Origin of the sequence: Pseudomonas sp. HD6515 (assembly GCF_024971855.1) — a bacterium.
GTDB lineage: Bacteria > Pseudomonadota > Gammaproteobacteria > Pseudomonadales > Pseudomonadaceae > Aquipseudomonas > Aquipseudomonas alloputida.
Window position 1 is genome coordinate 1,342,657 of the sequence record NZ_CP079827.1, and the last position, 57,671, is coordinate 1,400,327.

40 protein-coding genes, 2 tRNA genes, 3 rRNA genes and 3 pseudogenes (1 of these 48 running past the window's edge) are annotated in these 57,671 nt (G+C 55.2%); 30 read left to right on the forward strand and 18 right to left on the reverse strand.

Translation table 11 applies throughout. The features are described from left to right. On the reverse strand, positions 1-819 hold the 5' portion of the coding sequence (locus KW568_RS06190; RefSeq protein WP_004576198.1) for a diguanylate cyclase. 255 nt of this gene lie to the left of the window's left edge; only the first 819 of its 1,074 coding nucleotides appear in the window; its start codon is at positions 817-819; the stop codon falls past the left edge of the window. Positions 820-1,100: 281 nt separating this feature from the next. After that, positions 1,101-1,997 (reverse strand): formate/nitrite transporter family protein, encoded by an 897-nt coding sequence (locus tag KW568_RS06195; RefSeq protein WP_004576197.1) that lies wholly within the window; start codon positions 1,995-1,997, stop codon positions 1,101-1,103. Between the two features lie 457 nt (positions 1,998-2,454). Here KW568_RS06195 and KW568_RS06200 point away from each other — a divergent pair. From KW568_RS06200 to KW568_RS06265, 14 genes and pseudogenes are all read left to right on the forward strand, one after another. Beyond that, positions 2,455-3,991: ribosomal RNA gene (locus KW568_RS06200) — 16S ribosomal RNA — on the forward strand. 77 nt (positions 3,992-4,068) lie between these two features. Next, positions 4,069-4,145 (forward strand) — tRNA-Ile (locus KW568_RS06205). 6 nt (positions 4,146-4,151) lie between these two features. Beyond that, positions 4,152-4,227: transfer RNA gene (locus KW568_RS06210), tRNA-Ala, on the forward strand. Positions 4,228-4,461: 234 nt separating this feature from the next. Beyond that, a 23S ribosomal RNA gene (locus KW568_RS06215) occupies positions 4,462-7,354 on the forward strand. Between the two features lie 131 nt (positions 7,355-7,485). Then, positions 7,486-7,601: ribosomal RNA gene (rrf, locus tag KW568_RS06220) — 5S ribosomal RNA — on the forward strand. Together the 16S, 23S and 5S rRNA genes with 2 tRNA genes alongside form the textbook arrangement of a ribosomal RNA operon. 477 nt (positions 7,602-8,078) lie before the next feature. Continuing rightward, on the forward strand, positions 8,079-9,722 hold the full coding sequence (locus KW568_RS06225) for an acetolactate synthase large subunit (protein ID WP_004576806.1): 1,644 nt from the start codon (positions 8,079-8,081) through the stop codon (positions 9,720-9,722). Positions 9,723-9,864: 142 nt separating this feature from the next. Beyond that, positions 9,865-10,032 (forward strand): annotated as a pseudogene (locus tag KW568_RS06230) (oxidoreductase); the annotation flags it as partial. Between the two features lie 246 nt (positions 10,033-10,278). Then, positions 10,279-11,175 (forward strand): nitrilase family protein, encoded by an 897-nt coding sequence (locus tag KW568_RS06235; protein ID WP_003254849.1) that lies wholly within the window; start codon positions 10,279-10,281, stop codon positions 11,173-11,175. 10 nt (positions 11,176-11,185) lie between these two features. After that, positions 11,186-12,340 (forward strand): hypothetical protein, encoded by a 1,155-nt coding sequence (locus KW568_RS06240; RefSeq protein WP_004576807.1) that lies wholly within the window; start codon positions 11,186-11,188, stop codon positions 12,338-12,340. Further along, positions 12,337-13,326: an asparaginase gene (locus KW568_RS06245; protein ID WP_003254846.1), complete on the forward strand. Its 990-nt coding sequence runs from the start codon at positions 12,337-12,339 to the stop codon at positions 13,324-13,326. The genes KW568_RS06240 and KW568_RS06245 overlap by 4 nt, the downstream gene beginning before the upstream one ends. 91 nt (positions 13,327-13,417) lie before the next feature. After that, positions 13,418-13,969, forward strand: coding sequence for a UPF0149 family protein (locus tag KW568_RS06250; protein ID WP_004576808.1), 552 nt, complete (start codon positions 13,418-13,420; stop codon positions 13,967-13,969). Between the two features lie 169 nt (positions 13,970-14,138). Beyond that, a complete protein-coding gene (locus KW568_RS06255) occupies positions 14,139-14,768 on the forward strand; it encodes a glutathione S-transferase family protein (protein WP_003254843.1) in 630 nt (209 codons plus the stop codon). A 27-nt stretch (positions 14,769-14,795) separates the two neighbouring features. Continuing rightward, the gene (locus KW568_RS06260; RefSeq protein ID WP_004576809.1) at positions 14,796-16,832 is read left to right on the forward strand and encodes a pyridoxamine 5'-phosphate oxidase family protein; all 2,037 of its coding nucleotides are present in this window, start codon (positions 14,796-14,798) and stop codon (positions 16,830-16,832) included. A 108-nt stretch (positions 16,833-16,940) separates the two neighbouring features. Then, on the forward strand, positions 16,941-17,837 hold the full coding sequence (locus tag KW568_RS06265) for a LysR family transcriptional regulator (protein ID WP_003254840.1): 897 nt from the start codon (positions 16,941-16,943) through the stop codon (positions 17,835-17,837). 74 nt (positions 17,838-17,911) lie between these two features. Here KW568_RS06265 and KW568_RS06270 read toward each other — a convergent pair whose 3' ends face one another. The 8 genes from KW568_RS06270 to KW568_RS06305 form a co-directional block, all read right to left on the reverse strand. Further along, entirely contained in the window at positions 17,912-18,781 is an 870-nt protein-coding gene (locus KW568_RS06270) for an aldose 1-epimerase (RefSeq protein ID WP_003254837.1), read from the reverse strand. Between the two features lie 24 nt (positions 18,782-18,805). Next, a complete protein-coding gene (locus KW568_RS06275) occupies positions 18,806-19,729 on the reverse strand; it encodes an EamA family transporter (protein ID WP_003254835.1) in 924 nt (307 codons plus the stop codon). A 54-nt stretch (positions 19,730-19,783) separates the two neighbouring features. Beyond that, positions 19,784-21,064, reverse strand: a complete 1,281-nt coding sequence (locus KW568_RS06280) for a TRAP transporter large permease (RefSeq protein WP_003254833.1) — start codon at positions 21,062-21,064, stop codon at positions 19,784-19,786. Further along, a complete protein-coding gene (locus KW568_RS06285; protein ID WP_003254832.1) occupies positions 21,065-21,592 on the reverse strand; it encodes a TRAP transporter small permease in 528 nt (175 codons plus the stop codon). It lies immediately after the preceding gene. A gap of 66 nt (positions 21,593-21,658) precedes the next feature. Further along, positions 21,659-22,630, reverse strand: coding sequence for a TRAP transporter substrate-binding protein (locus KW568_RS06290; protein WP_003254830.1), 972 nt, complete (start codon positions 22,628-22,630; stop codon positions 21,659-21,661). 64 nt (positions 22,631-22,694) lie between these two features. Continuing rightward, positions 22,695-23,576 carry a glucurono-1,5-lactonase gene (locus tag KW568_RS06295; protein ID WP_004576810.1) on the reverse strand — a complete coding sequence of 294 codons (882 nt, stop codon included), beginning with the start codon at positions 23,574-23,576 and terminating at the stop codon, positions 22,695-22,697. A gap of 22 nt (positions 23,577-23,598) precedes the next feature. After that, positions 23,599-24,405, reverse strand: coding sequence for an NAD(P)-dependent oxidoreductase (locus KW568_RS06300; protein WP_004576811.1), 807 nt, complete (start codon positions 24,403-24,405; stop codon positions 23,599-23,601). A 557-nt stretch (positions 24,406-24,962) separates the two neighbouring features. Beyond that, complete coding sequence (locus KW568_RS06305) at positions 24,963-26,201, reverse strand: OprD family porin (protein ID WP_004577198.1); 1,239 nt, start codon at positions 26,199-26,201, stop codon at positions 24,963-24,965. 759 nt (positions 26,202-26,960) lie between these two features. Here KW568_RS06305 and KW568_RS06310 point away from each other — a divergent pair. Then, the gene (locus KW568_RS06310; protein WP_004577199.1) at positions 26,961-27,200 is read left to right on the forward strand and encodes a type II toxin-antitoxin system RelB/DinJ family antitoxin; all 240 of its coding nucleotides are present in this window, start codon (positions 26,961-26,963) and stop codon (positions 27,198-27,200) included. Then, a pseudogene (locus KW568_RS06315) lies at positions 27,190-27,477 on the forward strand (type II toxin-antitoxin system RelE family toxin). Before KW568_RS06310 ends, KW568_RS06315 begins: the two are co-directional and overlap by 11 nt. Before the next feature lie 399 nt (positions 27,478-27,876). On the opposite strand, the gene istB reads toward KW568_RS06315, so the two are convergent. From istB to KW568_RS06340, 5 genes are all read right to left on the reverse strand, one after another. Beyond that, positions 27,877-28,677 (reverse strand): IS21-like element helper ATPase IstB, encoded by an 801-nt coding sequence (istB, locus tag KW568_RS06320; RefSeq protein WP_013970780.1) that lies wholly within the window; start codon positions 28,675-28,677, stop codon positions 27,877-27,879. Next, entirely contained in the window at positions 28,670-30,169 is a 1,500-nt protein-coding gene (gene istA / locus KW568_RS06325; RefSeq protein ID WP_169725187.1) for an IS21 family transposase, read from the reverse strand. Before istA ends, istB begins: the two co-directional genes overlap by 8 nt. A 264-nt stretch (positions 30,170-30,433) precedes the next feature. Next, entirely contained in the window at positions 30,434-31,180 is a 747-nt protein-coding gene (locus tag KW568_RS06330) for a hypothetical protein (RefSeq protein WP_024087626.1), read from the reverse strand. A 580-nt stretch (positions 31,181-31,760) separates the two neighbouring features. Continuing rightward, positions 31,761-32,159 carry a nuclear transport factor 2 family protein gene (locus tag KW568_RS06335; protein WP_024087625.1) on the reverse strand — a complete coding sequence of 133 codons (399 nt, stop codon included), beginning with the start codon at positions 32,157-32,159 and terminating at the stop codon, positions 31,761-31,763. A gap of 284 nt (positions 32,160-32,443) precedes the next feature. Then, entirely contained in the window at positions 32,444-33,160 is a 717-nt protein-coding gene (locus tag KW568_RS06340; RefSeq protein ID WP_024087624.1) for a TetR/AcrR family transcriptional regulator, read from the reverse strand. 1,203 nt (positions 33,161-34,363) lie between these two features. Here KW568_RS06340 and KW568_RS06345 point away from each other — a divergent pair. Beyond that, positions 34,364-35,368 (forward strand): AraC family transcriptional regulator, encoded by a 1,005-nt coding sequence (locus KW568_RS06345; protein ID WP_259537898.1) that lies wholly within the window; start codon positions 34,364-34,366, stop codon positions 35,366-35,368. A gap of 657 nt (positions 35,369-36,025) precedes the next feature. Here the strand turns inward: KW568_RS06345 and KW568_RS06350 are convergent. Next, positions 36,026-36,514, reverse strand: a pseudogene (locus tag KW568_RS06350) (IS5/IS1182 family transposase); the annotation flags it as partial. A 295-nt stretch (positions 36,515-36,809) separates the two neighbouring features. Beyond that, the gene (locus KW568_RS06355) at positions 36,810-37,790 is read right to left on the reverse strand and encodes an IS5-like element ISPa41 family transposase (protein WP_003117291.1); all 981 of its coding nucleotides are present in this window, start codon (positions 37,788-37,790) and stop codon (positions 36,810-36,812) included. Between the two features lie 1,090 nt (positions 37,791-38,880). Between KW568_RS06355 and KW568_RS06360 the strand changes: the two genes are divergently transcribed. The 9 genes from KW568_RS06360 (at position 38,881) to KW568_RS06400 (ending at position 49,506) form a co-directional block, all read left to right on the forward strand. Further along, positions 38,881-40,287 carry an FAD-binding oxidoreductase gene (locus KW568_RS06360; protein WP_013973884.1) on the forward strand — a complete coding sequence of 469 codons (1,407 nt, stop codon included), beginning with the start codon at positions 38,881-38,883 and terminating at the stop codon, positions 40,285-40,287. An 11-nt stretch (positions 40,288-40,298) separates the two neighbouring features. Next, on the forward strand, positions 40,299-40,646 hold the full coding sequence (locus KW568_RS06365; protein WP_013973883.1) for a cupin domain-containing protein: 348 nt from the start codon (positions 40,299-40,301) through the stop codon (positions 40,644-40,646). 108 nt (positions 40,647-40,754) lie between these two features. Beyond that, positions 40,755-41,927 (forward strand): aromatic amino acid transport family protein, encoded by a 1,173-nt coding sequence (locus KW568_RS06370; RefSeq protein WP_371914707.1) that lies wholly within the window; start codon positions 40,755-40,757, stop codon positions 41,925-41,927. 61 nt (positions 41,928-41,988) lie between these two features. Further along, positions 41,989-43,485 (forward strand): PucR family transcriptional regulator, encoded by a 1,497-nt coding sequence (locus KW568_RS06375; protein WP_047934606.1) that lies wholly within the window; start codon positions 41,989-41,991, stop codon positions 43,483-43,485. Positions 43,486-44,114: 629 nt separating this feature from the next. After that, positions 44,115-44,627: a RidA family protein gene (locus KW568_RS06380; protein ID WP_024087621.1), complete on the forward strand. Its 513-nt coding sequence runs from the start codon at positions 44,115-44,117 to the stop codon at positions 44,625-44,627. 60 nt (positions 44,628-44,687) lie between these two features. Further along, positions 44,688-46,136 (forward strand): NAD(P)/FAD-dependent oxidoreductase, encoded by a 1,449-nt coding sequence (locus tag KW568_RS06385; protein WP_013973880.1) that lies wholly within the window; start codon positions 44,688-44,690, stop codon positions 46,134-46,136. 31 nt (positions 46,137-46,167) lie between these two features. Continuing rightward, complete coding sequence (locus KW568_RS06390; RefSeq protein ID WP_080563818.1) at positions 46,168-46,566, forward strand: cytochrome c family protein; 399 nt, start codon at positions 46,168-46,170, stop codon at positions 46,564-46,566. 32 nt (positions 46,567-46,598) lie between these two features. Then, entirely contained in the window at positions 46,599-48,089 is a 1,491-nt protein-coding gene (locus KW568_RS06395; RefSeq protein WP_013973879.1) for an NAD(P)/FAD-dependent oxidoreductase, read from the forward strand. Then, positions 48,082-49,506: an aldehyde dehydrogenase family protein gene (locus KW568_RS06400; protein ID WP_013973878.1), complete on the forward strand. Its 1,425-nt coding sequence runs from the start codon at positions 48,082-48,084 to the stop codon at positions 49,504-49,506. The genes KW568_RS06395 and KW568_RS06400 overlap by 8 nt, the downstream gene beginning before the upstream one ends. Positions 49,507-50,623: 1,117 nt before the next feature. Here KW568_RS06400 and KW568_RS06405 read toward each other — a convergent pair. Beyond that, positions 50,624-51,604, reverse strand: coding sequence for an IS5-like element ISPa41 family transposase (locus KW568_RS06405; RefSeq protein WP_003117291.1), 981 nt, complete (start codon positions 51,602-51,604; stop codon positions 50,624-50,626). Between the two features lie 269 nt (positions 51,605-51,873). Here KW568_RS06405 and KW568_RS06410 point away from each other — a divergent pair, with 269 nt between their 5' ends. From KW568_RS06410 to KW568_RS06425, 4 genes are all read left to right on the forward strand, one after another. Then, positions 51,874-54,216, forward strand: coding sequence for a xanthine dehydrogenase family protein molybdopterin-binding subunit (locus KW568_RS06410; RefSeq protein WP_046816054.1), 2,343 nt, complete (start codon positions 51,874-51,876; stop codon positions 54,214-54,216). Continuing rightward, entirely contained in the window at positions 54,216-55,049 is an 834-nt protein-coding gene (locus KW568_RS06415; protein ID WP_080956996.1) for a xanthine dehydrogenase family protein subunit M, read from the forward strand. Before KW568_RS06410 ends, KW568_RS06415 begins: the two co-directional genes overlap by 1 nt. Beyond that, complete coding sequence (locus KW568_RS06420; protein ID WP_013973876.1) at positions 55,046-56,224, forward strand: 2Fe-2S iron-sulfur cluster-binding protein; 1,179 nt, start codon at positions 55,046-55,048, stop codon at positions 56,222-56,224. The genes KW568_RS06415 and KW568_RS06420 overlap by 4 nt, the downstream gene beginning before the upstream one ends. Positions 56,225-56,336: 112 nt before the next feature. Further along, positions 56,337-57,671 carry an MFS transporter gene (locus tag KW568_RS06425; RefSeq protein ID WP_013973875.1) on the forward strand — a complete coding sequence of 445 codons (1,335 nt, stop codon included), beginning with the start codon at positions 56,337-56,339 and terminating at the stop codon, positions 57,669-57,671.

Sequence of the window (57,671 nt, forward strand, 5' to 3'; positions counted from 1 at the left end):
TTCGGGCAGGATCACGCAGAATTCGTCGCCGCCGTAACGCCCGGCCTGGTCGCCCTCGCGCAAACTGCGCCGCAGCTCAGCGCTGAGCTGGCGCAGTACACAGTCGCCGACCACATGGCCAAAGGTGTCGTTGATGGTCTTGAAGTGATCGATGTCGATCAGGGCAATCACCGCGTGCTCCTGTCGCTGCTTGCACGCCTGGAACTTGAGCTGCAGCAGGTCCTTCCAGGCGCCGTGGTTGAACAGCCCGGTCAGGCTGTCGGTGAGGCTCAGGGCGCTCAGCCGGCGCTTGTGGTCGCCCAGCTTGATCGCAAGCTGGTAGCACACCCAGCCCAAGGCCAGTGGGTACAGCGCCAGCATGGGCAGGCACGCATAGACCTGCAGGGGCGTGGCGATCAATTGCAAGCCAGGGCCAAGTAGCAGGATGGCGGTGAGCATGCCAGCCAGTTGCGCCAGCGCTCCGCGAAAGACCATGCGCTTGCCGCCGGCGGCGACGTTGTTCATCGTCATCATCGACAGCACGGTCACGCTGGGTAGCGGGTTGAAGTGCATGGCGGCAGTCCAGAACCCGCCCATCAGCGAGTCCAGCAGAAGGTTGCGCTGTTCCGCCTGGTAAGGCGTTGTCGAGCGGGCAGCCCACTGGTAGGCCACGTGCGGCCACAGCAAACCATTGAACAGTACTAGCAGCCATGCCCAGGAGGGGGGCGACAGCGGCGCAATCGCCGCCATGACAGTGAGCAGGCCGATTCCCAGGCCAATGACCCGCGGCAGGTAGATGCGCTTGACGAATGAAAGCCCTTTGCCGATGCGATTGTCCATAATGCTGATCTTCTTCTGCCGGTGTACCGTTCATCGCATAATTCGGATGAATATTGTTGAACAGTGTTACATCGGCGAGAAATGACCTTACAAGCCAATTCACGGTTGATTCGATCACTGTGGTGGGCCGTCGATAACCAGGCTCAGGTGCGACTGGGCGCGCCGCGGACGGGAGCGGGGTAACCTGGAGTCACCGCATGGCGGGCAGAACGGATGTGTAGCCCTGGCCCATGAGTAAGCAGGGCCAGGGGCATGAGCTCACCGTAGCGGCACGCTGAGTATCATTTTGGCTCATGTCTGCTGCGCGCGGACTGGGGCTGGTCGTCGTTCAGAAGCCGCGAGGGTGGTTTGCCACTGTCACTGCGCACTTGCGCATGGCTGATCAAGGCGAAGATGAAACTGCCACCGATGATGTTGCCCGTCAGCGTCGGCAGTGCAAATTCCAGCCAGAAACGGCTCCAGGTTTCGTCGCCAGCCCACACCAGGTAGGACACTTCGACTGACCCCACCACTATATGAGTGAAATCGCCAAGGGCCATCAGGTAGGTGATCATCAGAATGATCCAGATCTTGGCGTGCTCCATTGAAGGGATCATCCAGACCATGGTGGCAATCATCCAGCCTGAGACTATGCCCTTGGCGAACATCTGGCTGATGTCGTTCTTCATTACCTTGCGACCGACCTCCAGGAATGCCACATCGGTCTTGCTGTCGAAGATCGGCAGTTCCAGCATCACCCAGGCTACCAGCAGGGTGCCTGCCAGGTTGCCAAACAACACCACGCCCCAGAGGCGTAGCAGTCGTCCGAAGTTGGCCAGCGTAGGGGCGGTCATGACGGGCAGCACGGCGGTGAGCGTATTTTCGGTGAACAGTTGCTGGCGTGCCAGGATCACGGCAAGAAAGCCCGCACTGTAGCCGATGCTGGCGACCACCTGGGCACCATCGCCTTCCGGCAGGCGGGCGTAGAATAGCCCCATGGCCATCAACGACAGCCCCATGGACAGGCCGGCGGCAAGTGCCGACCACCACAACGCGACAAGTGTACGTTCCAGTTCCTGGTCGCCCTGGTAGCGAATGATTTCGTGCAGCACAGCCGCCCGCGGCGGTTGGCTGTGGCTGACCTCCTGCTCTTCATCTGCAGAGAGGCCGGGGGTTTTCTCGCTTTGCCCATCGCTCATGGCCGCTACGCTCCGTGGTGTGTTTCTTTACAGATCCACGGCGCTTTCATTAGTTGCCGGTTAGCGGCAAAACGTTGATGGAAAAGTTTTTCAGAACAAGGTGTTGACTCTGATTTCAAAGCGCGTATTATTCGCCTCCTCGCAGCGATGAACGCTTCGGGGCAAGCGGTAAGTTGTTGAAGTTGTTAGCTTTCGAAAGAAAGCGGTGGTAAAAAACTTCAAAATAAACGCTTGACAGGTTCTGAGGAAAGCGTAGAATGCGCGCCTCGGTTGAGACGAAAAGCTCTTAACCAAACGCTCTTTAACAAATCGAATCAAGCAATTCGTGTGGGTGCTTGTGAGTACGGACTGATAGTCAAAAAGATTATCAGCATCACAAGTGACCATGCGAGAAATCACATAGTCATTTGAGATTGCTGGGCCAAGTTTAGGGTTTCTTAAAAACCCAAGCAGTATTGAACTGAAGAGTTTGATCATGGCTCAGATTGAACGCTGGCGGCAGGCCTAACACATGCAAGTCGAGCGGATGACGGGAGCTTGCTCCTTAATTCAGCGGCGGACGGGTGAGTAATGCCTAGGAATCTGCCTGGTAGTGGGGGACAACGTTTCGAAAGGAACGCTAATACCGCATACGTCCTACGGGAGAAAGCAGGGGACCTTCGGGCCTTGCGCTATCAGATGAGCCTAGGTCGGATTAGCTAGTTGGTGGGGTAATGGCTCACCAAGGCGACGATCCGTAACTGGTCTGAGAGGATGATCAGTCACACTGGAACTGAGACACGGTCCAGACTCCTACGGGAGGCAGCAGTGGGGAATATTGGACAATGGGCGAAAGCCTGATCCAGCCATGCCGCGTGTGTGAAGAAGGTCTTCGGATTGTAAAGCACTTTAAGTTGGGAGGAAGGGCAGTAAGTTAATACCTTGCTGTTTTGACGTTACCGACAGAATAAGCACCGGCTAACTCTGTGCCAGCAGCCGCGGTAATACAGAGGGTGCAAGCGTTAATCGGAATTACTGGGCGTAAAGCGCGCGTAGGTGGTTTGTTAAGTTGGATGTGAAAGCCCCGGGCTCAACCTGGGAACTGCATCCAAAACTGGCAAGCTAGAGTACGGTAGAGGGTGGTGGAATTTCCTGTGTAGCGGTGAAATGCGTAGATATAGGAAGGAACACCAGTGGCGAAGGCGACCACCTGGACTGATACTGACACTGAGGTGCGAAAGCGTGGGGAGCAAACAGGATTAGATACCCTGGTAGTCCACGCCGTAAACGATGTCAACTAGCCGTTGGAATCCTTGAGATTTTAGTGGCGCAGCTAACGCATTAAGTTGACCGCCTGGGGAGTACGGCCGCAAGGTTAAAACTCAAATGAATTGACGGGGGCCCGCACAAGCGGTGGAGCATGTGGTTTAATTCGAAGCAACGCGAAGAACCTTACCAGGCCTTGACATGCAGAGAACTTTCCAGAGATGGATTGGTGCCTTCGGGAACTCTGACACAGGTGCTGCATGGCTGTCGTCAGCTCGTGTCGTGAGATGTTGGGTTAAGTCCCGTAACGAGCGCAACCCTTGTCCTTAGTTACCAGCACGTTATGGTGGGCACTCTAAGGAGACTGCCGGTGACAAACCGGAGGAAGGTGGGGATGACGTCAAGTCATCATGGCCCTTACGGCCTGGGCTACACACGTGCTACAATGGTCGGTACAGAGGGTTGCCAAGCCGCGAGGTGGAGCTAATCTCACAAAACCGATCGTAGTCCGGATCGCAGTCTGCAACTCGACTGCGTGAAGTCGGAATCGCTAGTAATCGCGAATCAGAATGTCGCGGTGAATACGTTCCCGGGCCTTGTACACACCGCCCGTCACACCATGGGAGTGGGTTGCACCAGAAGTAGCTAGTCTAACCTTCGGGAGGACGGTTACCACGGTGTGATTCATGACTGGGGTGAAGTCGTAACAAGGTAGCCGTAGGGGAACCTGCGGCTGGATCACCTCCTTAATCGACGACATCAGCCTGCTGATGAGCTCCCACACGAATTGCTTGATTCATTGTCGAAGACGATCAAGACCCTATATAGGTCTGTAGCTCAGTTGGTTAGAGCGCACCCCTGATAAGGGTGAGGTCGGCAGTTCAAATCTGCCCAGACCTACCAATATGCGGGGCCATAGCTCAGCTGGGAGAGCGCCTGCCTTGCACGCAGGAGGTCAGCGGTTCGATCCCGCTTGGCTCCACCACTTGCTGTACCTTGATCAAACTCAGAAATGAGCATTCGCATCGAATGTTGATTTCTGGCTTTTGTCAGATCGTTCTTTAAAAATTCGGATATGTGATAGATATAGACTGAACACCAGTTTCACTGCTGGTGGATCAGGCTAAGGTAAAATTTGTGAGTTCTGCTCGAAAGAGCAACGTACGAATTTTCGGCGAATGTCGTCTTCACAGTATAACCAGATTGCTTGGGGTTATATGGTCAAGTGAAGAAGCGCATACGGTGGATGCCTTGGCAGTCAGAGGCGATGAAAGACGTGGTAGCCTGCGATAAGCTTTGGGGAGTCGGCAAACAGACTGTGATCCAGAGATCTCTGAATGGGGGAACCCAGCCAGCATAAGCTGGTTATCTTGTACTGAATACATAGGTGCAAGAGGCGAACCAGGGGAACTGAAACATCTAAGTACCCTGAGGAAAAGAAATCAACCGAGATTCCCTTAGTAGTGGCGAGCGAACGGGGACCAGCCCTTAAGTTGGTTTGAGATTAGTGGAACGCTCTGGAAAGTGCGGCCATAGTGGGTGATAGCCCCGTACACGAAAATCTCTTGTCAATGAAATCGAGTAGGACGGAGCACGAGAAACTTTGTCTGAATATGGGGGGACCATCCTCCAAGGCTAAATACTACTGACTGACCGATAGTGAACCAGTACCGTGAGGGAAAGGCGAAAAGAACCCCGGAGAGGGGAGTGAAATAGAACCTGAAACCGTATGCGTACAAGCAGTGGGAGCCTACTTTGTTAGGTGACTGCGTACCTTTTGTATAATGGGTCAGCGACTTATATTCAGTGGCGAGCTTAACCGAATAGGGGAGGCGTAGCGAAAGCGAGTCTTAATAGGGCGTTTAGTCGCTGGGTATAGACCCGAAACCGGGCGATCTATCCATGGGCAGGTTGAAGGTTAGGTAACACTGACTGGAGGACCGAACCGACTACCGTTGAAAAGTTAGCGGATGACCTGTGGATCGGAGTGAAAGGCTAATCAAGCTCGGAGATAGCTGGTTCTCCTCGAAAGCTATTTAGGTAGCGCCTCATGTATCACTGTAGGGGGTAGAGCACTGTTTCGGCTAGGGGGTCATCCCGACTTACCAAACCGATGCAAACTCCGAATACCTACAAGTGCCGAGCATGGGAGACACACGGCGGGTGCTAACGTCCGTCGTGAAAAGGGAAACAACCCAGACCGTCAGCTAAGGTCCCAAAGTCATGGTTAAGTGGGAAACGATGTGGGAAGGCTTAGACAGCTAGGAGGTTGGCTTAGAAGCAGCCACCCTTTAAAGAAAGCGTAATAGCTCACTAGTCGAGTCGGCCTGCGCGGAAGATGTAACGGGGCTCAAACCATGCACCGAAGCTACGGGTATCATCTTACGATGATGCGGTAGAGGAGCGTTCTGTAAGCCTGTGAAGGTGAGTTGAGAAGCTTGCTGGAGGTATCAGAAGTGCGAATGCTGACATGAGTAACGACAATGCGAGTGAAAAACTCGCACGCCGAAAGACCAAGGTTTCCTGCGCAACGTTAATCGACGCAGGGTTAGTCGGTCCCTAAGGCGAGGCTGAAAAGCGTAGTCGATGGAAAACAGGTTAATATTCCTGTACTTCCAGTTATTGCGATGGAGGGACGGAGAAGGTTAGGCCAGCCTGGCGTTGGTTGTCCAGGTTTAAGGTGGTAGGCTGAAATCTTAGGCAAATCCGGGATTTCAAGGCCGAGAGCTGATGACGAGTTGCCTTTAGGCGACGAAGTGGTTGATACCATGCTTCCAAGAAAAGCTCCTAAGCTTCAGATAACTGGGAACCGTACCCCAAACCGACACAGGTGGTTAGGTAGAGAATACCAAGGCGCTTGAGAGAACTCGGGTGAAGGAACTAGGCAAAATGGCACCGTAACTTCGGGAGAAGGTGCGCCGGCGAGGGTGAAGGACTTGCTCCGTAAGCCCATGCCGGTCGAAGATACCAGGCCGCTGCGACTGTTTATTAAAAACACAGCACTCTGCAAACACGAAAGTGGACGTATAGGGTGTGACGCCTGCCCGGTGCCGGAAGGTTAATTGATGGGGTTAGCGCAAGCGAAGCTCTTGATCGAAGCCCCGGTAAACGGCGGCCGTAACTATAACGGTCCTAAGGTAGCGAAATTCCTTGTCGGGTAAGTTCCGACCTGCACGAATGGCGTAACGATGGCGGCGCTGTCTCCACCCGAGACTCAGTGAAATTGAAATCGCTGTGAAGATGCAGTGTATCCGCGGCTAGACGGAAAGACCCCGTGAACCTTTACTATAGCTTTGCACTGGACTTTGAATTTGCTTGTGTAGGATAGGTGGGAGGCTTTGAAGTGGGGACGCCAGTTCTCATGGAGCCATCCTTGAAATACCACCCTGGCAACTTTGAGGTTCTAACTCAGGTCCGTTATCCGGATCGAGGACAGTGTATGGTGGGTAGTTTGACTGGGGCGGTCTCCTCCCAAAGAGTAACGGAGGAGTACGAAGGTGCGCTCAGACCGGTCGGAAATCGGTCGTAGAGTATAAAGGCAAAAGCGCGCTTGACTGCGAGACAAACACGTCGAGCAGGTACGAAAGTAGGTCTTAGTGATCCGGTGGTTCTGTATGGAAGGGCCATCGCTCAACGGATAAAAGGTACTCCGGGGATAACAGGCTGATACCGCCCAAGAGTTCATATCGACGGCGGTGTTTGGCACCTCGATGTCGGCTCATCACATCCTGGGGCTGAAGCCGGTCCCAAGGGTATGGCTGTTCGCCATTTAAAGTGGTACGCGAGCTGGGTTTAGAACGTCGTGAGACAGTTCGGTCCCTATCTGCCGTGGACGTTTGAGATTTGAGAGGGGCTGCTCCTAGTACGAGAGGACCGGAGTGGACGAACCTCTGGTGTTCCGGTTGTCACGCCAGTGGCATTGCCGGGTAGCTATGTTCGGAAGAGATAACCGCTGAAAGCATCTAAGCGGGAAACTTGCCTCAAGATGAGATCTCACTGGGATCTTGAATCCCCTAAAGGGCCGTCGAAGACTACGACGTTGATAGGTTGGGTGTGTAAGCGCTGTGAGGCGTTGAGCTAACCAATACTAATTGCCCGTGAGGCTTGACCATATAACACCCAAGCAATTTGCTGACGCAGGTTGCGGTGGTGAAGACGAAAGACCCGAAAATTCGTAAGACCACAAATATCGCATATCCGAATTCGCTGGGCTGTCCATCTGGACATTCTGGCAACAGAATTTCTTGACGACCATAGAGCATTGGAACCACCTGATCCCATCCCGAACTCAGTAGTGAAACGATGCATCGCCGATGGTAGTGTGGGGTTTCCCCATGTGAGAGTAGGTCATCGTCAAGATTCATTTCGCAAAACCCCTATCTGCGCATGCAGGTAGGGGTTTTGTCTTTGTGGGCAAAAAAACTGGACCTGCTCGAATCACTGTGGGAACAGGCAGCTCGGTGGAGGGCACCGGCTTCGCCGGTGTTCGCGGGTAAACCCGCTCCTACGACGGCCTGTGTCCACCCCCCGATGTGTGTCCACCACCAAACTGTGTAGGAGCGGGTTTACCCGCGAATACGGTGGCGGCGGCAACGGTGAACGGCAAGTGGGGATTGGCCAGCAGGGCCGGCCTCTTCGCGGGTAAACCCGCTCCTACAGAGGATGGTGCGACGCCAGGCTAGATTGGCCTCCACGCATCATTAACGTGACTTTCCCGCCCCCCCCCTACGTCAAGACTTTGGTTCGGGGCACTTCTGCTCTGGACCTGGCGATGCCAGCGTACCGTGCTGCGCATTTCTGGACTTCCCCGTCCCATCACTTGAGGTAGCAAGCAAGATGGCCAAGGCCGCCGATGTCGTTGTGCAATGCCTGGAAAACGAAGGTGTCGAGTATGTATTCGGCATTCCCGGTGAGGAAAACCTCGACCTGCTCGAATCCCTGCGCAAGTCGAAGATCAAGCTGGTACTGACCCGTCACGAGCAGTCTGCAGGTTTCATGGCTGCCACCTACGGTCGTCTGACCGGCAAGACCGGCGTCAGCCTGTCGACCCTCGGCCCTGGTGCCACCAACCTGGTGACCGCCAGCGCCTACGCCTACCTGGGCGGCATGCCGATGATGATGATCACCGGGCAGAAGCCGATCAAGAAGTCCAAGCAGGGTCGCTTCCAGATCATTGACGTGTGCGGCATGATGGACCCCATCACCAAGTACACCCACCAGTTCGCCTCGGCCGACAACATCCCGGCCCGCATGCGCGAAGCCTTCCGCCTGGCCGAAGAAGAAAAGCCGGGTGCGGTGCACCTGGAGCTGCCGGAAGACATCGCCGCCGAGCAGACCGACGCGCTGCCGATCCCGCGCAGCCTGCACCGCCGCCCGCTGGCCGAGCACGTGGCCATCGAAGCTGCCGTCGAGAAACTGCAGAACGCGCGTAACCCGATCCTGGTGATCGGTGCCGGTGCCAACCGCAAGATGACCGCCAAGGTCCTCAAGCAACTGATCGACAAGACCGGCATCCCGTTCATCACCACCCAAATGGGTAAAGGCGTGGTCGACGAGCGCCACCCGCGCTTCCTTGGCAACGCTGCGCTGTCGTCGGGCGACTTCGTTCACCGCGCCGTCGAAGCCGCCGACCTGATCATCAACATCGGCCACGATGTGATCGAGAAGCCGCCGTTCTTCATGGTCCGTGGCGGCACCGAAGTCATCCACATCAACTTCCGCTCTGCCGAAGTCGATGCTGTGTACTTCCCGCAAGTAGAAGTGATCGGCGACATCGCCAACGCCGTGTGGCAGATCAGTGAAGCACTGAACGACACGTCGCACTGGGACTTCACCCGCCTGATGGCCATCCGTGAAGCCAACGAAGCACAGATCGCCGAAGGCGCCGACGACGACCGCTTCCCGGTCTACCCACAGCGCATGGTGGCTGACATCCGTCGTGTACTGCCGTCCGAAGGCATCGTCGCCCTGGACAACGGCATCTACAAGATCTGGTTCGCCCGCAACTACAAAGCGCACAAGCCAAACACCGTGCTGCTGGACAACGCCCTGGCGACCATGGGCGCCGGCCTGCCATCGGCAATGGCTGCGCACCTGGTGCACCCGGACCGCCCGGTAATCTCGGTGTGCGGCGACGGCGGCTTCATGATGAACAGCCAGGAACTGGAGACTGCAGTACGTCTGGGCATGCACATCACCGTGGTGATCCTGCGTGACGACGGCTACGGCATGATCCGCTGGAAGCAGGCCAACATGGGCTTCACCGATTTCGGCCTGGACTACGGCAACCCGGACTTCGTCAAGTATGCCGAAGCCTACGGCGCCAACGGCCACCGCGTGGAAAGCGCCGAAGGCCTGCTGCCGCTGCTGGAGCACTGCATCAAGACCCCAGGTGTGCACGTGATCGACTGCCCGGTCGATTACAGCGAGAACGACCGCATCCTCAACAGCGAGCTGCGTGAGCGCGCGCTGGCGGTGTAAGCCCTGACGACCTTATCGCTGTAAGCCGGCACCCACAGGTATCTCAGATCCTGTAGGTGCCGGCGGGTGGTAGATGGCAACCACTTCACGCCTGTTGCAATTGATCATTCTCAGGTTCTCTACTCATGGAGAACCCGAGAACATGACTATTGGTTCGACACACAACCCTCCTGCCGATCTGGCCATCGACCCATCACTGCCTATGCAGCCATGGGCCGCACGTTTCCCTAATCCCCCGGATCTCTGCTTCGACTACCGCCGGCTTCTCGAACAAGAGGGCGGCGTCGCACGTGCCACACAACCCGATCACTGAATTTGCATCGTCGGTGCCGGAGTTACCGGGTTGCTTCAGCACAGTTCAATGGTGACTTTACCCTTGAGTACTACCCACACTATCAGGTTGGGAAATAACGGCGTACGGGGCATTTTGTAGGGGGAGTCCTACTGCCATTGTGTGATTTTCCTTTGGTTCCATAGGACTCTCCTGACTGTCGCTCCCTGACCCAACATCGCTTTACTGGCGTCCTTCCAAAACAACCACAAGAAGGAAGCCGCCATGTCTGAATCCTGTTCCCCCGTCAGCCCCGTACGTATCGCTGTCATCCAGTACGACCCTCAGGTCGGTCTTGAACACTGTGAGAGCAACGTGAGCAGAGGCCTGGCATTGGCCCGGCGCGCAGCACGCGAAGGTGCCAACCTGATCGTACTGCCTGAACTGGCCAACACGGGCTACACCTTCAACTCCCGTGCCGAAGCCTATTCCCATGCGCAGGTGCTGCAGGACGGCCCTTGCCTGAAAACCTGGGCCGACTTCGCCAAGCAGTACCAGGTATACCTGGCTGCGGGGTTTGCCGAACGTGACGGGCTGAAGTTATACGACAGTGCTGTACTGTTTGGCCCCGAAGGCCTGCTCGGGCACTACCGCAAAGCGCATCTGTGGAACCAGGAAAAGCTTTGGTTCACCCCTGGTGACCTGGGGTTCCCGGTGTTCGAGACGCCTATCGGCCGTATCGGCCTGCTGATCTGCTGGGACATCTGGTTCCCGGAAGTACCACGGGTGATGGCCGCGCAAGGTGCCGACATCATCTGCAGCCTCAACAACTGGGTATGGACCCCGCCGCCGTTGTTCGATGATGCAGGGCGCTGCATGGCCTCGTACCTGACCATGACGGCAGCGCATGTCAACAACGTTTATATCGCCGCCGCGAACCGCGTCGGCAGTGAGCGGGGCGGGCGCTTCCTGGGCTGCTCGCTGATCGCCGGTACTCATGGCTGGCCGATCGGCGAGGTGGGCAGTGCAGAAGCCGAGGAGATTATCTATGCCGATGTCGATTTGAGCAGTGCACGGTCGGCACCGATCTGGAACAGCCTCAACGACCTGCCAAGAGACCGGCGAACCGACCTCTACGATGCCACCCTTGGCTATCGCTTGCATGCACCTATGCCACGTTGAGGAGTTGCGAATGAACACGCACTTCTTCTCACGACAGCAGCATTGGCTTGTGTTGATGTTCGGCTGCCTGCTGGTGTTTCTCGCTGCAAGCCTTGCCCATGGCCAATGGCTGGATTATGCACAGAGGGTGGCGACGCTCGATGAGCCGCTCAGCCGCTTGCGCTGGATTGTTGGTGATATCAGTGAAGTGGCTTTCTACAAGCACGAACTACCCGCGCTGGGCTTGCTGCTGGGCGCGTGCCTGGCGCACTGGGCGCAGGTGCGAGGGTACCGCTGGCAGGGCTTTGCCATTTGCTATGGCAGCGGATTATGGCCATGGGTGTTTACCAGCTCGCTCTTGGGCTTGCTGCTCAGCCATGCGTTGTGGGGATGGACCTTGGCCAGTGGCATCTGGCAACCAACGTTCGTTGCCTTCGTGTCATTGCCGGCAGCCATGGTCTTGCTTTTTGGTGCGGGCTGGCGGGTGACGATCACGGGGGCGCTACTGGGGGCACTACTGGTAACACCGGCCAGCCTGCTGATGGTCAATTACCTGTGTTATCCCCTGCAGTTGCCCGTGGTAGTGGGCAATGTGAGTGGCATGGCTGTGGCAAGCGTCGTGGCCTTCATCCTGTGCAAGCGCTTTCCTTCATGGGTACGCCAATGCGGTGAACCCACCGTCGTGGCGCCGGTTGTCAATCAGCCTGACTACGGTGTGGTCTGGACTTTGCGGCGCGTTCTGGCCGACTTCAGCGAAGCCCCATTCTTTGGTAATGAGCTGGCCAGCCTCGGGCTATTGCTGGGTGTGTTGCTGGCATACCTGTTGAGCCCGGCTGCACTGTCATACGGTTCTATGTTGGTGATGCAGATGGTGGCCGGGCAGGCCCTGGCATCCCTGGTCGGGGTTGTATGCTGGCGTGGACAGTGGAAAGCCCGTGGGTGGTACCCCACCTACATTCCGATTGTGTCGATCGTCCCGGCCGCGGTCTTGACACATGGCGGCAGTTGGCAAGTGGTGGTGGCCAGTGCAGTGCTGGGTGCACTGTTGGCTCCGCCGCTGGCAGTGGCGATCACTCAGCGGTTGCCGGCCTATGTGCATGGCTACATCGGCAATGTGGTGTCGATGGCCATCTGCACGCTGGGCATCGTGCCGGTAGTCGGTTTGGTTGTGGGGGGAGAAGCATGAGTGAACATTCGAGCCTGCCCAGGCTGTCGATCGCCACTCTGGGCGGCACGGTCAGTATGCGGCTGGGTACTGTCGGGGATGGTGTGACGCCAAGCCTGGATTGTGAGCGGCAACTGCTTCAGGTTCCACAGTTGCGCGAGATGGCGCAGTTGAACGTTGCTTCATTGTGCCTGCTCCCCAGTGCATCGCTGGGCTTCGCGACGTTGCTGGAGGTGCTGGCATGGGCCCGGGGCGAGGTGGAGCGCGGAGCCCAGGCTTTGGTATTGAGCCAAGGGACCGACAGCCTTGAGGAAACGGCCTATTTCCTGGATCTGCTCTGGCCATTCGATGCGCCATTGGTGATGACCGGTGCCATGCGCTCGGCGAGTCAGCCGGGCAATGATGGGCCGGCCAATTTGTTGGCTGCGGCTCAGGTTGCATTGGCACAAGACAGCCGTGGGCGAGGTGTGCTTGTGGTCATGAATGATCAGGTCCACTGCGCGGCAAGGGTTCGCAAGACGGCCAGCCTGGCGATGGCGGCATTCGAGTCGCCCGGATGTGGCCCGTTGGGCGACGTTGTGGAGGGTGTTGTGTTGTATCGCCATCCGCCCGGGCGACGGGAAGTGTTGCCGTTACCGTATCGCACCGACCAGCGCGTTGCCCTGCTGGAAGCCTGCCTGGACGCAGACACGGCGCTGCTGCAGGCTGTGGCCGCATTGGGTTACGAGGGGGTGGTCATCGCCGGTTTCGGTGCTGGTCATGTTTCTGCCAGTTGGTCCGAAGTGCTGGAACACCTGGCGCCCACCTTGCCGGTATTGGTTGCTACACGCACTGGGAGAGGGCCTACAGCCCGGGCAACCTACGGGTTTGCTGGCGCAGAAATCGACTTGCAGAAAAAAGGCGTCTACATGGCTGGGCAACTCTGCCCGCGCAAATGCCGCATCTTGCTGTGGCTGCTGATAGGCACCGACCGGCAACATGAGCTGCAGGCCTGGTTGCAGCCCTGAACCATCTGCCCGCGCGGGCGTTCGCGCGGGCAGCCCTTCCGGCGTTGCTGTGCTAGGGTGCACACACTTTTGCTTCCCAGGATTCTTACCCATGCTCCCCGTACTCAGCGAAAAAGAACTCGACCGCCTCGAAGACCTGCTGATCACCTATGGCAATGACTACTCGGTGCTGGACCTGGCCGAGCTCAATGGCTTTTTCGTCGCACTCGCCAGTTCGCCGATCACTGTCCTGCCGGAACAATGGCTGCCGGCGGTAGCGGGTGGCAAGGTACCGAAGTTCAAGAAGCCCGCCCATGAGGAGGCCTACACGGCATTGATGCTGCGTTATGCCAGCCAGGTGGCAGAAGAACTGAGCAATGAGGTCGACCAGTTCGAACCGCTGTTCGAGGAACGCGAATGCGAGCAGGGCGCTGTGATCGTGATGGAGGAGTGGTGTTTCGGCTACATGCGCGGTACCCAGGTGGCCGGTTGGGGCGAGTTGCCACCGGAGCAGGCCCCGCTCCTCAGGGCCATTTCGCTACATGGGTTGGAAGATAACTTCGAGCTGCTGGACCAGATGAGCGATGAGGATATCCAGGCCTGTGTGCCGCAGGTGGTCGAGGCTGCGCGTGGGCTGTACCGACATTTCAAAAAACTGCACTGATCGGATCGTAGGCTAGCGCTCACCTGCCGGCGCCAGCGCAAGTGTTTGGAAACCATTATTCCGCCCCGCGAAATTATGGTTTCCCCTGCGCACTGATTCTGCTACCAGCCGATCCAGTGCAGCATGTGCTCCATCAGCCCCATCCCGGCGCTGACCAGGAGCCAAGCCCATGTCGAACCCGATCAAGCTCTACAACTTCCCCAAGTCTGGCCATGCTCATCGCATCGAGTTGATGCTCTCGCTACTGAACCTGCCCACCGAGCTGGTGTTCGTCGACCTGGCCAAAGGCGCGCACAAGCAGCCGGACTTCCTCGCCCTCAACCCGTTCGGCCAGGTTCCGGTCATCGATGACAACGGCACGGTGATTGCCGACTCCAACGCCATCCTCGTCTACCTGGCCAAAAAATATGACAACGGTGCCTGGCTGCCCGAAGAACCTGCCGCCGCCGCCCGTGTGCAACGCTGGTTATCAGTCGCTGCCGGCCCGCTGGCCTTTGGCCCGGCCGCCGCCCGCCTGGTCACGGTGTTCGGGGCTTCATTCAATGCCGACGAAGTGATTTCCCGTGCCCACACCTTGCTCAAGGTGATCGATGCCGAGTTGGCGAAGACGCCATTCCTGGCGGGTAGCACACCCACGATTGCGGACATTGCCAACTACTCCTACATCGCTCACGCCCCTGAAGGCAACGTGTCGCTGGAGCCCTATGCCAATGTGCGCAACTGGCTGGCGCGGATCGAGGCGCTGCCGCATTTCGTTCCCATGCCGCGCACCGTAATCGGGCTGCAAACCCACGCCTGAAACCCCGCCATCGCGAGGAGCGCCGCCATGCAACAATCTCCTGATCACCGCCCCTCGCCCTGGCATACGGGTGAAAAGACCCTGCAGGAAAAGGCCGGTGTAGCAGAACGCATGGAGGCGTTCGGGCAAAAGGTCATTCGTGACCACATGCCCGACCAGCACCGAACGTTCTATCACCAGTTACCCTTCATGGTCGCCGCCAGTGTGGATGCCCAGGGTCGGCCTTGGGCCACGCTGCTGGAGGGGCCAGAAGGGTTCGTAAGCTCGCCCGACCCTCGTATGCTGACGATCCACACCACGCTGCCAGCAGATGACCCCGCCACCCCCGGGTTGGCAGCCGGGCAGGCGGTCGGCCTGCTGGGGATCGAACTGCACACCCGTCGGCGCAATCGCATCAACGGGCAGATCCGTCACGCTGCCCAAGGGCAACTGCACGTGGCCGTAGAGCAGGCGTTTGGCAACTGCCCGCAGTACATCCAGTTGCGTGACTACACCCGCGTCACCGAACCCGCCCTCGGGCGCATCGATGCGACAACACTGGATACCTCAACCGTCAGCATGATCCAGGCGGCCGATACCTTCTTCGTGGCCAGCTATGTCGAGCATGCTGACGGCCAGCGCTCGGTGGATGTCTCCCACCGTGGTGGCCGGCCAGGGTTCATCAAGGTCGAAGGCAATCGGCTGACGATTCCCGACTATGCTGGCAATCTGCATTTCAACACCTTGGGCAACCTGGTGGTCAACCCGCGGGCCGGCTTGCTGTTCATCGACTTCAATAATGGCAACGTGTTGCAACTGTACGGGCGTGCCGAGGTGCTGCTGGACAGCCCGGCCATCCAGGCCTTTGAAGGGGCTGAGCGGTTATGGACACTGCAGGTCGAGCAGGTGGTGTGGCGTCCGGCAGCCGTTGCCCTGCGCTGGGCTTTCAAGGAATACGCGCCGACCAGTCTGATGACCGGTACCTGGGCCGAGGCCGATGCGCGCCTGGAGCAGCGGCGACAACAGCGCCAATGGCTGGCCTGGCGGGTGCTGCGGGTGGAGCAGGAAAGCCGCGACATCCGCTCGTTCTATCTCGAACCACCGGCAGGCTGCCGTGTGGCCTTTGCCCCTGGCCAGCATCTGCCTGTGCAGGTGACGCGTGATGGCGAGCCGGCGCTGATCCGCACCTACAGCCTTTCAAGTGCCCCCGACGATGGATTCTTGCGCATCAGCGTCAAAGCCCAAGGCCCTGCTTCTCGGTATTTGCATGAGCACGTTGTGGCCGGCGAGGTGTTGAATGTGCGGCCGCCGATGGGCAGCTTCACGCTTGATCAGCAAAGCACGCGCCCGTTGGTGCTGATCGGCGCGGGCGTGGGCATCACGCCGTTGCTGGCCATGCTGCGTCAGCAGTTGAGGACGGGGCAGGCCCGGCGCATTCATCTGTTCCATGGCGCACGCAGCCTGGCCGACTTGCCGTTCCAGCAGGAACTGGCGACCTTGCAGCAACAGGCTGGCGAACTACTGCATATACACCGCGCCCTGAGCCAGCCTGAAGGGCACGCGCAGGTCGGTCGTGATTACGAGTTTGCCGGCCGGTTGGGTATCGAACAGGTCAAGGCAACGCTGGCGTTGGACGACTACGATTTCTACCTGTGTGGGCCGGGCAGCTTCACCCAGCAGCTTTACGAAGGGCTGCGTGGGGTGCATGTGCCGGATGCGCGGATTCACGCCGAAGCGTTTGGCCCGTCGACGCTGCGGCGGCACACCGACGCAGACCAGCCAATCTTGCAACAGCCGCCTGCCGCCGACGAACCGGTGCCGGTGTATTTTGCTGCGTCGGCCAAGGAGGCTCGCTGGGTTCCCGGTAGCGGCACCTTGCTGGAACTGGCCGAGGCGCGTGGGCTGGCACCGGAGTTCAGTTGCCGGGGTGGTTCGTGTGGTACCTGCAAGACCCGGCTGGTGAGCGGCCAGGTGCATTATCCGAATCCGCCGGCAGAGTTGCCGGAGGCAGGGTCGGTGCTGATCTGTTGTGCTGTGCCAGCGAAGGGGGAGGAGGGGATGCAGGCGTTGGTGCTGGATGTCTGATTCAAGCCAGTCGTAGGAGCGGGCATGCCCGCGAAGAGGCCGGCACAGCTAACACCACGCATCCAGATGAACGATAATCCGCACGCCCCATTACCCTCAGGAGCCCGCATGGACCAGATCCACCTGATGAAGGTATTCGTCGCCGTCGGCGAGCTGGAAAGCTTCGCCGCGGCTGCCCGCCGTCTGGACATTTCTGCGGCCGCCGTCACCCGCGCCGTCAGCGCCCTGGAAGAGCAGCTCGGGGTCAAACTGTTGCTGCGCACAACACGCAGCGTGCGTCTGACCGAGGCCGGCGGCCGCTATCTGGAAGACACCCGGCACATCCTCGCCAGTATCCACGAGGCCAATGAAGCCGCTGCCGGCATCAACGCGACGCCCAGGGGCGACCTGGCGGTGACCGCGCCGATTTTGTTCGGCAAGAAGTTCGTCATGCCGTGCATCGTCCGTTACCTGCAGCAGTACCCGGAAGTCGACGTTTCCGCGTTTTTTCTCGACCGCGTGGTGAACATGGTCGAAGAGGGCATGGACGTGGCCGTGCGCATCGGGCCGTTGCCCGACTCCGGGTTGAAGGCGTTGCGGGTGGGCAGGGTGCGGCGCATGTTGTGTGCCTCGCCCGACTACCTGGCGCGCCATGGTGTGCCGAAGCACCCGTCGGACCTGGCCGGGCATGCGATAATCGGCACCACCAACCTGTCGCCGCGGGCGGGTTGGCGCTTCGGTGTGACCGACGAGCCGACCTTGGTGCGCATGAAGCCACGGCTGACGGTAACCAGCAATGACGGGGCAATCGCAGCTGCCAGCGGCGGGCTGGGGATTGCCCGGCTGCTGTCGTACCAGGTGGCGGACGAACTGGCCAGCGGGCAGTTACAGGTGCTGCTGGCCGAGTACGAAGAGGCGCCCTGGCCCATTCATGTGCTGCACCGCGAAAGCAAGTACGGCTCGGCCAAGGTCAGGGCCTTTATCGACATGCTGGCGCAAGACTTGCGCGATCAGCAGCTGGATTGAGGTCGTTCAGCGCGTCGAGAAATGGCGCCAGACAATGTTCGCTATCGTGACGGCCCTTTTTCAGGCAGCCCCGCTCACAACGCCCGATACTGCATCCTGAACCCCAGGGTCATTGCCTCCCCCCGGTTCAGCAACCGCAACCCTGGTCGCCCTGGCAGGTGATGCGCATTGATTGGGTGGCTAACAGGTTCAAAGCAGAAAAAACCTTGCCCCTGCGGGCAATACAGCAAGAAGTGTTCGGCCCCATTGGCACTGCACGCCAGTCGATAACCCGCGCTGGGCTGTTCGATCACACACTCCCCTGGCCAGCCATTGAAGGCGTGATCAACCACTGTCTCGGGTAAACGCCCCATGGCATTGAAGCGCCATTGTTCGGGCACCTCGGCCTGGTACGACGGCAACCGCCCATCCTCGGCCAGCCACACGTTGCGTGCCGATGCGTACAACTTGGTATCGGGATACCGCGGAAAGTAAGGGTGCAACCCCAACCCGTACCAGTTGGCCGACTCATCCAGATGGGTTACATGCAGGTCCAGGTTCAGGCACCCCTCATGCAGATGCACATCCAGCGTGGCCCGGTAAGCAAACGGCACAGCACTGTCTAGCGTCAGCCGTGCTCGCTGTTCACTGTGATGCTCCACCTGCCAGGCCTGCTGCCAGGCACTGCCATGGATCGGGTAAGGGTCATGCCCGGTATTGGGTGCCAGTGCCTGCCACCCCTCGGGTCGGGCAAAGCCACCCTCGCCAATGCGGTTGGACCAAGGCGCCAGTGGGTAGCAGGCGAGGCGTCGTGGCGTACCACTTTCCAGTGCGGCCAGGTCGGAATGGCGCAGCAGCGCTTGCCCGGTCGCTTTCACTTCCCAGTTGACCAGGCTGGCGCCCAACTCCGGAGCCAGGCTCAGACGGGTCAGGCGGTCCTGCAGGTGCAGTTCGGTCACAGACATTCAAGGCTCCATTTAAATGAACGATCAATTGGCCCGACGGTAGGTGAGCAGCACGATGCCGCACACCACCACCGCGCCGCCGAGTAATTGCAGGGTGCCCAGTTGCTGGTCGAGCAAGGCCCAGCCCAGCAGTAGCGTGGCGATGGGTTCGACGTTCATCACGGGGGCGTTCTGCGCCATGTTCAGCCTTGGCACACAAACGAACAGCAAGGTGAAGGCCAAGCCATACAGCACTACCAGGCTGGCCAAGGCCGCCCAGCCACTGCTGCTGCCTGGCAGTGACAAACCGGACGGCATCACGCCGCTTGCGCCTGCAACCAGCATGCTGGAGAACACGATCAGCAAAGTCAGCAGGCTGCGCACGGGGCCGCGCACGCTGGCCAGTTTATGGTCGGTGATCCACAAGGCGCAGGCAAAGGCACAGGCGGCGCCGAAGGCCAGACTGACCCCTGGCACCCAGTGCGGGTTGGCCGCAGCGCTGTCGGCCAGGCGTGCCGGGACATCCAGCGCCAGCACCAGGCCGCACAGGATCAGGCCCATGAACAGTACGGTGCGGCCCGTGGGGCGTGCGCCGCCCAGCGCCCAGGTGAGCAGCGCCAGCAGCATCGGGAAGGTGTTGCCCACCAGCAGCGCCAAAGCCACTGGAATACGCGCCACCGCCGAGTACAGGCACAGGCTCTGGGTGGCAATCAGCAGGCCGAGCAGCAGCTGCCACCGGCGCGCACCAGCGGGCAGGGCCAGGGCCTGGCGTTGCCACAGCAGCAGCCCGGCCAGTACCAGGAAGGTTATGCCAGAGCGGCAGAGGATGGCCAGCAGCACGCCGGTGCCGTCATCGAAGGCGATGCGCGCGGCGATGTGGTTGCCGGCGAATGAACAGGCCAGCAGGGCGAGCAAGGCGATGGCCAGTTTGCGGGGGAAAAGCGGTACAGCCGAGGAGGGGACAGCCATGTGCAGGATCCATTTGCAAGAGCCCAGGGGCCGCCAAGCGGCCCCCGTTCATAATTACAGCACCACGCTAGGCAGCCACAGCGAGATCGCTGGAATGTAAGTCACTGCCATCAGCACCAGGAACAGCGCCAGGTAGAACGGCATCAGCGCCTTCACCGTCGACTCGATACTCACCTTGCCGATGGCCGAGCCGACAAACAACACCGCTCCCACCGGCGGGGTGATCAGCCCGATACCCAGGTTCACCAACATGATCATGCCAAAGTGCACCGGGTCCACGCCGATACCGGTAATCACCGGCAGCAGGATCGGCGTAAGGATCAGGATCAGCGGCGCCATGTCCATCACCGTGCCCAGCAGCAACAACATGAAGTTGATGCACATCAGGATCACGTAGCGGTTGTCCGACAGGGTCAGGAACGCCGTGGTGATCTTCGACGGGATCTGCATCAGCGTCATTACGTAGCCGAAGCTGGCGGCAAAGCCGATCAGGATCATCACGATGGAGATGGTCCGTACTGTGCGGTGCATCAGCTTGGGCAGGTCGCGCCACTTGTAGTCGCGGTAGATGAACATGGTCACGAAGAACGACCACACCACTGCCACGGCTGCCGATTCGGTGGCGGTGAACACCCCCGACAGGATACCGCCGAGGATGATGACCATGGCCATCAGGCCCCACAGCGCCTCACCGGCAATTTTCAGCGCCTGGCGCAGCGGGATCACTTCGCCCTTGGGGTAGTTGCGCTTCTTGGCGAACAACAGGCACAGGCCCATCATCACCGCGCTCAGCAGCAGGCCGGGCATCACCCCCGCCATGAACAGCGAGGCGATCGACACCGTGCCGCCCGCCGCCAGCGAGTACAGCACCGAGTTGTGGCTGGGCGGGGTCAGCAGCGCCTGCACCGAGCCGCTGACGGTCACGGCGGTGGAAAATTCACGCGGGTAGCCTTTGCGCTCCATCTCCGGGATCAGCACCGAGCCCACCGAGGCGGTATCGGCTACCGACGAGCCGGAAATCGCACCGAAGAAGGTCGAGGCCATGATGTTGACCAGCGACAGCCCGCCACGCACGAAGCCCACCAGCACCCCGGCAAAGGCCACCAGCCGGCGTGACATGCCGCCTTCGGCCATGATCGCGCCGGCCAGCACGAAGAATGGAATGGCCAGCAGCGAGAACTTGTTAACCCCACTGGCCACCTGGATCATCATCGCCTGCAGCGGGATGTCGATCCACCAGGCGCCGATCAGTGCCGACAGGCCCAGGGCGTAGGCTACCGGCATGCCGATCAGAATCAGCACGATGAAACTGCCCAACAGAATGAACGCTTCCATTTACGCAGCTCCTTCGTTTTCTTCGACCAGATCAAAGCGCACGACCTTGCGGTTGCTCTGATCGCCCAGCAGGAGTTTTTCCAGCACGAACACCAGCGTCAGCACGCCGCCGACCGGGATCGGCGCGTAAGTCATGCCGACCCGCACACCGGGCAGCGAGGCCAGCGACTGGTTCCAGGTGGTGATGCACAGCCGGGTGCCGTAATAGGTCATGAACACGCACACCACGATCATCAGCAGTTGTACCAGCAGGGCGACCAGCTGGCGCTGCAGCGGCGGCAATCGGTCGGTAATCATCCCCACCGCCATATGCGCCCCGGCGCGATAGCTGGCGGCGGCACCAACGAAGGTGAATACCACCATCAGCAGGATAGAGACTGGCTCTGGCCAGCTGGAGCCGGTGCCCAGCACGTAGCGGGCGAAGATGCCCCACGGGATGATCAGCGTCATGGCCAGGATCGACAGGCCCGCGATCCAGATGCAACTGCGGTACAGCGTGTCGTTCACGCTCAGGAAAAGCGATTTCATAGGCATCACCAAAGCGGCAGGGCGGCGGCGGCCGCACTGCCGAGGTCGTCTTGGAAGGGGCTGGTATTACTGGACGGCGTCGATACGCTTCATCAGGTCGGCGTACGGCGCGCCGTACTTCTCGCGTACCGACGCGGTGGCTTCGAAGAACGGTTTCTTATCGACAGTGATGAACTCGACACCGGCGGCCTTGAGCTTCTCTTCGCTGGCGGCAGACTTGGCGTCCCACAGCGCACGCTCTTCCATCTGTGCTTCGCGCGCGACCTTTTTCACCAGCACCTGCTGCTCCGGAGTGAGCTTGTTCCAGGTGGTCTTGGACATCACCACCGGCTCCGGCAGGATCAGGTGGCCGGTCAGGGTGTAGTACTTGGCGCTCTGGAAATGGTTGTGCTCAAGCAAGGTCGGCGGGTTGTTCTCGGCGCCGTCGATCACCCCGGTTTGCAGGGCACTGAAGATTTCCCCGGTGTCCATGGCGATACCGTTGCCGCCCATGGCGTTCATCATGTCGATGAACAGCGGGTTGCCCTGTACGCGAATCTTCATGCCTTTGAGGTCTTCCAGGCTGCGCACCGGCTTTTTGGTGTAGATGCTGCGCGAGCCGCCGTCCATCCAGGCCAAGGCCACCAGGTTGAAGTCGGAGTTGGTGATCTTGTCGAGGATCTCCTGGCCGATCTCGCCATCGATGATCTTGCGCATGTGCTCATGGTCGCGGAACACGAACGGCATGTTGAACACGTTCACATCCGGCACTACCGGGCCGACGATGCCCAGGCTGACGCGGGTCATCTGCACGGCGCCGATCTGAGCCTGTTCGATCACTTCCTTTTCCGATCCCAGCACGCCGCCGGCGAACATCTTGAAGGTAATGTCGCCATTGCTGGCCTGTTCCAGCTTTTTACCCATGTTCTGCTCGGCGACCACGGTCGGGTAGCCGGCCGGGTGGATTTCGGCGAACTTGATGTCCAGCGCCGAGGCGGGCATGGCCACGCTGAAGGCGAACGGGAGTACGGCAAGAAGCAGCTTGCGTTTGAACGTCATGATGAAACTCCGTGGTTTTTATTATCCGGTTTCGGGCGTGCAAGTGTGGGTGTGGCAGTGGGGCTCAGCCCCGGTAGGCAGGTTCCTCCAGGCCCTTGGTGCCAGGGTTGAGGGCAAATACCCCGCCAGCCAGTGGCTGGTCGCCGAGGTCGATGCCCGCGGGGCGGATCGAGGTGACGTACAGGGTGTCGAGGTCGGCGCCACCAAAGGCGCACATGGCCGGCTTGTTCACCGGCACGCTGAGCGAGCGGTCGAGGCGCCCGTCAGGGGTGAAGCGGTGAACTTGCCCGGCGTCGTTGCCGCAGATCCAGTAGCAGCCATCCTGGTCGATCGCGGCGCCGTCGGGGCGCCCTGGGTAGCCGCGCATGTCGACGAACAGCCGCTTGTTGTGCGGCGTGCCGCTGTCGGTGTCGTAGTCGAAGGCCCACACCTTCTGCACGTTGGGGTGTGAGTCGGACAGGTACATGCGCATGCCGTCGGGGCTGAACGCCAGGCCGTTGGGCACGATCATGCCGTCCTGCTGCAGGTGCAGGTGGCCTTCGCCGTCATGCCGGTACAGCGCACCCACATGGGCGCCTTGCTGCATGTCCAGCAGCATGGTCCCGGCCCAGAAGCGGCCCTGACGGTCGCAGCGGCCATCGTTGAAGCGCATGCCGGCCTGGGCGTGCTGCACGTTGCTGAGCAGCCGGCTGTCCAGGCTGCCGTCCGCCCTGGCCTGGAGCTGAAAGATGCCGCTTTCCATACCCGCAACCCAGCCCTGACCGCTGCGGGCGATGCAGGCCAGCATCTCGTCGCCTTGCCAGAACTGGTGTTTGCCATCGGCCGCTTGCCAGCGATGCAATTGGCGAGCGGGAATGTCTACCCAGTACAGGGCCTGTTCACCGGGGTGCCACACAGGGCTTTCGCCGGTACCGTTACGGGCGTCGACGATCAGTTCGCAGTTCATGGCCGTGCCTCCTGGCGTGGGGTCAGTTGAACGGGCCGGCCACGGCGAAAGCGCCGCCCTGGTAGACCATGCTCGGGTCATCGGCGGCGGGTGCCGGTTGGGCCTCCACGGCTGCGCGGAAGGCTTCCGAGCTGTCCTTGGGCACATAGCCCAGGTGCGCGGCATGGCGGTTGTCCCACCACACGGTGCGATTGTCGGAGGCGCCGTAGACGATGGTATGGCCAACGTCGGGCGTCGATAGGCCACGTTCGATCAGTTGCACCAAGTCGTCATAGCTCAGCCAGGTGCAGAGCATGCGCGGGTTCTGTGGCTGCGGGAACGACGAGCCGATGCGAATGCTGACGGTCTCGATGCCGTAGCGGTCAAAGTAGAAGCTGGCCACATCTTCGCCGTAGCACTTGGACAGCCCGTAATAGCTGTCGGGACGGCGTGGCGCGTGAGCGTCGATGCGCTCATCCTGGCGGTAGAAACCGATGGTGTGGTTGGAGCTGGCGAAGATGATGCGCTTGACCCCATGCTTGCGCGCCGCCTCGTACACGTGGAACACGCCGCAGATGTTGGGGCCGAGAATCTCTTCGAAGGCGTGCTCGGTAGAAACCCCGCCGAAGTGGATGATGACGTCCACGCCTTCGACCAGTGCATGCACCGCAGCCTTGTCGGCCAGGTCGCAGGTGATGACTTCCTCATGCGGGCCAGCAGCAGGCGCCATGGGGCTTATGTCGGAAAGGCGCAGGACCTCGGCGTAGCCTTTCAGGCGTTCGCGAAGGACCTTGCCCAGGCCGCCTGCGGCTCCAGTGAGCAGCAGGCGATTGAAGGGGGTAGTGGTCATGGCCGGCTCTTGTTGTTAGTTGTTGTAGGTTGTCGTATGACTTGAGTGATTATTGGCGGTGGTTCTGTGTGTTGTCAATGAGGCTTGGGCGGCTTTTGCCGGCCTTTTCGCGGATAAGAAAATGCGAAAGGCCTGCGCGGTCGCCCGTAGGAGCGGGTTTACCCGCGAATGGGCCGGCCCTGCTGGCCAATCTCCACCCGCCGTTTACCGTTGTCGCCGCCACCGTATTCGCGGGTAAACCCGCTCCTACACCAGATCGAGGGTGGACACAGGTCGGTGGTTGGGCGCAGGCCGTCGTGTAGGAGCGGGTTTACCCGCGAAGAGGCCGGCCCTGCTGGCCAATCTCCACCCGCCGTTCGCCGTTGCCGCCGCTACCGTATTCGCGGGTAAACCCGCTCCTACACCTGATCGAGGGTGGACACAGGTCGGTGGTTGGGCGCAGGCCGTCGTGTAGGAGCGGGTTCACCCGCGAAAGGGCCGGCCCTGCTGGCCAATCTCCACCCGCCGCTCACCGTTGCCGCCACCACCGTATTCGCGGGTAAACCCGCAGGTCTTGATCAGAGCAACGACAATGGGTAGTTGAAGATCAACCGGTTCTCGTCAAACTCGTTATTGCTGTAATCCCGGCGAATCGACGAGTTACGCCATTTCACACTCAAATCCTTGAATGCCCCGCTCTGGATCACATACGCAAGCTCCGTTTCACGCACCCACTCCTTGCCATCGGTCACCCCCCCGCTGTGCACATCGCGACCGCTGATGTAGCGGTTCATCAAGGTCAGCCCTGGCACCCCGACGGTGACGAAGTTGAAGTCATGGCGCACCTGCCACGAACGCTCGTTGGCATTGTCGAAGCTGGAGTTGTAACTGTCGTTGGCCAAGGTCCCGCCACTGGTGCCGTTCACCCGCATCCAGGTATCACCATCGACTTTCTGCAGCCCCACCCAGAAGGTGCTGCCACCGTACTTGGCCGAGAACATCCCCGAGTAGGTCTTGTTGTCCAGCTGCCCGGCGCGTTCGGAGCCGTCCTCGTCGCCATGGAAGTAGCCCAGGTTCGCACCCAGGGTCCAGTCACCCACCGGCTGGCTGTGGCTCAGTTGCAGGTATTGCTGCTGGTACACGTCCTTCAGCACCGCATTCCAAAGCCCCACCAGCGTGCGGTCCTGGTTGAACTTGTACTCGCCGCCGACGAAGTTGAAACGGTCCGACACGCCGCCGCCGTAGCTCATGTCTTCCATGCTCGCGTCGTTACGCGGGCTGTTGCCGCGGAACTGGCCGCCGTACAGGGTCAGCCCTGCGATTTCGTTGGAGGTAACCTGCCCGCCACGGAACGTCTGTGGCAACGAACGCCCGTCGTCCGAACGCAGAATCGGCAGTACCGGCATCCATTCACCGATCTTCAGTTCGGTCTTGGAAATACGCGCCTTGCCCGCCACTGCCAGGCGCCCGTAGTCGTCTGCCGGCTTGCCATCGTCATGGCGTGGCAGCAACGCCGTGCCATAGGTACCGCCACCGCCGTCGAGTTTGACCGACCACAGCCCCAGCACATCCACGCCGAAGCCGATTGGCCCTTCGGTGAACCCCGAGCGGGCATCGAGGATGAAGCTTTGCGTCCACTCCTCGGCCTTGCTCTGTGGGTTGCTGGGGTTGGTGAAGTTGCGGTTGATGTAGAAGTTGCGCAGCCCGAGGGTGGCCTTGCTGTCCTCGACAAATCCCGCTGCCAGGCTGGTGCCCGGCAGGCCGGCGATAACCCCGGCGCCAAGCAGGGCGAAGGGTAGGGTGTGGCAGATTTTCATTATTGTTGTGCTCCCTAAGGGTGTGGCAGCCCGTCCACCGGGCACGCGCAAGCGGCCTGCGGCAGGGGCGGGTAGATAACGGGCCGGTCAGGGCCAGGGGTGAATGCGCGGTAACCGGGCGCTACGTACTGGCAGGTTTACGCGAGCTGGCCGGGGGAAGAGGGGTATGCAACAGACGTAGGTGTAGCGGGATGGATGTCGACATGAGTTCGTCCACTGATTGTTGTTTTTGTTATGCGTTGTCGTACAACTGTGGGCGATTATTAGCAAGGGGGAGGAGGGCTGTCAACGGCTGATCGCAGAGCAAATAGGGTACTAGACGCCAAAAACTGAGCGGCAGAGGCTCTACCCTGAACGCGCTGCAGACATACTACAACTGCCATGCACCATGCCACGCACGTACACGATCTACTGGTAGGCGCGGGCTTGCCCGCGAACACGGGTAAAGCCCGTGCCATCCACCCCATTGGCCGCCTCGCACCGCAAACCGGGGGCAGGGTTAAAAATCAAATCGTAACTGCGGTGGCCCCATCCCCGAGCCTGCGCTATCTTCAGATCTGGCCTCGCCCTTGACCACGTAGACTGGCATGTCCAGTCCCGGCATCCTTGCTGGTGCCGTACCCCTCCTGTCGGCAGGGGCGAGGCCTCTTCATTTGAAGGGAATGGCGCTGTGGTCACTTCCGGCAGACAAACTGCCATTGCAGAGTCCCCACGATCAGTGCATTGTAATGACAATCGTCTTTACATGAGGGCTATGTCATGGCTTCTATCAATATCCGCGTCGACGATGATCTCAAAGCCCGCGCCTACAAAGAGCTCGATCGCCTCGGTGTCACCCCCTCCGAACTCATGCGCCAGGCCCTGCAATATGTAGCTGAGCGGGGCAAGCTACCCTTCCGGCCGGTCCTGATGACCGAGGAAGATGAAGACCTCATTGCCACTGTACAAGAGCGGCTTGCTTCTCCGCAGCGCGTGAGGGTACAGCTGGATGACCTATAGCCTCGACTTCGATGCCCGCGCATTGAAAGAGTGGAAGAAGCTGGGCGATACCGTGCGTCAGCAGTTCAAGAAGAAACTGGCAGAGCTCCTGCTGAAACCTCGAATCGAGGCAAACCGCCTTTACTCGCTGCCAGATTGCTACAAGATATAGCTTCGCAGCAGCGGGTACAGGCTGGTTTATCAGGTCATTGACCAAGAGATCGTGGTTTTTGTCGTCGCTGTCGATCGCCGTGAGCGGGACCAAGCTTACAAAAAGGCTGCTGAGCGACTTGAGTAGGCCTATAGGGTTTGGCAGCCCCAGGCCGAAATCTCCAAGGTAAAACACCGCCTCAAAGCTAGAGCTGTGCTTCGGTGGGAGCGGGCTTGCCCGCGAAGAATCCGACTCGGTGTATGGCACCGGCTTCGCCGGTGTTCGCGGCGGTTCTACGCCTCGATGAACCCGCACAGCTCCCCCATCAGCCCAGAGGGCTCATTGCTAAGTCAGGCAGACCAGCTTGCCAGGTAACCCCGGCAAACTGCGATTGTCGGCGCTGATTGAAAACTGACCCACCCTGCCGATTGAAAAATGACCCAGGGCTGCTTGCCGATTTAGACCCCGGCAATTGTGGATAAGCCTAGCAGTCGACAGCGTCGTGAAAGTGCTGACCCTGCACTCAGCAAGGCCAGCCCAAAGAGGTCAAAACGGGTCGTCCTCCGATTCCTCGACATCCTGCCGTCTGCGCTCCCTCGCCTGGATCTTGGTCTTGGCCACCAAGGTGCTGTTTTGCAGGCGGTATGATTCATTCCCCGTCTCGACGATGTGGCAGTGGTGTGTCAATCGGTCGAGCAAGGCCGTGGTCATCTTGGCGTCGCCAAATACGCTCGACCACTCGGCGAAGCTGAGGTTGGTGGTGATGATCACGCTGGTGTGCTCGTAAAGCTTCGAAAGCAGGTGGAACAGCAGGGCTCCGCCGCTCTGACTGAAAGGTAGGTAGCCAAGCTCATCAAGGATTACCAGATCTGCACGCAGTAGTCCTCGGGCGATACGCCCTGTCTTGCCCTCATGTTTTTCACGCTCCAGCAGGTTGACCAGATCGACTGTGGAGTGAAAACGCACACGCTTGTTATGTTGGGTGATGCCGGCCACTGCCAAGGCAGTAGCGAGGTGCGTTTTACCGGTGCCAGGGCCACCGATGAACACCACATTTTGCGCTGTGTCGGTGAAGGCCAGAGTGGACAGTTCCCTGATCAATCGGACATCGGCGCTGGATACACCGAAGTCGAAGCCAGCCAGGTCACGGTGCATGGGCAGTTTCGCCATGCTCATCTGATGATGCACCGAGCGTACTGCTCGGTCGGCGTGCTCTTGATCAAGGAGATGCTCGATCAGCCATTTCGATGACGCAGTGGAAGATTCGCCTTGTGCGGCCAGCTCTGCCCAGGCATCGGCCATGCCGTGCAGGCGTAAGTCTTTGAGTTCCTCTGTGAGATCACGCATTGCGCACCTCCTCATCCGTGCTGCGCAACCGGTCATAGCGTGCGGTATTGGCAACAGGGGTAACGTTCAGTTGCAGGTTGGTTTCGACCGAGGGTGGTGCTTCACGAGCGGTCAGACGGGCCACGATGTTGAGGATGTGGTCAGCGCTCAGGCTGCCAGACTCCAAAACCAGCTCAACCGCTACGAGAACAGCATCCAGGCCAGCGATGGGCACGGCGGCCAAGACCTGGGTCATAACCCGGTCACCCTGTAGATTCCGCAGCAGCCCGCGCCTGAGCAGGCGTAGTGGCTTAGGCAGATCGGCAAACGGGGCACCATTGCGTAGGGCCCCCGGTTTGCGTTCAATGAGGGGGATGTAGTGTTGCCAGTCGTAGCTGACCTGATCGCGATCAAACAGGCGCTCATGGCTAGCAATCACACCCTCATCGGCAATCACGACGATTCGCGAGGGATAGAGCCGACTGCTGACCCACTGGCCAACACGCTCACAGGGTACTGAATAGCGGTTGCGAGCCACGTTGATCAGACAGGTGCTGGAAACGCGAACCGTGCGTTCTACATATCCGTCGAAAGGCGTCGGCATCGGCATCATTTCGACGCGCTCCAATTCCAAGACTTCTGCGACGGTAAGGCCGTTGTACTGCGGATGAATCAGCTCATGCCAGAGAGCCCGGCAGCGCTGGGCAAGCCAGGCATTCAACTCTTCGAAGCTATGGAAAGTATTGTCGCGGGCGGACAGCCAGATGCGGCGCCGACTGTCTTGGACATTCTTTTCGACGATACCTTTTTCCCAGCCGGACGCTACGTTGCAGAAGTCCGGGTCGAACAGGTAGTGCGAGCACATCACCATGAAGCGAGCATTGACCGTGCGGCCTTTACCCTTGGAGACCTTGTCGACCGCAGTTTTCATGTTGTCGTAGATGCCGCGACGCGGCACGCCACCTAAGGCGGCGAATGAGCGGGTATGGGCATCGAACAGCATTTCATGCCCTTGGCTGGGATAGGCCACTAGCCAGAAAGCTCGGCTGGCACATAGCTTCATGTGCGCGACCTGGACGCGCCTGAAAACACCGCCAACCAGCAGGCCTTCCTCGCTCCAATCGAACTGGAAGGCCTCGCCCAAGGCGAATGCCAACGGCACAAATGCCCGTACCGCCTTGCCTTGCTCTCCGCGCCAATGACGAACGAAGGCAGTGAGCTGGCTGTAGCCGCCGTCATAGCCTTCAGCGCGGATCATGGCCAGCAGCGCCTTGGCACTGCGACGATGTTGCTTGGCCCTTAAGGCATCAGCCCGCAGCGCTTGCTCCAACATCTCGTGAAAGGGACTGAGCTTGTTGAACACGGCTCGACGCTGATAAACCGGCTGTTTGGACTCCGGCGCTCTGACCCATTTTCGGATGGTGTTGCGCGACAGTCCGGTGCGCTTGGCTATCTCATGCAACGACAGCTTGTCGCGGAAATACATCCGCCGAATTTTGCCCATCATTTCCATGCTGATCACCCTGTGTTCTCCTGCTCAAAAATTGAGCAGGTGCAGTGGAACACCTGGGTCAGTTTTCAGTCAGCACAACGGGCGAAACTGGGTCAGTTTTCGGTCAGCGGCAACAGTGTTCCAGTGACGAGTGAGTCTTGGCTGGACATTCTGGTCACTCCTGGCGCTGGTTGGCGCGTGATGGGAAGTAACCTGAATTCAACATCTGAAAGTGAACAATGTCATTGCAACGCAATCAAGAGGGTTGCAGTGCAATACTCCAAATTATGTTCGGGAAAGGCTACGCCTGCCGGCTGCAAATTTCTCGTCCAGCGAACGCTTACTCAACCCTGGCACGCCACTGTAATGTGCAGTTATAGAATCGACGATGGCTGCTTGGTTGTCGAATATCGAATGTCGTCTTCCTGCCTCGGATGAGCTCAGCATCGTGTTTACCAATGCTCCGATCACGTTAAGAAAGCTTGCTTTGCTTTGGTCGCTGAGGTGCTTTCCATTTTCAGCAAGTGCGCGTAGGTTCTCGCGTTCTATACCTGCGGACTGAAGTTCGATCATTAGCGTCTGAAGTGTTGCTTCGGCTGCTTTTAATTGTACTTCTAGCGCTTCTCTATCTGCTTGCAAGGTCAGGTATGTCTCGTAGCGTATATTTTCCTGCTCAGTAGGGAGGCCAAATAAAAAAAACGGTCGCTGATCCGGATGGTGGTTGAACATCCACCATTTCAGGTCCGAATGCCTGATGGTCAGCAGTTTGTAATCAATTGGCGTGCCTGAGGGAACGGTCGTACCTAAAGCGCCATAACGTAGCTCATGATTTCGAATCGCGTCGAGAATTTTTTCAGTAGTAGCGTGTAGGCATGGCCACTGCGGGAAAGCTTTGGCGAGTAGAGCAGGGCACTCCCACGAGGACCCGAGGATCTGGGTTTCAAAAGCGATTAAGTCGCACCAGCGGATTGCAACGTCAATGGGTCTATAGAACAGCTTGGCAAGAGGATTGAATCCGTTCGATGTGTACATAGGGCAGCCTTTTAAAAAGGGCAGGCCCCGCTAGGTACAGTCTAAATGTTGGCGGTCATGGCCAAGGCTTCCGTGCGGTTGCTGTCCTAATATCGCAGTGAGTAACTAAGTCGTCATTGTCTCTTTCTTTGCAGTTCAAATAATTAAACGTTGTAGAGGTATTGCCTCGACTAGGGCGATTTTCTATCAGGGAATAATTCACGAAAAATGATGTAATTTGTAAATCGCGGATATTGATATGAACTATCGGCCTGGCATCGTTTCTGGTTTTTTTATGTGTCCAAGCAGCTGTGCAGTTGGGACGGTTTAGGAAGAAAATGATTAGTCCAGTGCATGTCGAAAAGTCTCGCTAATAAAACTGGTCATCTGTCAGAAGTGAGCATTTGTCTTCCGACGCTAGCATCTTAAGACTGACAGCTTATTTCCTAGTCGGACCAGCGTGGCACTCATCTTCTAGCCGGTGAGTGCCGCCATCTAGCACAAGTAGGAGCGTATTCGGAGCCCATTCTATCCGTTAATAGTCTAGAGTCGTAAATGACGCCAAGGTATGAAGCGATATATGCTGGTGGGAAGGACAGACTCAAGACTGAAAGAGCGCTTCCTTAGCCTTGCTATAAGCAAGTTTCGCAATAATTTTACCTTCACGGAAATGTAGAAGATCTAGCCCTCGCAACGATGTGGATACTCCATTCAGATGCATATCGCACCGCCACCGTATCATTATTTTGCTCGAATCAGCATCAACGAAAAGATCCTCTCCTACATACTCAATTTTTCCGAAAGAACCGTCAAAAAAAGGTGCCAAGGCCTGACGTATTTCCACCTTACCGATATGGCTCCCACCATAGATATCTTCGTAGACTGCGTCATCGCTAAAAAAAGCCATGACGACCTCGAGATTAACGGCATTATTTGCCTCAACAAACCTCTGGGTCGCTTGCGTCAGCGTTGCTCTTTCGGAAGATGTCGTGTTATCCAATTCAAATCACCTTTGCATTAAAAGTTATTTAACCGCCACTGCGACGGTCTATAATCATAAACACAGTATGTCTGCTGGGGATTGACATCAAACGCCAAATTTTTTGACTCGGCGCGACATTGATTTTTTGTGGTTGGTGCAGAGTTCGTTATATTTGCAGATGGAGAGGGTGAAATACCAAAAAAATTGCATATGAGCGTCGAGTGCAGTATGAGTAGTAAATTTCAGGGGGCGGAGTTGTCTGCCCCTTGAGTGGCACTTGGGAGATCTATTGAAGTGAAATTTTATTTATACTTGTCTTGAGTTGCTTGCTTGAGAGAGTTGATGCCGCCCGTGATAAATATCGTCATTCTTTCAACAATGTCATCTTCTGATTCTGCGTGAAGGTGTCCGTCAGTAAGCTCACCAATACGATCAACGCCTCTCAGCATATAAAGAATCATGGAAACCATAAATACTGCTCCCCAACTCACGGCAGCTGCGTCGTCTTCACCCTCACATTCCATAATTTCATGAATGAAGGCCTTTAATGTATGATCATATAGCTCTTTCCTCAAGGGTACGGCCACCTCTTCAGGTTCGCTAGCTAGCCGGGACTGCAAGCGTGCAAAATGCATCCATGCTTGTCCTCCTTCCCTGTGTTCAAATTGTGGTCTTAAGTAGGTTCGCACGATGTCATAGGTATTATAGCCTTCAGGACGGGATTTAAGTTCATCAAGGTAGTTCTGACGCTTCTTGTCTATATCGGACAATCCCCGTCGATATACTTCCATAAAAAGATTCTGTTTCGTTCCGTAGTAATAAGTAATTAGTGCTTGAGTAACGTTTGAGTTTTGCGCTATTTGCTTAAGGGTCGCTCCTAGGAACCCGTGCATAGCGAAAACCTTTTCAGCCTCATTTAAGATGAGCTCTTTATTAACGACCTCGCCGAGTTCAGAGAATCGGCGCCTACCGAGTTTAGGCCCAACTGCGGAATTTTGTGCTGATTTCGAGTCTGCCATAGGATTTTCCAGCTGGATTATAAAATAATCAGGGGATTATACATTGAAAATTTAGGGTTTTAAATACCCTCGGTTGACATGGTGAGATTTGGGGGGGGAGGATGTTTAACTAGGAAGTATGAGCATATTCTAATCTTGCATTTCACCAGAACGCTTGCGCTAATAGATTGTCGGGCTAATGTTGTTGCTGTTAGGGTGTAAGTCATTAGCTGGCAGGATGTGTAATTTAAGTGTGTCTCTCGGTGGGGGGGACTGCTCTAAAGTAAAGCATAGCCCGTACTGCTCGGGCTTGATTATATTTTTAGAAAGCTTGCCGATACTCTTGGCTATTAATTATTTATACTTCGCGGATATCGAGCTATCTATACTCGTTCAATTGTTCTGATATGTCTTTTGTTGGTTATTCGAACGTCGAAGCTTTTGTTGCGAGCATCACCTGTCAATGTACGGGGCTGGATATCTAGCTTGAAGGTGGGAGGGCTCTAAGACCTTTCGCGAGAGGTTCTCAGATTGAGGCAGTACCACGCGGGGACGCAGCACGCAGGTCCGGTTCGGGGAAGCGTAAGAGCTCTAGTGATGAGTCCAATTGAGCGCATAGCTGTAGCCGGGGGTATGGCGTGCGGTAGGGCGCGAGTCTCACCAGTTTCTCATTCGTCCCAGATAACAGCGGAATGAGCTGAGGCTCCGGGAATGGTGAGACGTCTGAAGGCCGGACTCGTGTGGGATATTGCTGTGTGGTCTAGTGACGTCATTCACCAGTCTCCTCTCGTCTCCCGAACGTCCCAGGACCGGGACGTGCATTGAGTTTTGAGGCTGAGGGATGTTGATTGTCAACATTCAGTGAGGCACCAGAAAACTGGTTCGATGCATTCGGGCTGGTTTGATGCGTCACGAGGTGCAATTAGCCGCTGGCATCATCTAGGATGTTGAATTTACTAAGGTATTGATAACACTGTGATCTGTGGCGCATTATCTCACAGGTGATGCGAGCGTTGCGAAATGACGCCCATGGAAGCGCTAGAGCGGAATTCACGACGTTAGCTGCTGAAGCAGAGAGCTCGCCAGCTTGGGGGAGGATTTTGGCCCCTCGCGTAGGTCGGCCTGGCACCAATATTCTCGTCTGAGAAAAAATACTCAATGGACTTAATCGTATAAACGTCAGTCACGATACATCTAGAAATAACAAGAATTCGGAGCTGCCAAATGAGTGGAAGAGACACAACCCAGATCGCGGAGACAGTACTCAGTCCTTTTCAAGAGCTCATTGAGCCTTATCTTGAACGGGTCGGTCTCGAAAAATCAATATTGGCAGATCCGGATATGGAAATACCGGATCGAAAATTCGTCGAATTATTAGAGCTGATTTCCAAAGAGCAAGATGATTTTATTGGCATACATATGGCAATGAAGCTTCGGTCACGTAACTGGGGGATATTTGGCCACGCGGTTCGCAATGCTCCAGATGTAGCGACTTTTCTGAACGTTATGGCTGGTTTTGTCAATGTTTTCTCCCAAGCTGTAGAAGAAAGGTTCGTCGAGACAAGTGACGCTATTGGGCTTAGCTATCGTTTGATCGACTCTTCTATAGGGTATCGTCGGCAAGATTCTGAGTTTTCTATAACGGCAATTATTATAATGCTTCGTGAAGCAACAGGCATGGAAATAAAAGCGAAACAGGTCCGATTTGAACACTCCGGATCTGCTGGGGCGAAACTATATAAAGAGGTTTTTGGTGTAGCTCCCAAATTCCAACAATCTATAAATTCGATCATGTTTAGCCGTTCGGTGTCGGCCATTCCAATCGTTGATGCCGATCCCAGATTGTATCGCCTTTCTATGCAATATTTAAAGGAAAGGCTATTGGAGCGCCGGGTGGAACGCAGCGTAATTGTCAGGGTATCACATATCGTCGGGCGCAAGCTGGCTGACGGGGTGCCGACATTGGCAGAGGTGGCGGACGCTATGCATATGAGTGAGAGAACGCTACAGCGCCGCTGCAGAGAGGAGGGTGTCGATTTCCTGCACCTTGTTGACGATATACGGAGAAACACGGCTATTGATCATCTTAAGAATAGCGAAAAAAACCTTACAGATATAGCTTCTGAGCTTGGTTACTCTCAACTAAGCGCATTCAGTCGGGCGTTCCGTCGCTGGACTGGATTAACGCCGATGGAGTACCGAAATACTTATAATAAACGCATGCTTTGATATCTAATGGCATTTTTAATTTGATACTTGTCCTGTTGTAGGCTGTTATAGATTGAAAGATTTCCTTTGTTTTACGGTGTTGGTCTTGGAGGTTGCTTTTTGGATAAAAAATATCTACTTATGCCCGCTTAAGCGCGTAATAAATCGGCGCGCTTGGCAAGGTCGCTTTTATCAAGTAAAATAAGCTACCGTATCGACCAGCGAGCGAGTGTCATCGATCCGTCTATTATGTAACCACGGAAGTCGTATCTATCCGTTCAGACTTGGCGGGTAAGTCAGGCTTTCATTCGCTCAAACAAAACCACTCCAGTTTCTGCCGCGCTTATGGCTCTCCAAAGAATTGCGACGTCCACTGTTACATCTAGCGAACGCACCTTGATCGCTTTAATACGGTAAATCAGCGTTTGCTTGTATACAGGTGTTTAGGACCATTTTGCCAAAAAAACGGTTTTGTCAAGAAAAACTCTCAGCATATTCTGCAACAGGCCTCCGTGTAATGCATCTTGTTCAATTAATGCACCTAGAGATGCGCCAATCAACTTGGCACATTTTATCGGCAAGTTGAAGAATCACCCAGCAAACCACGTTATTCGCTGAAAAACGCACCATGATTAGTACAGGGAAGGAGTTTGCGCCCGCCCTTTGGCGCCAGGAGCCTCACTCACCCATGCCCGTGAGCTGTTTTCGAGCCATCCACAGATTTGACTGGGCGAACAGCGTGGACAGCTGCGCTGTGTCGTTCATCAGCCCACGACAGCGCGCGTTCACGTAGCCGAAATGACGCTTGATCACCCGAGCGGATGCTCGACTGCGGCCCTTGTCTGAGCTTTTCAGTGCTCGAGCTTGCGCTTGGCCTTGTAGAGCACGCTGCGTTTATTTAGCATGAAATACGTGCTGTGCCGTGCATCGGCCATTATTGTCCGCCGCGCCATGAAACGTGATTAGTCAGTCTCGACTCGGGATCGGTGCCGATATGAGCCTTCAGCCCCAAGAAATGCTGGTTACTTTTCTTGGTCTGATGCATTTCGGGATCGCGCTGTCCATCTTCGTTCTCGGTCAAACTGCGGTATGAATAACGGTGGCATCGACGATCGTGCCCTCACGCGGCGACAGACCTCTCTCCTGCAAGTAGCCATTGATGACCGCAAATCGATCTAGAGCACGTCCTGATCCATCTCGGCAAGGAAGCGTTCCCGGGGGCTGCTTACGCTTGCCGGCGTATTCAAAGCCGAAAAAGCCCATCTGGCTGATAGGTAGCTCGAATCAAGGATCGACAAAGTTCAGTGCGTCTACTGAATTGTTCAGAGAATTCCTAAGGATGCTCCGATCAACTTGTCGTGCAGCCGCGGCAAGTTGCAATTTTCCAGGCACCTACAGCGTCATTGGACGAAAAGTGACCGAAAAATCATGTACGGAGAGCTTTTTCGACCGGTTCTCCGTGTTAAACGCGAACCTCACCCATACCCATGAGCTGTTTTCGAACCCTCCACAGGTTTGCCAGGGCGAACAGCGTGGTCAACTGAGCCGTGTTTTTCATCAGCCCACGAAAACGTATTTTCACGTAACCAAACTGCCGCTTGATCACGCGAAACGGATGCTCGACCTTGGCCCGTGTCTGAGCCTTGCAGAACTCGATCTTGCGCTTGGCTTTGTACAGTACGCTGCGCTGGTTCAGCTTGGAATAGGTGCTGCGACGCGCTGCAATCTGCCAGATCACCCCCCGATTTTCATGCTCTTCGCGCCTTTCGACACCGGTGTAACCGGCATCTGCATACACGGCGTTTTCTTCGCCATGCAGCAGTTCAGCCACCTGCGTGACATCGGCCACATTGGCAGCGGTGCCATGGACGTGATGCACCAGGCCGGACTCGACATCGGCACCGATGTGCGCCTTCATCCCGAAGAAATACTGACCGCCTTTCTTGGTCTGGTGCATCTCGGGATCACGCTTGCCTTCTTTATTTTTGGTCGAGCTGGGGGCATGAATAATGGTGGCATCGACGATGGTGCCTTGGCGCAGCGACAGGCCTTTTTCCTGCAGATAACCATTGATGACCGCAAGGATTGCCGGTGCGAGCTGATGCTTCTCCAGCAAGTGCCGGAAGTTCATGATCGTGGTGTCTTCGGGGATTGGCGCGCTCAGCGTCAGGCGTGCGAACTGGCGCATGGGCGTGATTTCGTAGAGCGCTTCCTCCATGGCCGGGTCGCTCAGGGAGAACCAGTTCTGCAACAGATGGATGCGCAGCATGGTTTCCAGAGGATAGGGTTTTCTACCGCCGCCGGCCTTGGGGTAGAACGGTTCGATCAGCTCCAGCAGGCCTGCCCAGGGCACCACCTGATCCATTTCGGCGAGGAAGCGCTCTCGGCGGGTTTGCTTGCGCTTGCCGGCGTACTCAAAGTCGGAAAAGCTCATCTGGCTCATGGGCGGCTCGGATCAGGTGTTGCGGGGATTCTCGCATAACTGAAGGCTTGTTCGGAGATTCCCTAAATCTCACCAATCACCCCACGATGGCCAATCTTGCCATCACATTCAGCGTAACGGTACGAGGAGGGGTAGGGCATGAGAAATCGTCAACAAATGATCGATTCCATGGCGCTGCGATGATGGCTCGACATCAAACTCTGTGTGATATCGCTTTGATATCGTAACGCCTGGTCACACATGCTGAAGCTATGGATATTGCGACTGCTTTTGTTAAGTTTGTCTTAAGTCTCTCAGTAAAATGTGTTATTGGAAGAGTGAGCGCCGCTTGAGGCTTCCGCGATATGGGGCTCCCAACTCAGCTGGAGGCCGTCCTGGCTGCAGTGGGCGTCAGCTTGAAACATGGAGGTCGCGATTATTCGATATTTCTACTGATGACTCGCCTCTGCCGGGTCGCAAGTCCAGGCGACCAATAAGTATTAGCTCAAACCTCTCGGCGACTCTGTTGGCAACCATGACTGGTAGACTCATAGAGTCTGCCCCCTAATTGTCGATATCCCTTAACGTCTTGCCACCGGATACCAGTTAAAATTATGTGTTGATCGATATCCTATCTCGGAGATTGACCGCACGTGGCGGCGGGCCGTGGATTCCGCCATTACTTTGCAAGCTCGTGCGTCAACAGTAGAGGTTGCGGTTTGGATGTCGACCACGCCTTATTGGCCGCTGAGGTAAGATCACAAACCCATCCGCTTGGCTTGTTGCTGGCTCTGGTGCATTTCAGGCATACACATACAATAGGGCTGGCTGCTCCTGATCGGATATTCCGGATTTGGAATCCCCTCCCACGCGGTCGATGCGAGGGCAGCCATCGATCCAGGCTCTGGGGAAAACCTGACTAACAACGGAAGTGCGCGCTTCTATGCAAAAGCCGTCAACGGTCAAACCGCTCCTTCATCAACTCTGCAAAAGCAAAACGATTCACTTGTACGATCGTATGAGCGTCTAACGTGTTTTCCTAATTGAGTCTAATTGTCGCCCTGCTCAAGCTCATCGAAACTGGCCCAAATTCCACTGACCAGGGCTCAGAATGAAGCTAAATATTACCCCGCCCTTGAAACCAAGCCACTGGATGGCAGCGACTGCCTTGACCGACGGCGCAACGCTGCCTCTTAAGGGCGAGCATGCCGTTGACGTTGCCATAATTGGTGGCGGGTTTGTTGGGCTCTGGACTGCGATAACGATCAAGGAACATGAGCCGGACGCCCGCGTGATGCTACTTGAACAGCACGTCTGCGGGGGGGGCGCCTCAGGTCGCAACGGTGGTTTTGTCATGTCTTGGTGGCCGAAGATTGGCACCCTGCGCGGCTTCTGTAATGACGAGCAAGCCCTCTTCCTGGGGCGTAGTGCCGAGCAAGCAATCACGGAACTGGGCGAATTTTGTGAGCGATATGGTATTGATGCCCATTTCCAGCAGAGCGGCTGGCTATGGACCGCAACGACCCAACAACACGTCGACACATGGAACGGCACCCTTGCCGCCTGCGAGCGCCTCGGCGTACGTCCATTCGAGCGTCTGGATCCCCGCGAGGTGGCGCGACGCAGCGGTTCGGCGGTACACCTAGCAGGTGTATTCGAGCGTAGTAATGCCACCGTGCAGCCCGCGTTACTGGTTGAGGGTATGCGGCAGGTTGCGTTGGCCAATGGCGTCGAGATTCATGAAGGGACGGGGGTGACCGACATCGAGCCGGGTCAACCAGCCTTGGTAAAAACCGCTCATGCCGCTATTCGTGCCCGTTCGGTCGTGCTTGCGGTCAATGCTTGGGCAGCAACAATACCAGCTCTGGCGAAAGTGGTCGTGCCGGTCAACAGCTCTATCGTGACCACCGAGGCTATCCCGCAACGCCTCAAGCAAATCGGCTGGACCGGAGGCGAAGCCGTAACCGACTCGCAATTGATGGTGGATTATTACCGCACCACGCGCGACGGCCGCATCGTCTTTGGTAAAGGCACAGGCGCCTTGAGCTTCGGTTCGAAAATCGGCGATGTGTTCAGCGAGGATATGCAGAGTTTGGCACTCGTCGAAGCGGACCTACGCCGTACCTATCCCATGCTCGACGATGCATGCATCGCCGCGCAGTGGTCTGGCCCGATTGACCGAACCTACGACAGCCTGCCGGTGTTCGGTCGGCTCAATAGCCAAGAGAACATACATTATGGCATCGGCTGGAGCGGCAACGGGGTCGGCCCGAGTCGAGTGGGCGGACGCATTCTCGCCAGTTTGACCCTGGGGCGCACGGATTTCTGGAGCTCCTGCTCGCTGGTGGAGCGTAGCTGCCGCACGTTCCCGCCTGAGCCGATTCGTTATTGGGGCGGCTCTCTTGTGCGCAACGCCGTAATGCGCAAAGAACGCTCGGAACTAGCCGGTAACACTCCAGCCGCTCTCGATCTTTTCCTGGCTCGCTTTGCACCGGCTGGACTCGAAGACAAAGCCTGAGGAAGTAAACCATGTCGATTGTTCGTATCCCTGCCAGTGCGCCGCTGACCTTCGGCGAAGCTATTACTCTCGGCAGTTCGGAGCAGGAGCTCGTAGCACAAGCACGCATCGCTGCGCACCTGGAGCTGCCGGACGCCCGTGGTTCTGTTGGTGTCTGGGAATGCAGCCCTGGCAGCTTCCGACGTCAAGTGGTCCAGGCCGAGTACAGCTACATCGTCAGCGGCGCTGGCTGTTTTACGCCAGACACTGGTGAGTCTGTCAATTTCAGCGCAGGTGACGCGCTGTACTTTCCTGCCAACAGCCAAGGCACTTGGGTCATTCACCAGAACCTTCGCAAGACATACCTGATTCTTGAGTGAGTCATTTGTCTGCCACTCCTCCCACATAACAAGACGAGGTAACAAGAAGTGGGTACACAACAACACATTGAAGAATCCTCGGGGTTGAAAGCTCATGCCCTTGGCCGGATGGAAACCATTGGCATCATCATCGGCACCAACATTGGTGCAGGCGTACTCAGCATGGCCTTCGCTGCGCGCAAAGTCGGCTATGCGCCCCTGCTGGTGTGTCTGGCGATTACGTGCCTGTTCTGCATCATTACCATGCTTTATGTCGCCGAAGCGTGCCTTCGCACCTGTGAGAACAAGCAGCTAAGTGGCCTGTCACGTAAGTATCTCGGAGCTTTCGGCGGCTGGCTGATTTTCATCGCCGTTGCCGCCAATAGCTATGGCGCTCTTGTTGCATACATGACTGGCAGCGGCAACATTCTTACCGACTTCTTCAGTCGGTTCGGTTTGAGCCGGCAAATGGGCAGCTTGCTGTTCTTCATACCTTCGGCGTTGGTGCTGTATCTGGGACTGAAGGCCTTGGGCGTTGCGGAAAAGTTGATCAGCGTCGGTATGGTGATGATTGTCTGCTTGCTGATAGGCGCAACCGTGGTCCATGACGACACTCGTTTCATGCATCTATGGCAAAGCCAGTGGCAATACGTGGTGCCGGTTTTCAACTTAGCTGTATTTGTTTTCGGCGCGCAATTCCTGGTGCCAGAACTAGTGCGCGGTAACCTGGATTCACCCAAGCGTGTCCCACGCCTGATCATCGGCGGTATGCTGCTGACTTTCGTTGTGGTGGCCGCCATTCCTGCTTCAGTGATCGCGCTAGTAGGCACTGAAAACCTCAGTGAAGTGGCTACGCTCAGTTGGGGGCGGTCGCTGGGTCAGTGGGCCTACTATGTTGCCAACACTTTTGCCTTGCTTGCGATGTTGACCTCCTACTGGGGGCTTGGTGGATGCCTGTTCACCAACATTTTCGACCACTTCCGGCTCGGTGACGAAAGCCATCGTGGCAAGCGACTCATGGTATTGGCTGTGGTGGCAATCCCGCCGTTCATCCTGGCATACTCGGGTATCAGCGGCTTTGTCAACGCGCTGTATTTTGCTGGAACCTTCGGCGGCGTACTCATGGGTATTATTCCAATCCTTTTGCTTAATGCCGCACGCAAACGTGGCGATAAGGAACCGGCGTTCAAGTGTGGCTGGTATGCTCATCCACTCATGCAAGCCGGTATTATCCTGGTCTTCGCCTCGAGTGGCGTCTACGCCGTGCTATCAGCCATAGGAATGCTGCCTGCCAGTTGGTAATGACTCGAGGCAAGGCGGGATGAGCCTGAAACCTCGAGTCATCCAATGGAGCAGCCCGCACATGTCTCATCACGTCCGTGACTTGATTGCCCACACCGAGCTCCGCTCACGCCTCTTGAGCGGTGCTGAAGGCCTTGACCGCGAAGTGCGCTGGGCACATGTCTGCGAATTGCCCGACCCCACCGAATGGCTGGGAGAGGGCGATGTGTTGATGACCACGGGGCTCGGCATTCCTGCTGACCCCCTGCAGCAACGCGAGTACGTGCAACGCCTGGCTGAAGCGGGCTTGGCCGGGATGATGATCGGTGAACATATGCAGGCGCCGGCCAACCTCCATGCCCTCTGCGAGCGGGCCGAGCAGATGAATTTCCCGGTAATCCTCACAGAATATGGCGTGCCTTTCGCTGCGGTGACCCGGGCGATCATCGATGCGAACCAGAAGGAAGAGTACCAACGCCGCAATGCGCTGGTGCGGGTATATGAGAGTGCCCGGCTGAGCATGTCTGGCCTGAGCCTGGCGGGGTTGGTCCTACGCCTTGAGGCTGATATCCACTGTCGTCTTCATGTGCTTTTGCTCGAAACATTAGAACCTTGGGCGGACGACCTTGCCCCGCTATCCGAGTCAGTCCGTTTGGCACTCCTAGGCAGCCGCCGCAAACAGGTAGAGCAGCAGCCCATGCTGCGCCGCCTTACTTTGGCGGATGGCGAAGCGCTTAGTATCGAACTGCATACCGAACAGAACTGCTTGTTGGTGGTGACCGGCGAGCGACTGCCTGACTATAGCCTGCTGCACCATCTCACCGCTGTGCTTGGGTTGGAAATTCAGCGACGTCAGGCCGAGCGTGAACGCCGTTTGCGCCTCGGCTCGGAATTACTGGACGACCTGCTGCAACAACGCTTGAGCCTTGATCAGGCAATCCAGCGCCTGGACGGTCAACTGTCTGGCCTAGCCCTTGAGCGTGCGGTCATCACCGTGGCGCGAGGACATGGACTACGGAGAAAAACGGAACTGCTGCTCAGGATACTGGACAACAGCGTACTGGCGCGCATTCAGGGTGATGAACTCATCCTAATGCACGCCGACGGCCTACAGCCGTTGCTCGGTGAAAAACTTGACATCAACCTAGGCTCAAGCGCGCCATTGCAGACATTGACACGCAGTGCGGAAGCGCTACGCGAAGCACTGTTAGCCAGCGCTCACACCCATGCACAACGGCGCATCTGCCGTTATGCAGAGCTGGAAACCGACACGCCTTGGTTGCCCAGAACACCGGACGAAGCAAAGCGCGCCTTCCACACGGTGCTGGGTGCAATTCATGATTATGACCAAGCCCAACGTACAACCTTGTTGCAGACGTTGCAGGTATTTCTCGAAGAGAACCGCTCGTGGCTGCATGCGGCGAAACGTCTACATGTGCACAAGCAAACTCTGGTTTATCGCGTTCGCCGCATCGAAGAGATCAGTGGACGCTCTATGGACAGCACCGCTGATGTGGCAGCGCTGTGGCTCGCACTCCAAAGTCGCTGGGTAGTGTCCAAATCGCCCCTAACCTGTTAGATAAATATGAACCTCTGCTTTTGCCGAATTCAACTAGTGCTGACAGGGTGCAGTAGTACGTTCCCAGCGATCAACCGATGACCGTCTAGGGCCTCTGTCCGGTGGCACGACTGGCAGAGGTCAGCCAGAATTCGCCTCTCATGTCGGCAGCAGTCGGGACGCCGCAGACCGCATCATTCTTTCACCGCACCAAATCAAAAGAAAAACTCCGATCAGCTTGCCGAAAATCGTCGACGATTTGAACATCCCTCCCCACAGACTCTAATGAGCTACCGGACAATTGTTTAATATAGACTTGATAGTTAGCACGCCTTTTCTGCATACGGTGACTTGGAAAGCGTTCGGAATAAATTTCACAACCGGCCAATGTGTTGGTGGGTAATAAATATTAAACATGTAGGTTGACTCGGTGATCGTCGTGCCTTCCAAGGATATCTAATAGAACTAAGCGCGGTTCGGAAATATGTAATTCGGCTTGCGAAAGCGTCCAGAATCAGGGCCTAGTCTCAAATCGTGTTCAGTGTTTCCTAAGGCGTTGGCGCGTGAAGGCATGTGAAATGGCGTCTCATGTCAAACGTGCGGTCCAAAGGATCGGGTACCTTACAAAAAACATAAAAAGGAGTGCCCGTATGATTATCCCGCAAGAACCCCGTCGCCATTTTCCTAAGCATAATAAGTGCAGTTTGAGGCACAGTTTTCTGTTGGTGACGTTCCTGACCTTGCTGTCTCCTCAGTTGTTCGCCAATGATGCTAAGACTGCATTTCATCTGAATCCTGATTTCGAAAAAAAATACAACTTTTCGATCGCAATTAAAGCTGGAAGTTATTTATATATCGGTGGTGTTACCGCAGTTGATAAGGAAGGGAGGGAAGTGTACGCCGGTGACGCTAGTAAACAGATGCAGCTAATCTACGAGCGAATGTCAGCCATTTTAAAAGCACATGGCGCTGACTTCAGTAAGGTTGTAAGCGAGACGATTTATTATAAGACTGATAATGATACTTATTATAAGGCTCTCGAAGCGAGGGCCGCTGCATATAATGGAGTAGTAGCGCCCAGCGCGTCGGGCGTAAGGGTAGCAGACTTTGCTAGCGATAGCGCACTAGTTGAAATAACGGCAGTGGCATATTTGGGGGAGTAGCCTAGATATAGCTGATTTTGGGTTTACAACTACTACGACCTAACTAGAAGGCGCCGGGACATGAGTGATAAAACAAAAACAAATGAAGGCTTTAGCCGCAGGTCTTTTATCGGAAGCGCGGCAGTCGTAACAGCAGGTGTTGCGGGATTGGGAGCTATTGATGCGGCTTCGGCTACGCAAAAAACGAACCGAGCAAGCACCGTCAAAGGTGGCTTCGATTACGATGTGGTAGTAGTTGGTGGAGGGTTTGCTGGCGCGACAGCCGCCCGTGAATGTGGTTTGCAGGGTTATCGAACGCTTTTATTGGAAGCGAGGTCCCGCCTAGGTGGTCGTACGTTTACCTCGCGCTTTGCAGGTCAAGAAATTGAATTTGGCGGGGCATGGGTGCACTGGCTGCAGCCGCATGTTTGGGCAGAAATGCAGCGTTACGGTCTGGGTGTAGTGGAAGATCCACTTACTAATTTAGATAAAACCTTAATCATGTATAACGACGGAAGCGTCGAAAGTATTTCGCCCGATGAATTTGGCAAAAACATTCGAATAGCTTTTGAAAAGCTTTGTCACGATGCCTGGGAAGTATTTCCTCGTCCGCATGAGCCGATGTTTACTGAGCGCGCTCGGGAATTGGATAAATCTTCTGTTCTTGATCGCATCAAAACTTTGGGCTTAAGTCGGCTGCAACAGGCTCAAATCAATAGTTACATGGCCTTGTATGCAGGTGAGACAACTGACAAATTTGGCCTGCCTGGTGTACTTAAGTTGTTTGCATGCGGCGGTTGGAACTATGACGCCTTCATGGACACTGAAACTCATTATAGAATTCAAGGGGGCACGATAGGCCTCATTAATGCAATGTTGACCGATAGCGGTGCCGAGGTCCGCATGTCTGTGCCCGTCACTGCTGTTGAGCAAGTCAATGGTGGCGTCAAAATCAAGACCGACGACGACGAAATTATTACCGCCGGAGTGGTCGTAATGACAGTTCCACTCAATACGTATAAACATATCGGTTTTACGCCTGCCCTTTCTAAAGGTAAACAACGATTCATCAAAGAGGGGCAGCTTAGCAAAGGTGCTAAGCTTTATGTTCATGTTAAGCAGAATCTCGGACGGGTTTTTGCGTTTGCGGATGAACAGCAACCTTTAAACTGGGTCCAGACGCACGATTACAGCGACGAGTTGGGGACAATACTGTCGATCACCATCGCTCGCAAAGAAACAATTGATGTGAATGACCGAGATGCTGTAACTCGCGAAGTTCAAAAAATGTTTCCGGGTGTTGAGGTTCTTGGTACAGCGGCTTACGACTGGACAGCTGATCCATTTTCCTTGGGGGCATGGGCGGCTTATGGAGTAGGTCAACTAAGTCGTCTCAAAGATCTACAGGCGGCTGAAGGACGTATTTTATTTGCAGGAGCTGAAACCAGTAACGGTTGGCACGCGAATATCGATGGTGCTGTTGAAAGTGGACTACGTGCCGGTAGGGAGGTTAAGCAGCTCTTAAGCTAGTACGTAAAACTACAATAAATGAGGATAAAAAATGAAACAAGCGTTGCAAGTTGTTACTCGTCATTTTGGTTCGTTAGTTCTTCTAGCATTATCTGGTGTAGCTGTAGGTGCAGATAACTGTGATCCGGAAAATGGGAAAAAGGTTTACCAAATTTGCAGTGTGTGCCACTCAAATGACACTACTGGTGTTCACGGCGCAGCGGCGCCCAATCTACACGGTCTGGAGGGCCGGAAAGTCGGCTCGGTGCCGGGTTTCAAATTTTCTTCAGCGCTACGTGATTCTGGGGACACTTGGACCCCGCAGCATTTAGATAAGTTCCTGGAGAATCCTATGGCCGTATATCCCCTAACCCGTATGGCTTTCTCAGGCCTCAAAAATGAAAAAGATCGACGCGACGTGCTTTGTTTTTTGAGCAAATCCTCTAACTGAAACTTTTGAAAGTCTATCGGGGTTTCCACAACATGACAAAAGATGGTGATGAAGGCAGCAAAAGCGGAGTATCACGCCGAAAGTTCCTTGGTAGCGCCGCGGTCGGAGTGGCAACAGCGGGCATAGCCTCGCAGCTTCTGACTCTGTCGGCGCCCGCGGAAGCGGCGGTGAAGACCAATGTTGGTCCATCACGCGCAGGCGTGGGTTATGACGTTATTGTAATCGGTGGAGGCTTCGCGGGTGTTACTGCGGCGCGAGAAGCAAGCCGTTCTGGCTTGAAAACTCTAATTCTTGAAGGTAGAAGTCGGTTGGGCGGCCGAACTTTTACGTCTAAGCTTCAGAATCAAAAAGTTGAGTTGGGAGGTACCTGGGTACATTGGACCCAGCCGAATGTTTGGACTGAGATTATGCACTATGGCCTAGAGGTGGAGGAGACGGTCGGTCTTGCGAATCCAGAGACCGTCATTTGGGTAACAGAGGATAATGTCAAAAGAGCACCTGCAGCAGAGGCGTTTGAAATTTTTGGCTCTGCCTGTAACGAATACTACAAAGAAGCACGGAATATTTATCCGCGCCCGTTTGAACCATTTTTTGAGCGAAAGAAGCTGCAGCATGTTGATGGACTTTCCGCGGCAGATTATCTTGAAAAATTGCCTTTGACCAGGGAGCAAAAGGATATGATGGATTCCTGGCTCAGTGGAAATGGACATAATTATCCGGAAACTATTGCATATAGCGAGATTATGCGTTGGTTTGCACTCAGTAACTTTAATATGCCCACAATGTTCGATTCCATTGCGCGGTACAAAATTAAAACCGGTACGCATAGTCTTTTAGAGGCCATAATGGCGGATGGTAACTCGGAAGTTAAACTTTCGACGCCAGTGACTAAGGTTAATCAAGATAAAGATAAAGTAACAGTTACCACTGAAGACGGTGTCTTCACGGCATCAGCGGTAATTGTAGCCGTCCCTATCAACACTTTGCATGATATTGAGTACTCGCCGAAGTTGTCGGCAGCTAAAGTGGATATGGGATCGCAACGGCATGCTGGTGCTGGTGTAAAGGGCTATATTCGCGTAAAACAAAATGTCGGCAATGTAATGACATATGCTCCTGCCCGGAATAAGCTCACACCATTTACCTCAGTATTCACAGATCACGTGGACGAGAGCGGTACGTTACTCATTGCATTTTCAGCCGACCCTAAGTTGATTGATATCAATGATATCAAAGCCGTCGAAAAGGCTTTGCAACCACTTTTGCCAGGCGTCGAAGTAACTGCTAGTTATGGCTACGACTGGAACCTCGATCCCTTTTCTAAGGGCACTTGGTGCACTTACCGTCCTAACCAGACGACTCGATACTTGACTGAGCTGCAGAAGCGCGAAGGACGGCTATTTTTTGCAGGCTCGGACATGGCCAATGGTTGGCGTGGATTCATTGATGGAGCAATCGAGAACGGTAGAGAGGTAGGGCATCAAGTCGCTACGTATCTAAAAAGAGAAAATGACAATGCGTGATTATCGGAAGTTTTATATAAACGGCGAATGGATAATGCCAGTGGGGGGCGAAGAACTCGAAGTGATTAACCCCGCCACTGAAAGTATAGCTGGTGTAATTACACTAGGAACAGCTGATCATGTTGACCTTGCGGTAAAATCAGCGCGCCTTGCATTTGAAAGCTGGTCCCGTACGAGCAAAGAACAACGACTTGAGTTACTTGAGAAAGTATGTCAGATATTTGAAGCCAGGATGGAGGATATCGCTGGCGCAATTACCGAAGAGATGGGAGCTCCGTTCAAGCAGTTAGCCCGCCCTCTCCAGGCACCATCTGGCTTGGGGCATTTCCTAACGGCAATCTCTGTATTGCGTAATTACCAATTTGAGGAATGTTCGGGAACGACTCGTGTAGTACGTGAGCCGGTCGGAGTTTGCGGGTTAATAACACCTTGGAACTGGCCAATGAACCAAGTGGCGGCGAAGGTCGCACCAGCATTAGCAGCTGGTTGTACTGTAGTATTAAAACCCAGCGAGATTGCCCCATTTTCAGCTTATTTACTTGCGGAAATTTTGGATGAGGCGGGTCTTCCGCCTGGTGTCTTCAATCTTATTAATGGAAATGGTTCCGGTGTGGGCGCTCCTCTGGCTGCACACGTGGATGTGGATTTGATCTCTTTCACTGGTTCTACTACTGCTGGCGCGCTCGTCTCGAAAGCAGCAGCAGATTCTGTCAAGCGAGTAGCACTAGAGTTGGGTGGAAAATCGGCAAACATTATACTCGACGACGCTGATCTCGCATCTGCTGTTTCGCATGGCGTTATGACTATGATGCTCAATACCGGGCAAAGTTGCAATGCTCCATCACGCATGCTAGTTCCGGCATCGAAATTGTTGGAAGTAGAGCGGATAGCAAAGAAGCTATGTGAAGAAATAATAGTCGGGAACCCGTTAGACGAACGCACAAGTCTCGGGCCGCTGGCGAGCGCCGTACAGTATGAGAGAGTTCAGGTCTGTATACGAAATGGCTTAGCTGAAGGTGCAAAGCTAGTCTGTGGAGGTTTAGGCGTCCCGGACGGAGTAAGAGCTGGGTATTATGCTAAACCGACAGTTTTTAGCAATGTTGCGAACGATATGGCGATTGCACAGGAGGAAATTTTTGGCCCTGTACTTTGCATTATCCCCTATACAGATGCTGAAAATGCGATCGCAATAGCAAATGATAGTTGTTTTGGTCTGTCCGGATATGTTAGTTCGGGGAGTCTGGCGCGTGCGCGCGAGGTCGCAAATAGACTGCGTACAGGAAGTGTACATCTTAACGGGGCACCTCTGGATTTTTCAGCGCCGTTTGGTGGTTATAAAAAGTCAGGTAACGGCCGCGAATGGGGTAAATACGGCTTTGAAGAGTATCTCGAAATCAAGTCAATTATGGGCTGTTAACTAAAATAACTATTGAATAATTTAGCGTGTGGTAAGTTGCGCGCATGTTGTAGCTGGCATCTAATACATGTTCACTATTTGATGTGGCTATCGTCGGTTTGTCTTGCGGAGCTTACAATTCGAAATAAGATGAAAGTCCGGGAGCCTGATATCAGTGTATGTCAGGCTGTCTTCAGATTCTCGGCTTCATTCTCCATCTGATATGACTTTGTTTTATGAGTATCCCTTTCTTCCTGATGCTAGATTTGTCAGTTAATTGGTGAGACTTATGTCCCGATTCTGAGCGCTGCGAGCAAATGGCATATATCTGCACGTTGAGATGCTGTAACTATAAATGTCTTGTCGGGGTGGTTTTCAGAATGCACCTAGACTCCCAGAAATTCGGTTTTCAATAAATATCCAGGCTGAATGTTAATTGTGGGTCTTCTAAAAATATTTATGACTCGTGAAACCAATGGTCGGTTTTGTTATTGAACGCTGTTATTTGTTTTTTTTTGGGGTGGGTAATCATTTATATCTTTTCACCTGCGGATACGATTTTGTGGGATGGAGTTTGTCGCGGTTCGTGCACGCGTAAGGAGCGTGCGATTGCAGTTCACGTCGCGGTCAGGTCGAGCTATATCTTAGACGTAAATTTATAAAGTTAAATCGAAGAAGTAGAAGCTGCCGAATATTTGCGAGCCAATATTTCTGGTTTAATTCATGAGGGCGTAATATAAAAACGATATTAAACTCTATTAATGCGCTAATGTTTTTTTTTATGCCAACACGCGCCAACTAGGTTTTTTTCAGACTGCCAGTCGGTGATCAAATTTATGGCGAAGATATTTCGATAGTGGTCAACCGAGCACGTACAGGAATCGCGGAATTCAATGTCCGGATCCAGTGGTTGACGTCATCCAGACCATCATCATCGACCACGGTGCATATACGCACCGCTGTCTTGGTACAGAAGTGCTTCCGGTTGGCTGGGACTGATAGGTGTTCGCTAGGGATGCTCCGATCAACTTGTCGTGCAGCCGCGGCAAGTTGCAATTTTCCAGGCACCTACAGCGTCATTGGACGAAAAGTGACCGAAAAATCATGTACGGAGAGCTTTTTCGACCGGTTCTCCGTGTTAAACGCGAACCTCACCCATACCCATGAGCTGTTTTCGAACCCTCCACAGGTTTGCCAGGGCGAACAGCGTGGTCAACTGAGCCGTGTTTTTCATCAGCCCACGAAAACGTATTTTCACGTAACCAAACTGCCGCTTGATCACGCGAAACGGATGCTCGACCTTGGCCCGTGTCTGAGCCTTGCAGAACTCGATCTTGCGCTTGGCTTTGTACAGTACGCTGCGCTGGTTCAGCTTGGAATAGGTGCTGCGACGCGCTGCAATCTGCCAGATCACCCCCCGATTTTCATGCTCTTCGCGCCTTTCGACACCGGTGTAACCGGCATCTGCATACACGGCGTTTTCTTCGCCATGCAGCAGTTCAGCCACCTGCGTGACATCGGCCACATTGGCAGCGGTGCCATGGACGTGATGCACCAGGCCGGACTCGACATCGGCACCGATGTGCGCCTTCATCCCGAAGAAATACTGACCGCCTTTCTTGGTCTGGTGCATCTCGGGATCACGCTTGCCTTCTTTATTTTTGGTCGAGCTGGGGGCATGAATAATGGTGGCATCGACGATGGTGCCTTGGCGCAGCGACAGGCCTTTTTCCTGCAGATAACCATTGATGACCGCAAGGATTGCCGGTGCGAGCTGATGCTTCTCCAGCAAGTGCCGGAAGTTCATGATCGTGGTGTCTTCGGGGATTGGCGCGCTCAGCGTCAGGCGTGCGAACTGGCGCATGGGCGTGATTTCGTAGAGCGCTTCCTCCATGGCCGGGTCGCTCAGGGAGAACCAGTTCTGCAACAGATGGATGCGCAGCATGGTTTCCAGAGGATAGGGTTTTCTACCGCCGCCGGCCTTGGGGTAGAACGGTTCGATCAGCTCCAGCAGGCCTGCCCAGGGCACCACCTGATCCATTTCGGCGAGGAAGCGCTCTCGGCGGGTTTGCTTGCGCTTGCCGGCGTACTCAAAGTCGGAAAAGCTCATCTGGCTCATGGGCGGCTCGGATCAGGTGTTGCGGGGATTCTCGCATAACTGAAGGCTTGTTCGGAGATTCCCTAGGGTGGTTGAAGTCGAGTGTTCCACGGCATCCCACCCAGTCCCATCCCGCCACGTCTTGAGTTGAGGGAAGGTCGGCAGTGGCGGATCTGGTCAGTGCTTGACAGATTACGGCACTAATTATACCGTCGTACATATAATAAATGGGGGTCCTCAGGCTTGGATGCCCCAATGAGCTTCATTGCATTGCAGGAGATTTAGCCCAGATGACAAACTTCGTTGGATCCAGAGTGACTAGAAGAGAGGATGAACGTCATCTTCACGGTCGAGGGCGCTTCGTCGCGGACATAAAGCTACCTGGAATGCTTGAGGTTGCCTTCGTCCGAAGCCCAGTTGCGCACGGCACTATTCGCGGGATTGGTAAGCCCGAGGGGGCCGAGAACCAAGTATTCACTCATGCAGATCTTGTTGGCGTAAGGCCCATTACTACACCTGTCACTACGCCGGGTTTTCAGCACAGCGAGTGTCCAGTGCTAGCGGCAGATCGCGTGCGTTTTGTGGGTGAGCCTGTCGCTCTATGCGTGGCATCAAACCGTGCTAGAGCTGAAGATCTGGTTGATTCCGTACTGCTTGATATAGACGAGTCAAAAGCAGTGACGACAATTGCAGATGCGCTTTCTATAGGAGCGCCTTTATTGCACGAGGGGTGGACGGATAATCGCTTTGTTCATATGGTAACTGAGGTTGATTTTTCTTCCATAACGGAGGAAGCGCCTATTGTCGTAGATGTAGAACTTGAACTCTCCCGTCAGACAATACATCCGCTCGAAGGTCGAGGTATAGTTGCATATTGGGATTTTGAAGCTGATCAATTAGTTTTGATAATGTCAACCCAAATTCCGCACCCTATTCGCACTGGTATGGCCCAGTTTCTAGGAATTTCTGAATCGAAAATTCGGGTTGCTCCACCCGATATTGGGGGGGGGTTCGGCTACAAGCTTCAACTTCTTCCAGAGGAAATCGCAGTCGCATGGTTAGCTCTGACCCATAAATCGCCTTTTCGCTGGGTTGAGGATAGGCGTGAGCATTTAGTAGCAGGGGCCTGTACGAGACAAGCGAAGTACAAGTTAACTGGTTATGCGACACCAGAGGGGCGCCTAATCGGGCTGGACGCTGACATATTTATCGACAACGGCGCGTATTCCGCTTGGCCTTTTACTGCCGTTTTAGAAGGATACTCTGCTAGAAGCAATTTGCCAGGTCCCTATCAGATTACCCATTATCAATCACGGGTAAGTGTAGTCGCTACAAATAAACCGAGTTTTTGTCCTTACCGCGGTATTGCGCGAGTGGGGACCTGCTTCGCAATAGAATCACTCATTGATGCGGTTGCCAATGCCGTCGGACGTGAGCCTTGCGACGTTAGAGCGTTAAATTTAGTGCCGCCCAGCGCAATGCCCTATAAGGATGTCACTGGAAAAATGTTTGACGTAGGCGATTACGGCAAGAGCTTGCGTCGTGCTAGGCAACTTATCGGGTTCGACGAGTTCAGGCTCGAGCGATCGCGCTCAGGCATAAAACCCACACGAGCCCTCACGGGTATCGGTTTCGCGACATTTTATGAACAGACTGCCAACGGTGCAGGTTTCTTCGCATCATGGGGAATGCCTGTGGTTCCTGGGTTTGATCAAGTAACGTTGAAAGTGGGGCCCGATGGAACATTGAAAGTAAACATTGGCTTGCAAAGTTTCGGCCAAGGACTCGAAACTGCTCTAGCTCAAGTGGCGGCCACAACGACCGGATTTAGCCTGGATAAGATTCGGATTTGTCTGGGTGACACGGAGTGTACACCCCATTCCGTAGGTTCGTTCACATCTCGCTCTGCTGTGATCGGTGCAGGTGCTATAGATGCGGCTTCCAAAATTTTGACACTTAAAATTCGTACACTAGCAGCAGCGCTCTTGGGCGGCGGGGATCCAGACGAAGTGCAGTTAAACGACGGTGTTGCCGCATTGGGAGCTAAAAGCATCGCTTTTGAAGAAATTACTGATATTTTTTATAACAGGCCTTATCTAATCCCTCAGTTGACTCAGGCAATCACCAGTTTGGAAGTGACTGACGGTTATAAGGTGCCCGTAGATAGTGGTATTTTTGCGTACGGAACTCATGCTGTGAAAGTTAGCGTCGATACGGAAACTGGGCACGTTAGTATTCTCGATTATATAATTGTAGAAGATTGTGGACAGCGCATTAATCCGATGATCGTGGACGGACAGACAATTGGTGGTGCTGCTCAGGGCATTGGAACAGCATTGTACGAGGAAAGTCCATATGATGAGAATGGCCAACCTCTTGCCTCGACGCTTCTCGACTACCTTCTTCCGGGCGCTGCGGAGGTGCCACGTTTTAAATTAGATCACATGGCGAATCTATCTCCTCACACGAGTTTCGGGATAAAAGGGGCCGGAGAGTCCGGTACCATCCCAGCCGCTGCTGCTCTTGCCAACGCAGTTAATGACGCGTTATCGCCGCTTGGTGCAACGCTTCGTATGCTTCCAATGAGTCCGTCGCGCATATTAGCGGCAATCACCGCTGCTGGAGATCGATAATGAGGCCTGCCGTATTTGTCTATGAAAAGGCTAACTCGATTGCGGAGGCCATTAAGTACCTTAGTGCCTCCGGTGGATTAGCGAAACCAATTGCAGGGGGGCAATCGTTGGTTCCAATGATGAACCTACGGCTGGCTCGCCCAAATGCTTTGGTATCCCTCCGAAAGCTGCCAGAGCTGTTATCGGTTGTAGAAAGTAAAACTTCAATTCATGTAGGGGCAGCGACAACCCATGCAGATATTGAAGACTGTAAAATTAAGGATGTGACATGCGGCTATCTCCCATATGTTGCGAAAGGTATTGCATACCGTGCAATACGGAACCGGGGTACAGTAGGCGGGTCGCTATGTCATGCTGACCCTGCCGCCGATTGGCTTAGTAGTTTAAGCGCGCTTGGTGCCCGGTGCCATGTCGAGGGTATTAGTGGCAAGCGCGAGATTCCTATTGAAAATTTCATGATTGCACCATTTGTAAGTGCGCTCGGAGTTGACGAAATACTGGTATCAGTAGAACTACCTTGTCTTTCGGTTGAGGCCCGATGGGCTTATGTTAAGTTCTGCCACAAAGCAGGTGAATTTGCCAAATCGATCTGCGCTATTGTTGTTGATCCGAGTAATAAAATTTACCGTATATTCATTGGTGGAACTGATGGTCCGCCTCTCTTTTTAAGAGAGGCATCCTCAGCATTGGCGACGGAGGATTATACCGAAATACTAAGTATCGCACAGCGAGAAATTCGGGCGAGTTTACCTGACGCTCAACCTGATAGTTTGAGTTTTCATTTGACAATGATCGAAAGGGCATTGGCCCGATTGGAGGCTTTCTCTCGATGATAAATATCCTAGATGTATCTGACCAGGAAACTCGTTCTATTACATTGAAGGTGAACGGTCAAAAGTGTGTCGCGCGTGTTTCTTCTCGCGATGTACTGGCGGATGTCATCCGGGAAAAGTTCCGCCTGACAGGGACCCACATTGGGTGCGATCAAGGGGTGTGCGGGGCTTGTACCATTCTTATCGATGGCACCCCTCAACGATCCTGTATCGCCTTTGCTGTAGATTGTGAAAACGTAGAGATTACTACGATTGAAGGTTTCAACGATGACCCGACTATGCAGAGCATGAGGGCGGGGTTCCGAGATAACCATGCGTTACAATGTGGTTTTTGCACATCCGGCATGCTAATAACCGCTCGCGATATGGTTCTAAGATTAGGAGAAATTCAGGAGCCGCAGATCCGAATGGAGCTGGCAGGTAACCTTTGCCGCTGTACTGGCTATACGGGAATTGTTGATGCTATTCGTGCAGTTGGTTTAGGAAAAGAACCAACCGGTAGCGCAGGGCCTGCCACACTTTCTGAACCCGAGATTGTTCAAGCTGGGGTGTTGACAGAGCAACAGCCATTACGTCAACCGCAATCAGAGACGAAACCGCATGGCAATTCCGACGATTTTCCTAATGCGATTCTACAAAGTGTAAAGGTAGACCTGTCGCCCGATGATGCTTGGGCAGTCATGCGAGATTTGAGGACAGCAGCTAGCTGCATTCCAGGAGCGGAGGTAGTTAGCTTAGATCATCATGAGGTGACTGGTAAGATGCACATGGCACTAGGTCCTATTAGAGCCCAATTTACAGGCTCCGGAACTTATGAAATTGATGATGATAACCGTCAGGGATTGATGACCGCAGGTGGACGAGACGCGTTAACTGGTTCCACAGTAACTGGGCGAATTACCTGGACTGTCAAAACAGACGGCTCAACAGGCTCGATAATTGATGTGGGGCTTGCATGGAAACTAACAGGTGCACTCGCACAGTTTGGGCGGGGTGGAATTGTCACAGAAACCGTTAGGCGTCTAGCAATTATGTTTGGAGAGAACCTCGAGCAGCTTTTACGTGAAGGAACATTAGGAGATAATCGAAACCTTCCTGTAGGGCTGAAATCACTAATCTGGCCGGTCATTAAGTCGTGGTTCGCGGGGCTTTTCAAAAGAAATGACTCTAAGTGACCAATCTCTGTAGATTTTATGGAAGATTAAATCTATTTAGCAGGAGGTATGGTATCTAAATATCTAAAAAAATTTCTGTGAAACCAATACCAATAAGAAGCGGAGCAGCATCATGACTGTTACAACTACACTGAATAGCGGTGGGTCTGAGTTCGATTATAAACTCGGGAGTGTGTTACGGAAGCGCTCGATGATAGCGACCGGTCTTGGAAATTGTCTGGAGTGGTTTGATTGGACAATTTACGCGATTTTCGCGTCCTATATCGCAAAAGCTATGTTTGATCCTAGAGATCCCGCCTCAGCGCTATTAGGAACGTTGGCTATATTCGCTGTCGGGTTTATTTCACGGCCGCTAGGCGGGATTGTATTTGGCACCCTTTCGGATTCTCGAGGCCGCAAAGCGGTGCTCCTTATCTCGATGCTGCTTATGGGGATCGGCAGCCTTGTCATCGCAGTTGCACCATCGTATGCATCAATTGGGGGTGTTGCGTCGTTTATTATTTTATCTGCCAGATTGCTCCAGGGCTTTGCACACGGGGGTGAGGCTACAGCTTCTTACACCTACCTGGCTGAAATTGCACCTAAAGGGCGGCGTGGCTTATGGTCCAGTAGTATGTATTTTTTCGCTGGTATGGGTAGTCTCTTGGCTTCATTGGTAGGCGCTTTTCTTACTCACATTATATCCCCTGAAGATATGAGCATGTGGGGTTGGCGTATCCCCTTCTATTTAGGAGCTACGCTAACCGTAATTGTCCTTTTTTTACGAAGGAATATGATTGAAAGTGAAGTCCTAGAAGATTATGCCAAGAAGTCTGATCCTGTAAGCCCAGGGGCTGCCAGGGTGGTCGAGTGGTCAAATAAGAAGATACTCCAGCGTTCACTTGGAATTTTTTTCTATCAAGCGGGAGTGGGTATTCCGTTTTATATCTGGACAGGCTATGCAGTAGTCATTGCCATCACCCAGCGAGGTATGGATCCCGGTGACGCCTTCGTGGCTACAGTACTTGCCCAGGTGGTCTATATCGTCGGGGTGCCATTTTGGGGATATGTATCTGACCGCGTGGGACGTAAGCCAGTCACCCTGTTTTACTTCGTAGCTGTTGCGTTATTGACCTTCCCAGCGATGGCCATGATCACGAATCAGGGCTGGACGCTATTCGTTGCACAAGGCGGGATGTTGGCGCTTGTGGCTTGCATAGGGGGAACAATGCCAGCCACCATAACTGAGCAAATTCCCACTCGATATCGAGCACGTGTTATGGGGGGGGCATTGTCTATCGGGGTAGCGGTTTTCGGAGGTACTGCACCTTATCTAAACTCTTGGCTTTCTGGATCAGATCGCGGGTGGGTATTTAACATTTACGTAATCACAATAGTTCTGGTGGCTGCTGCTGTCGTCGCGACTTGGCGCGAAACTAAGGGTATTGATTTGCGGGACGTTAACTAA

What these genes read in the sequence shown, in the direction of transcription:
- KW568_RS06195 (WP_004576197.1), bottom strand. Translation starts at nt 1,997, where the DNA reads ATGAGCGATGGGCAAAGCGAGAAAACCCCCGGCCTCTCTGCAGATGAA.
- KW568_RS06400 (WP_013973878.1), top strand. Translation starts at nt 48,082, where the DNA reads ATGCGTGATTATCGGAAGTTTTATATAAACGGCGAATGGATAATGCCA.
- KW568_RS06365 (WP_013973883.1), top strand. Translation starts at nt 40,299, where the DNA reads ATGTCGATTGTTCGTATCCCTGCCAGTGCGCCGCTGACCTTCGGCGAA.
- KW568_RS06410 (WP_046816054.1), top strand. Translation starts at nt 51,874, where the DNA reads ATGACAAACTTCGTTGGATCCAGAGTGACTAGAAGAGAGGATGAACGT.
- KW568_RS06255 (WP_003254843.1), top strand. Translation starts at nt 14,139, where the DNA reads ATGTCGAACCCGATCAAGCTCTACAACTTCCCCAAGTCTGGCCATGCT.
- KW568_RS06380 (WP_024087621.1), top strand. Translation starts at nt 44,115, where the DNA reads ATGATTATCCCGCAAGAACCCCGTCGCCATTTTCCTAAGCATAATAAG.
- istB (WP_013970780.1), bottom strand. Translation starts at nt 28,677, where the DNA reads ATGCGTGATCTCACAGAGGAACTCAAAGACTTACGCCTGCACGGCATG.
- KW568_RS06295 (WP_004576810.1), bottom strand. Translation starts at nt 23,576, where the DNA reads ATGAACTGCGAACTGATCGTCGACGCCCGTAACGGTACCGGCGAAAGC.
- KW568_RS06370 (WP_371914707.1), top strand. Translation starts at nt 40,755, where the DNA reads ATGGAAACCATTGGCATCATCATCGGCACCAACATTGGTGCAGGCGTA.
- KW568_RS06405 (WP_003117291.1), bottom strand. Translation starts at nt 51,604, where the DNA reads ATGAGCCAGATGAGCTTTTCCGACTTTGAGTACGCCGGCAAGCGCAAG.
- KW568_RS06240 (WP_004576807.1), top strand. Translation starts at nt 11,186, where the DNA reads ATGAACACGCACTTCTTCTCACGACAGCAGCATTGGCTTGTGTTGATG.
- KW568_RS06245 (WP_003254846.1), top strand. Translation starts at nt 12,337, where the DNA reads ATGAGTGAACATTCGAGCCTGCCCAGGCTGTCGATCGCCACTCTGGGC.
- KW568_RS06260 (WP_004576809.1), top strand. Translation starts at nt 14,796, where the DNA reads ATGCAACAATCTCCTGATCACCGCCCCTCGCCCTGGCATACGGGTGAA.
- KW568_RS06235 (WP_003254849.1), top strand. Translation starts at nt 10,279, where the DNA reads ATGTCTGAATCCTGTTCCCCCGTCAGCCCCGTACGTATCGCTGTCATC.
- KW568_RS06305 (WP_004577198.1), bottom strand. Translation starts at nt 26,201, where the DNA reads ATGAAAATCTGCCACACCCTACCCTTCGCCCTGCTTGGCGCCGGGGTT.
- KW568_RS06290 (WP_003254830.1), bottom strand. Translation starts at nt 22,630, where the DNA reads ATGACGTTCAAACGCAAGCTGCTTCTTGCCGTACTCCCGTTCGCCTTC.
- KW568_RS06250 (WP_004576808.1), top strand. Translation starts at nt 13,418, where the DNA reads ATGCTCCCCGTACTCAGCGAAAAAGAACTCGACCGCCTCGAAGACCTG.
- KW568_RS06425 (WP_013973875.1), top strand. Translation starts at nt 56,337, where the DNA reads ATGACTGTTACAACTACACTGAATAGCGGTGGGTCTGAGTTCGATTAT.
- KW568_RS06265 (WP_003254840.1), top strand. Translation starts at nt 16,941, where the DNA reads ATGGACCAGATCCACCTGATGAAGGTATTCGTCGCCGTCGGCGAGCTG.
- KW568_RS06395 (WP_013973879.1), top strand. Translation starts at nt 46,599, where the DNA reads ATGACAAAAGATGGTGATGAAGGCAGCAAAAGCGGAGTATCACGCCGA.
- KW568_RS06390 (WP_080563818.1), top strand. Translation starts at nt 46,168, where the DNA reads ATGAAACAAGCGTTGCAAGTTGTTACTCGTCATTTTGGTTCGTTAGTT.
- KW568_RS06415 (WP_080956996.1), top strand. Translation starts at nt 54,216, where the DNA reads ATGAGGCCTGCCGTATTTGTCTATGAAAAGGCTAACTCGATTGCGGAG.
- KW568_RS06275 (WP_003254835.1), bottom strand. Translation starts at nt 19,729, where the DNA reads ATGGCTGTCCCCTCCTCGGCTGTACCGCTTTTCCCCCGCAAACTGGCC.
- KW568_RS06225 (WP_004576806.1), top strand. Translation starts at nt 8,079, where the DNA reads ATGGCCAAGGCCGCCGATGTCGTTGTGCAATGCCTGGAAAACGAAGGT.
- KW568_RS06345 (WP_259537898.1), top strand. Translation starts at nt 34,364, where the DNA reads ATGAGTGGAAGAGACACAACCCAGATCGCGGAGACAGTACTCAGTCCT.
- KW568_RS06355 (WP_003117291.1), bottom strand. Translation starts at nt 37,790, where the DNA reads ATGAGCCAGATGAGCTTTTCCGACTTTGAGTACGCCGGCAAGCGCAAG.
- KW568_RS06340 (WP_024087624.1), bottom strand. Translation starts at nt 33,160, where the DNA reads ATGGCAGACTCGAAATCAGCACAAAATTCCGCAGTTGGGCCTAAACTC.
- KW568_RS06285 (WP_003254832.1), bottom strand. Translation starts at nt 21,592, where the DNA reads ATGAAATCGCTTTTCCTGAGCGTGAACGACACGCTGTACCGCAGTTGC.
- KW568_RS06330 (WP_024087626.1), bottom strand. Translation starts at nt 31,180, where the DNA reads ATGTACACATCGAACGGATTCAATCCTCTTGCCAAGCTGTTCTATAGA.
- KW568_RS06385 (WP_013973880.1), top strand. Translation starts at nt 44,688, where the DNA reads ATGAGTGATAAAACAAAAACAAATGAAGGCTTTAGCCGCAGGTCTTTT.
- istA (WP_169725187.1), bottom strand. Translation starts at nt 30,169, where the DNA reads ATGGAAATGATGGGCAAAATTCGGCGGATGTATTTCCGCGACAAGCTG.
- KW568_RS06300 (WP_004576811.1), bottom strand. Translation starts at nt 24,405, where the DNA reads ATGACCACTACCCCCTTCAATCGCCTGCTGCTCACTGGAGCCGCAGGC.
- KW568_RS06420 (WP_013973876.1), top strand. Translation starts at nt 55,046, where the DNA reads ATGATAAATATCCTAGATGTATCTGACCAGGAAACTCGTTCTATTACA.
- KW568_RS06310 (WP_004577199.1), top strand. Translation starts at nt 26,961, where the DNA reads ATGGCTTCTATCAATATCCGCGTCGACGATGATCTCAAAGCCCGCGCC.
- KW568_RS06270 (WP_003254837.1), bottom strand. Translation starts at nt 18,781, where the DNA reads ATGTCTGTGACCGAACTGCACCTGCAGGACCGCCTGACCCGTCTGAGC.
- KW568_RS06360 (WP_013973884.1), top strand. Translation starts at nt 38,881, where the DNA reads ATGAAGCTAAATATTACCCCGCCCTTGAAACCAAGCCACTGGATGGCA.
- KW568_RS06375 (WP_047934606.1), top strand. Translation starts at nt 41,989, where the DNA reads ATGTCTCATCACGTCCGTGACTTGATTGCCCACACCGAGCTCCGCTCA.
- KW568_RS06280 (WP_003254833.1), bottom strand. Translation starts at nt 21,064, where the DNA reads ATGGAAGCGTTCATTCTGTTGGGCAGTTTCATCGTGCTGATTCTGATC.